This window comes from Citromicrobium bathyomarinum (assembly GCF_038594485.1).
Lineage (GTDB): Bacteria > Pseudomonadota > Alphaproteobacteria > Sphingomonadales > Sphingomonadaceae > Alteriqipengyuania > Alteriqipengyuania bathyomarina_A.
In genome coordinates this window covers 838803-894129 of record NZ_JBCFZG010000004.1, presented here as the reverse complement: position 1 = coordinate 894129, position 55327 = coordinate 838803, and the positions used below count along the sequence as shown (strand labels likewise).

Below are 55327 nucleotides of genomic sequence, written 5' to 3'. Positions count from 1 at the left end.
TCTTCGAGCGTTTCGAGACAGTCGGCGGAAAAGCCCGGCGCGACCACGGCCAGCCGCTTGGTCCCCGCTTGCGCTTCCTCCGCCAGCACCGCGTCGGTCGCCGGTTCGAGCCACTTGGCCCGCCCGAATCGCGACTGGAAGCTGGTCCGAAACCGCAACCCCTCGCGCGCCATCCTCTCTTCGAGCAGGCGCGCGGTCTTTTGGCAGTGGCAGTGGTACGGATCGCCCAGTTCCAGCGTGCGCGCGGGCATCCCGTGAAAACTCAGCAGCAACAGCTCGGGCGTAAAATCGAGCGCATCGAGCTGGCGCGAAATGTCGCTGGCAAGTGCTTCAATATAAAGCGGATCGTCGTGGTAGGGCGGCAGCGTGCGCAGGCTCGGCTGCCAACGCTGCGCGGCCATCCACTCGTTCGCCTTGTCGACCACCGTCGCGGTCGTCGCCCCGCAATATTGCGGATAGAGCGGCGCGAGCAGAATGCGCTCGCATCCGGCATCCTTCAGTTTGGCAAGCTGCCGGGGGATGGATGGTTCGCCGTAACGCATGGCCCAATCGACCTCAGCCGTATCGCCGAAAGCCTGCTGCATCGCCTCTGCCTGCGCCTTGGTGATGGCGGCGAGCGGCGAGCCGTCCTCGCTCCACACCTTGCGATAGGCCTCCGCCGATTTTGCAGGCCGCGTGTTGAGGATGATCCCGCGCAGGATCGGCTGCCAGGCGATCGGGGGGATTTCCACGACGCGGCGGTCCGACAGGAATTCGGCGAGGTAGCGCTTCACGTCGGCGGTGGTCGGCGCATCCGGGGTGCCCAGATTGACCAGCAGCACGCCGACCTTGCCCGACCTTACGGGCGGGTGATCACCCGGGAGCTGCTGTTCTTGCCATGTCATCTCTCCCGCCAACGCGAACCGCGCGCGTTCGTCAAGATGACCTTGTTCACGATGGCATTTCCGATGCTGTTTCCGAAGCCTCCGGCGACGGGCTGGCGTCGGGCTGTTGGGTGGTTTCCGGAGGCGATGCTTGCGTGGCAGCCTTCCGGGCGAGCCGCAGGTCCAGCGGCAGGCTGCGCAACCGCGATCCGATAGCGGAAGACAGCGCATTGGCGATGGCAGGCGGCGCGATGACGGCCCCCAGCTCACCCGGATCGAACGGTGCGGCCTCGCTGGTGACGAATTCGACCGCAATTTCCGGGCAGTCGGCAAGCCTCGGCAGATCGAGCGCGGCGAGGCTCTTCTTGTCGGGAAAACCCTTTGCGAAGCCGATCGACGATCCGAGCGCGAGCGACATCCCGTAGATCAGCCCGCCCTCGATCTGCTGACGGGCAAGGTCGCGGTTCACGATCCGCCCGATATCCACTGCCGCACTCAGCCGTGTAATCCGCGGGCCACGCTCGCCCGGGCTCGCTTGCGCGACGCAGGCGATGCGCCCGCTTCGGTCGCCCAGTGTCATGCGGTGGCAGGCCAGGCCCTGCCCGCTCGCCACCTCGCCGCCATCCCATTCCGCCAGCCGCGCAACGCGCTGCAACACCTCAACCATCCGCAGATCCTGCCCGAGCATCGCGATCCGGTAAGACAGCTTTTCCCGCCCTAGCTTCTCGGCAAGTTCGTCGACGAAGCACTCGGTAAAGAACGCGCTCAGCGCGTCGCCGCCACCACGCATCCGCGCCACCGGCAGGTCGATGCCGACCGGGACGTGATCGACTGCAAGGTTGGGGATCGAATAGGCCGGAACCGCGCCCGACAGCGCGAGCGGGTCTGCCTTCCCAGCGGTCTCTTCGCGCGCGGCCCAGGCGGTCCGGTTGTCGAGTGTCCGCGCACCCTGTTCGCGCATGAAGGGCGGCACCGCGATCCTTGCCTTCAACGCCACCACACTACCATCGCGCCCGAGCCGCGCGCTCATTTCGGCAGATGCGGGTGCGCGCGGCGGGCTCCTGAGCATTTCCTGCCAGCGGCTCCACGTCAGCTGCACCGGGCGATCGAGTTCGCGGGCGATCACTGCAGCCTCGATCGCGTGCATGTGATCGAGCCGGGTATCGAAGCTGCCGCCCGCCGCCATCGGCACCAGTATCACACTCTCCACCCCGATACCGATCGCCCGCGCCGCCGCGACCCGTGCGCGCTCGGGCGCCTGGCTGGCGATCCACAGCGTCAGTTTGCCGTCCTTGAGCCAGGCGGTCGCCGTCGCGGTCTCTATCGGAGCGTGCGCCGCAGCTGCTATGTCGTAGCGGCGCGTTATCGTCGGCTTGCCTTCGACGACTTCGCTCGCGCCAATCTGCGCGATGCGTTTCGCAGCCCCCTTGGCAAGGCCATCGGCCAGATCTTCAGAGATCCCTTCGCTGTCGAAGGGAGCGTCGATGGTGAAGATCGGGCGCATTGCATCGAGCGCCTTGTTGGCAGCCCACCAGCTCTGGCCCGCCGCCGCCAGCCAGCGATTGCCTTCGACCACGCCGAGCAATCCGCGGACTCTCGCGGCCGCTTTCTTGTCGTACCTTTTCAGCCGCGAACGGCCGATCGGTCCGTGGCGGATTGCGGCGAAGACCATTCCCGGCAAACGGACATCGCCGGCGAACAGGAAACTCCCATCGACCTTCGCCGGCAGGTCGAGCCGCGGGTACATCGTCTCGGCGGCCGCTCCCGCGCCGGTCGGCCGTTCGGCCGGTGGCTCGCTATAGAGGGGCGGCACGTCGGGAGGGTCGCGCCGCGCGGCCCCTTCCGCCAGGTCGGCAAAGCGCAGCCGCTTCTTGTCGAAGACGACGAAACCATCGGCAGTGCGGCACTGTTCTGGGGCAATATTCCAGCGCGCCGCCGCCTCCTCGATCAGCATGGCGCGTGCGGTGGCCGCAGCCTCGCGTGCGGGGCGCTCGTATGCGGCCAGCGTGGTGCCGGCAGCGGTGGCGGTAAAGCGGGTCCGCTCGGCAAACCGGCGCGCGAGCAGCGATTCGGGATCGCTGGCAATGTCCGCACCACCCGCCAGCCACAGCTGCGCCCAATGGCTCGCGAGCGCGGTATTGGGATAAGCACCCGCAGGCGGCGCGGGTTCGACGGCGATCTGCCGCCAGTCCGCACCCAGTTCCATGGCGACGATCTGCGGAATGAGCGTGGTCACGCCCTGCCCCATCTCGCACTGGGGAACCGCGACGGTGACGACGCCGTCGGTGGCGATCTTGAGCCATGCGTTGAAGCCGACTTCGCCCTCGGCAGGGGCCAGCGGAGCGTCGAACCGCTGCGGCAGGAGGACGTAAGCGATGGCGAGCCCGCCACCGGCCGCCGCCCCCGCCAGCACGCCACGACGCGAAATCTTCATGCCGCGCCCATCCGATCCAGCCCTTGCCTCTCACCCGTCGTCACGCGCCCGTCAATAACAGCAAAAATGCGCGGGCAACCCCTGTTTTTCGCAAGAAGTGTGCCTATAACCGGTGGCATGAAAATTCTGGACGGGTTCCAATCGCGAATCGCGCTGGCAATGGCCGGCAAAAATCCCTGGGGCAATTCTTCCGGCGACTCATCCGATGGAGGCGATCGATCCGACGCCCCGAACGGTGGCGATGGGGAAGGCAGCAAGCCCAAGGGGCCACGCAATCCGTGGCTGCCGCAAGGCGGCGGCGATGGCCCGCGCCGGTCCGCGTCGATCGACGATATCTTCAAGAACCGTGGCCCCGAAGGGCCGCGCCGCGGGTCCGGCGGACCGGGCGGCCCCAACTTCCGCATGCCAGAGCGGCCCGGCGGCAAGAGCTGGATCCCGCTGATCGTCATCGTGGTGCTGGCGATCTGGTGCCTGGTGACGAGCTTCCACCTGATCGGCCCGCAGCAAAAGGCAGTAGTCAAGACACTCGGCAATTATACCCGCACGCTCGATTCCGGGCTCAAGTTCACCGCGCCCTTCCCGATCGAAACGATCGAGATCGAGGATGTCGAAGGCGTGCGCGCAGTGACGATTCCCTCGAACCGCGCGAATGCGAAGCTGATCCTTACCGGCGACCAGAACTTGGTCGATCTGAGCTACATCGTGCGCTGGAACATCAAGAATCTCGAGCAGTTCAAATTCCGCCTCGCCGAACCGGAAGAGACGGTGAGCGAAGTTGCCGAAGCCGCGATGCGCGCGACGGTGGCGGAAAAGACGCTCGACGAAACCTTTTCCGGTCAGGGCCGCGCCGAAATCGAACAGGCGGTGCGTGAACGGATGCAACGCGTGCTCGACAGCTATCGCGCAGGGATCAACGTGCTCGGCGTCGAAATCGACAAGGCCGACCCGCCGAGCGAGGTGGTCGATGCTTTCCGCGATGTCTCCGTGGCCGAACAGAATGCCGACGCGGCGCGCAACCAGGCGCGCGGCTACGCGCAGCAGGTCATCGCCAATGCGCAGGGTGAGGCGCAGGCCTTCGACAAGGTGTACGAGGAATACCGCCTCGCCCCCGAGGTGACGCGTCGCCGTATCTATTACGAAACCATGGAGCGCGTGCTGGGCGAAACCGACAAGACCATCGTCGAAGCCGATGGCGTGACGCCTTACCTGCCGCTGCCCGAGGTCAACCGGAGGCGCAGCACCGTAACGCCGCCGCCGGCTGCCCCGTCGGCCACCACAACCCAGGGGGGGCAGTAATCATGCAAAACCTTTGGGAAAACTACCGCGCCGCCATCATCCTGGCCGCGCTCGTCGTGATCGGGCTGATGCTGAGCATCTACATCGTGCCCGAAGAAGAGCAGGCAGTCGTCCTGCGGACGGGGGAACCGGTGCGCGTGGTCAACACGGTCAACGGCACCACCGGAGCGGGGCTCTACGTGCGCGTCCCGCTGATCGAGAGCGTTCGCCTGATCGACAAGCGCCTCCTCGATCTGGAAATGACCGACGAGGAAGTGCTGTCGCAGGATCAGCAGCGCCTGCTGGTCAACGCCTATGCCCGGTTCCGGATCGTCGATCCGGTCCGCATGGTCGAACGTGCGGGCACGACCGATGGCGTGCGCGTGGCGCTCGAACCGATCCTCAACTCGGTACTGCGGCAGGAACTCGGCCGGCGGACATTCCAGTCGATGCTGACCGCCGAACGCGGCAGCGCGCTCGCCAACGTTCGCGCGAATCTCGACCGGCAGGCCCGCCAGTACGGGGCAGAGGTGGTCGATGTGCAGATCAAGCGGACCGACCTGCCCGATGGTGCACCGCTGCAATCCGCCTTCCAGCGGATGCAGAGCGACCGTCAGCGTGAGGCGCGCACGATCCGCGCACAAGGCGATCGCGACGCGCGGATCATCCGCGCCGAAGCCGATGCTTCTGCCGCCCGCATCTACGCCGAAAGCTTCGGCAAGGACCCGGATTTCTACGATTTCTACCGCGCCATGCAGAGCTACAACGAAACGTTCCGCAAGGCCCGGGATGGCGAGGAACCGAGGGGCGATAGCAACATCATCCTTTCCCCGGACAACGAGTATCTGCGGCAGTTCCGCGGACGCCGTTGACCGTTCGTCGAACGAAACCGCCGTTCGCCCCACCGACGGCGGTTCGTTCAATCGCGATTAAGCGCCCCCGGCGTTCAAAAGAGACTGGGGATAGGACCGGCCCGTAAGGCGTTGTTCGCCAGCGGGGGCCGACGAGAGAAAAAGGAACCAGAAGGACGTGAGACCCGTGCGATATGCTTATGGCGTAACTTCCGCACTGCTGCTCGGCGGTGCGACCATCTCCCTCATCACCGGCCAGCCCGCCGGCGCGCAGGTGGCTCAGAACGACGATGCCCGGATCACCGCGGTAACACCGCGCGCGGGTGCGCCTGCGAGCTTCGCCGACCTGACCGAACAGCTCGCCCCGGCGGTGGTCAACATCTCCACCCGGCAGCGGGTCGAGGTGCAGAGTTCGAACCCGTTCGCAGGAACGCCCTTCGAAGGCATGTTCGGCGACCGCGGCGGCGACCAGCCGACGACGCGCGAAGGCCAGTCGCTCGGCTCGGGCTTCCTGATTTCCGCAGATGGCTATGTCGTAACCAATAATCACGTCGTCACGCCGCAAGGTAATGGCACGGTCGAAGAGATCACCGTGACCATGCCCGACGGGTCCGAGTACGAAGCGAAGATGGTCGGCAAGGATGCCGAATCCGACCTCGCCGTGCTCAAGATCGACCGTGCCGAACCGTTCCCCTTCGTGAAGTTCGGCGATTCGGCGCAGGCGCGCGCGGGCGACTGGGTCGTCGCGATCGGCAACCCCTTCGGCCTCGGCGGTACGGTAACCAGCGGGATCATCTCGTCGGTGCTGCGGACCGCAGGCGCAGGTGCCTACGACCGCTTCATCCAGACCGACGCGGCGATCAACCGCGGTAACTCGGGTGGCCCCCTGTTCGACATGCAGGGCAACGTCATCGGCATCAACAACGCCATCCTCTCGCCCTCGGGCGGTAGCGTGGGCGTGGGCTTTGCCATTCCGGCCGACACCGCAGCCCCGATCGTCGAGCGTCTGCGCAGGGGCGAAGCGATCGAACGCGGCTATCTGGGCGTCAGCATCGGCCCGGTAACCGATGATTTCGCCGCCGCTCTCGGCCTGCCGCGCAACCGGGGCGAAGTCGTTCAGTCTGTCGTCGACGGCGAAGCCGCCCAGAAGGCGGGCATCGAGCCGGGCGACGTCGTCATCTCGGTCAATGGCAAGGACGTGACGCCTGACCAGACGCTGTCCTTCCTCGTTGCGAATGTGAAGCCGGGCACCACGATCCCGGTCACGCTGATCCGCGACGGAAAGCAGCGCACGATCAAGCTCAAGGTCGGCACACGGCCCAGCGCCGAAGAACTCGCCCAGTCGCAGATGTTCGGCGACGATGGCGAGGAAGACGAGATGAACGCGCCGCTCGATCAGGAAGAATTCCTGGCCGAGAAGCTGGGTCTGGGCGTCGTCCCGATCAATCCGGGCATTGCCCGCCAGCTGGGCATTTCTGCCGAGACCACTGGCCTGGCCGTTGCCGCGGTCGATCGAAATTCGGATGCGGCGCGTAAGGGTATCCAGCGCCGCGACATCATCCTCTCCGCAAACTACCGCCCGGTCACCTCGGCCGAGCAGCTGGAAGGAATCGTCCGCGATGCCGAGCGTGAGGGTCGCAATGCCGTCGTGCTTCGCGTTCAGCGCGCGCGTGGCCCGGCAGGCTACGTGGCGGTCCGCATTCAGGACTGACAAACGGTCAAGCCGAAATGAAAGCCCCGCCGGAGCGGTCCGGCGGGGCTTTTTCTTTGCCCGATGTCAGTTCGGGGATGCGAGCGCCCGGGTGCGGTGGCGCTGCCTACTGGTTCTGCTGTCGCTGCGAGGGAGGCAGATTGGGTGCCTCTCCACGGCCCGCCGGCTGTGCCGGACTGGGCCTCGGCAGCGGCGTGGGAGGCGGCTGCTGTTGCGGCGGCTGTGGGCGTGTCGCCTGCCCTCCGCTATTGCCGCTGCCGATCGCACGCCGGAGGAAATCGTCATCGACTGCCTGTCGTTCGCCATCGGCGCCTTCGCCGGGCTGCGAACGCGGCTGTTCGGTCACCGCTTCACTCGAAGGGCCCGGTTCGCCTGCACCCCGACCCGGTTCGATCAGGTTCCCCTGTTCGTCGATGAAATAGTAATCTTCCGGGTCGCCGTAATTGAACTCTTCGTTCGGTTCGCTCTGCCAGTCGGGCAGGTCGGTATCCGTATCGAATGGTTCGATCGGGCGATCCTTCACCGCGAAGCGCATGAATGCGGCAAAGGCCTTCGCCGGGGCGGCCCCGCCGGACAGGCCGGAGACCGCCTTGTTATCGTCGCGCCCCATCCACACGCCGGTGGTCAGCCCGGAGGAGAAGCCGACGAAATAGCCGTCCTTGTTCGAACTTGTGGTACCCGTTTTGCCCGCGACCGGGCGCCCGATCTGCGCCGCCTTGCCGGTGCCGGTCTGGACTGCGGCCTGCAGCAGGTCGGTCATCTGGGTGGCCACGTAATCGGGCACCAGCCGCACGTCGCGGGGCTTCTCGTGCTGGTAGAGTACCTCGCCCGAAGCGGTCGTCACCTTGACGATGCCATAGGGTTCCACAGCCATGCCCCCGTCGGCAACCGAAGCAAAGGCGCGCGTCATGTCGAGCAGGCGGACCTCCGAGCTGCCCAGCACCATCGAGGGATAGGTGGAGACGGGTGAGGTAATGCCAAACCGCCGCGCCATCGACGCGACCGTGCCGAAGCCGACTTCGTTGCCGAGCTGCGCAGCGACCGTGTTGATCGAATAGGCAAAGGCTTGGCGCACCGTCATCTCGCCCGCGTAGCGACCATTGTAGTTCTTGGGGCTCCAGCCATCGATCGTGACCGGCGCATCGACCACCTTGTCGTCCACGCGGTAGCCGGATTCGAGCGCCGCGAGATAGACGAACAGCTTCCATGCAGAGCCCGGTTGGCGCTGTGCAACGGTCGCGCGGTTGAAATTGCTGGTCACGTAATCGGTCCCGCCGACCAGTGCGCGGATCGCCCCGTCGCGGTCGAGCGAGACGAGCGCACCCTGCGTGCCCTTGGGCGCATTCGCCTTTACCGCCGCGCTCGCTGCGCGCTGCATCCCGGTGTCGATCGTGGTCCACACCTCGATCGGTTCGAGTGTGTTGGGCAGCAGGATATCGAGTTGCGGCAGCGCCCAGTCGGTGAAGTAGCGGACCGAGTTCTGACCCGGCTCCTGCTTCAGCTTCACCGCCGTTGGATCGACCGACGCCTGTTCGGCAGTAATCAGCCCCTGTTCGCGCATCAGCCGCAGCACCACCTGCGCGCGACCCACGGCGGCGTCGACATCCGCAGTTGGCGAATAGCGGCTCGGCGCCTTGACCAGCCCGGCGATGATCGCCGCTTCGGCGGTGCTCAGCTCGGTCGCAGGGTGGCTGAAGAATTTGCGGCTGGCGGAATCGACACCGTAGGCGCCTCCGCCGAAATACACCTTGTTCAGATACAGCTCGAGAATCTGTTCCTTGTCGAACTTCATCTCGATCGCCATCGCCAGCACCGCCTCGCGGACCTTGCGGTCGAGCGTGCGGTTGGAATTCAGGAAAACGTTGCGCGCCAGCTGCTGAGTAATGGTCGAAGTGCCGCCGACCCGCGCGCGCGAACCGGTGAGCCCTTCGATCAGCGCGCCGCCGGTGCGCCAGATGTCGACCCCGAAGTGCGAGTAGAAGCGGCGATCCTCCACCGCGACCATCGCCTGCTTCATCTCCTCGGGGATTTGGTCCTGATCGAGCCACTCGCCGTAACTCGGCCCAAGCTCGAAAATCTCGCTGCCGTCGGCTGCACGCACGACGATGGTCTGCGCGGTCTGCGCTGCCTTGAGCTCTTCGTAGGATGGGAGCGAGCGCGCGGCGAAAGCGACAGCCAGAAACAGGAAGATCACCGCGAGCAGCGCGAGGCCGAAGACCCACATCAGCGTCAGGCGGAGCCAGCGCGGCGTCTTGTCCCACATCTCGGCGCCAGGAAAACGACGCTTGTTCTCGCCGCGCGTGGTTACGTACCGTGCCATCTAGGTGCCTTGTTCCGGCCTGCGGTGCGCCGCGACACGCACCAGAAATGTCGCATCTCGCCTATGCAGGCACAAAGCTCAATGGCGAATGAATGGAAGACATTTTTCTGCCGCAATTCGCGATCAGCTGCCGACCGGTGGATCGCCCGCAGCCTCGAACTCCAGCGCAACCGAGTTGATGCAGTACCGCAAGCCGGTAGGACGCGGGCCATCAGGGAAAAGGTGGCCGAGGTGCCCTTCGCAGTTGGCGCACAATACCTCGGTGCGGGTCATCCCGTGCGAAGTATCCTCGCGCGTTTCGACCGCATCGTCCTCTGCGGGCGCATAGAAGCTCGGCCAGCCAGAACCGCTGTCGTATTTCTCGTTGCTGCGGAACACCAGGTTGCCGCACCCGGCGCAGTAATATTCGCCCTCGTCCTTCAGCTTGTCGTAGGCGCCGCTGAAGGCGCGTTCGGTGCCGGCCTCGCGCAGCACGGCGAACTGTTCGCGCGTCAGGCGTTCGCGCCACTGGTCTTCGGTCAGAGTCAGCTTGTCGGTCATCGGAAAATTCCTTTCGCCACTACTATGGGCGGGGAACGGGTGCGTTCCGCGTCAGTCGTCCAGCTGGTTATAATGCGCCGGCGGCTGGATCACATCCATCCGCTCACTCAACAAAGGGCCAAAGCTGGGCCTGCTCTTGAAGGCCGAATACCAGTCGCGCGTCGGCCCGTGATCCTTCCAGTCTATCCCGCCCAGGTAGTCGGCGACCGATAGCTGCGCGGCGGCAGTGATGTCTGCCAGGCTCATCTGCGGCCCGGCCAGCCATGCCCGGTGATCGAGCAGCCAGTCGAGATAATCGAGATGCGCGTGCGCCAGCTTCATCGCTTCGCGGATGATCCGCGAGTCGGGCGGCTGGCGCAGTACCAGTCGCTTCTGCATCCGCTCGTGCAGCAGCGGCATGGTGACGTCGCCGAAAAGGTTTTCCTCGAACAGCGCGACCAATCGGCGAATCTCGGCGCGGGCGAGTGCCGACCCGTTGATCATCGGCGCACGGTCGACCGTCTCTTCGAAGAATTCGCAGATCGCGGTCGAATCGCTCAGCACGATGCCCTTCTCGGTCTCCTCGACCACCGGCACGCGGCCTGCATGGTTCATGTCGAAGAAGTCGTCATCGGCCTTCCACGGATCGATCCGCTGGAGGCCGAAGGGCACGCCCTTTTCGCGCAGCAGGATGCGTACCTTGCGGCTGAACGGGCAGAGGGGGAATTGGTGGATGGTCCACATGCGCGCCCCAGATGGAGCATTCGCGTTCGCAAATCCAGATGCTTGGCGCGGCTTATTCGCCTGCCGGTGTCGTGTGTGCGCTAGAGCCCCGAAGCGTCCAGCAGGAGCAGGCAGGGCGGCATGATCTGTTCAAGCGAACCGTCCGCCCGGATTGCGTCAACTTCCCGGCGCAGGTGCGCAGCCAGCGTCTCGCGCGTCATCCCGGCCTGATCCATCAGCTGCGCGCCTGAGCGGACGAAGAACTCCCGTCCGCGCTCGCCCAGCGGCGGGTACTCGAGCGCGGCTGGATCGCCCTGCTTCTGCTTTTCAGCAACCAGGGCAAAGGCCGCAGAGCAGCGAAGCGCGCCCTGCTGCGCAGCATTCAGCGGCATGGCCGTTTCCGCTTCGACGGGCTCGGCTGTGTCCGCGACGGGCTGGGAAACGAGAAAAACGAGAGTCAGGAGGTTGGCGATCATGGTCGGCGACTATACCTGAGGTCCAGCAAACGCGCTGCCCCTTTCTGGGCGATGGCGCGAAAACAAGACGAACCGTTGCCAACAGGAGCCTAATTTTATGTCCGACCATTCCTCCCTCCATCTCCTGATCGGCGGCGAAAAGCTTTCCGGCGGCAGCCGCGACACGCAGGACGTGATCGATCCGGCAACCGCCGAAGTGCTCGGTTCGCTGCCGCACGCAACCACCGACGATCTCGACACCGCGCTCGCCAATGCGGACAGGGGCTTCCATGCGTGGCGCAAGGAAAGCGCCGACAAGCGCGCCGCCGCGCTCAACAAGGCCGCGCAGCTGATCCGCGAACGCGCGAAAGACATCGGCATGCTGCTGACCCGCGAACAGGGCAAGCCGATCAAGGAAGCGATCGGCGAAGTGATTTACTGCGCTATGCTGTTCGAATTCTACGCAGGCGAAGCGAAGCGCACCTACGGCCGATCGCTGGTCCGCCCCGAAGGCCAGAGCGCGCGCGTAATCTACGTGCCGGTCGGCCCCGTCGCCGGGTTCGCCGCGTGGAACTTCCCCGCAATCAACGTCGCCCGCAAGATCGGCGGCGCGATCGCGGCGGGCTGCTCGGTCATCGTCAAGCCGTCCGAGGAAACGCCCGCAGCGGGCCTCGCGCTGGTTCAGTGCCTGCTCGATGGCGGGGTGCCGGGCGATGTGTGCCAGGTCGTGTTCGGCGTGCCGGACGAAGTCAGCCGCCACCTGCTCGGCTCGCCGATCATCCGCAAGGTGACCTTCACCGGCTCATCCGCCGTGGGCAAGCACCTGGTCAAGCTGGCCGCCGACGACCTGAAGGTGACCACCATGGAACTGGGCGGTCACGCGCCGGTGATGGTGTTCAAGGATAGCGACGTCGAGAAGGTGCTCGATACCATGGTCGGCGCGAAGTACCGCAACGCGGGCCAGGTGTGCGTCAGCCCCACCCGCTTCCTGATCGAGGAAGACATCTTCCCCGCCTTCCGCGACGGCTTCGTGGAGCGCGCCAAGGCGATCAAGGTCGGCAACGGGACCGAGGACGGCACCCAGATGGGTCCGATGGCGAACGAGCGCGGCCCGCAAGGCCTCGCCAAGAAGATCGCCGATGCCAAGGACAAGGGCGGCAAGCTGGAAACCGGCGGCGACCGGATCGGCAACCAGGGATTCTTCTTCGAGCCGACCGTGCTCAGCGAAGTGCCCACCAATGCCGAGATCATGAACGAAGAGCCCTTCGGACCTGTCGCGATCGTCAATCCGATGGCGAACGCCGATGCGATGATCGAAGAGGCGAACCGCCTGCCCTATGGCCTCGCCGCCTATGCCTGGACCAATGATCCCAAGCTGCGCGGCCGCCTCGCCGCCGATGTCGAGGCCGGGATGCTGGCCATCAACGGCGCCAACGTGAGCGCACCCGATGCGCCATTCGGCGGCGTGAAGTGGTCCGGCTTCGGACGTGAAGACGGCGCAGAAGGCGTGATGCACTGCATGGTGCCCAAGACCATCCACGAAAGCTGATCCGGCGATGCGGGCGGCGTGACCGGGGGGTCCGCCGCCCGCTTTTCAATTTCCCTTTAACCGACGTCGGCTTCCGGCCGCGCACGCATCTTCCTGACATCCGCCAAATGGTGTATTGCACGCCATGGCCTTCACGGAGCACCCCTTGCGGCGTGAACTGGTGCACGAGATGCACTTGCGGCGCTTTGCCCCGGTCGATGCTCCATCCCGCCTGGTCCAGATGGTTTTCCTTATCGGGGAAGACCAACGCGAGGCGGAGCAGGCCCTGCTCTCCTCCCCTCCCCTGACGCCGCTCTCGTCCAAGCACGAAACCCGGCACGCGGTGTTCGAATTCCCGGGCGACGTGACCATGCTGTGGGAACGGCAGACCGAAGCCACCACGATCACGCTAATCTCTTCCGAAACCAACAGCGAAGGCATGATCCCGCTGCTCGAGTGGCTCGGCGGATGGCCCGGTGCCGTGCTGCGCGCGACGAAACTCTTCGTTGTTGGAAGCGAGTCGAATGCAGAGCAATTGCTGCCCGGCATGGGATTCGAGACCGCCGATCTCGTTTCCTGCCACGTGTGCGGCGGCGTTCGCGTATGGTCGGATTTTCGCATTCGGGAAGACGGTTACGGAAGGCTGCTGGTCGCTGCGCAGGATCGGCAGCCCGACGATCTCGGGCGGATCGTCCAGCGCCTCCAGGAACTGGGAAACTACCGCAATCTCGCACTTTTCGGGCTGCCGCCGGTGCAGCGTCTGATGCCCGAGCTCAACGCGCTCGAAGCCCGTCTCGCAAAGCATGCGCAAGCTCTCGCCGATGACGATGCCGAGCGTGACGACGAGGATTTGCTGCGCGATCTTTCCAAGGTCTCCGCCGAACTCGCGCGGTTACGCTCGGAAAACAGCTATCGCACCAGCGCAAGCCAGGCCTACGCGCAGATCGCCGCCGACCGTCTCGACGCGCTGGACGTGCGGCCGATCGACGGCTTCCAGAGCCTGACCGATTTCCCCGAGCGGCGACTGGTCCCCGCCACCCGCACGATCGAGACCTTCACCAACCGTCTGCGCAGGCTTTCGGAGCGCAGCGGCGATGCGATCGCGCTGCTCAACACGCGCATCGATACGCGGATCAAGGCGCAGAACCTCGAATTGCTGCGGTCGATGGAAAGCAGCTTCAACCTCCAGCTGCGGCTGCAGAACCTGGTCGAGGCCCTCTCCGTAATCGCCGCAAGCTACTACGCGGTCGCGCTGATCGCTTATGTGGCCAAGGGCGTCGATGCTTTCGGCAAAGAAGATCACGTCGTCGACATAATCATCGCGCTGGCCGCGCCGCTGGTGATCCTGACGATCTTCCTGCTGGTCTCGCGTATTCGCCACCGGTTTATTCGGGAAACCGAAACTGCCGTCCACCGTTCTGGCAAGGGGCAAGCAGCGCGCGCTATGATCGACCATAAAAAGGGTCTATAGCATCTGCGGGGTAATGGACTTTTGGGTGAGGAGAAGACGAAATGAAGAAGATTCAGGCTTTTATTGGCGGATCCGCTCTTGCTTGTCTCATGCTGACGGCCGGCTGCAACAGCCGCGCGGACGAGGAGCCTGCCACTCCTGAAACGACCGCCGCAGCACCTGCTGCGACCGAAACCGCTGCCGCTGTTACCGAAGCCCCGACTCCGACCGTCGAGTTTGCCAGCCTCACCGGCGATGCCGAGGCGGGCAAGAAGGTGTTTGCCAAGTGCATGACCTGTCACAGCGTCGACGCGGGCGTGAACAAGGTCGGCCCCACGCTGCATGGCGTCGTCGGGCGCCATTCGGGTTCGGTGGAAGGCTATTCCTATTCGGACGCGAACAAGAACAGCGGCATTACCTGGACGCCCGAGGAACTGTACGTTTACCTCGCCGATCCCCAGGCCACGATTCCCGGCACCAAGATGGCCTTCCCCGGCCTGAAGGACCCGCAGGATCGCGCCAACGTGATCGCGTACCTGCAAACGCAGTCCTGATCCGCATCGCCGATGCTTGAAAAGGCGCTGTCGCGAAAGCGGCGGCGCCTTTTTCTTGTCTGGCGTAGAGCGACGATGCGAGACCGCGCCCTCTTCCCGGTATGTCAGGAAACGGGCGTCACGCCACCGCGTCCATCCGCGCCAGTTCGCACTGCGACCAGATTTCGCTCAGCGCGTCGATCAGCCGCCCTGTATCGCCATCGGTGTGCACCGGAGAGGGCGTGATCCGCAGCCTTTCGGTGCCCACGGGCACGGTCGGGTAGTTGATCGGCTGCACGTAGATACCGTGATTGTCCATCAGCCAGTCGCTGATCATTTTGCACTTCTTCGCATCGCCGACCATCACCGGGATGATGTGGCTCGGGTTGGGAAGGTGCGGGATGCCCATCGCGTCGAGCTTGCGCCGTACCTCGGCCACGCGTTCCTGGTGCAGCGTACGTTCGCGATCGCTTTCTTTGAGGTGGCGGATGCTCGCCGCCGCACCCGCCGCTACCGCCGGCGGCAGCGCGGTCGAGAAGATGAACCCGCTGGCGAAGGTGCGGACGTAATCGACCAGATCGGCGGAGGCGGCGATATAGCCACCCATCACGCCGAATGCCTTGCCCAGCGTCCCTTCGATCACGGTGATCCGGTCCATCAGCCCTTCACGCTCGGCAATCCCGCCGCCGCGCGGGCCGTAAAGGCCGACCGCGTGCACCTCGTCGATATAGCTCATCGCGCCGTGGCGTTCGCACACGTCGAGAATCTCCGCGATCGGCGCGATGTCGCCATCCATCGAATAGACGCTTTCGAACGCGACCAGCTTGGGCACGTCCGGCCCGTAGTCGGACAGCATCCGGTCCAGATCTTCCGGATCGTTGTGCTTCCAGACCTTGTATGGCGCGCGCGAGGCGCGGATGCCCTCGATCATCGAGGCGTGGTTGAGCGCGTCGGAAAACACCACGCAGCCCGGAATGCGGCTCGCCAGCGTGCCGAGCGCGGCCCAATTGGACACGTATCCGCTGGTGAACAGCAGCGCGGCTTCCTTGCCGTGCAGGTCCGCCAGCTCGCGCTCGAGTTCGACATGATAATGATTGGTGCCCGAGATATTGCGCGTACCGCCCGCGCCCGCGCCGCATTCGTCGAGCGCGGCGTGCATCGCATCGACCACCATCGGATGCTGGCCCATGCCGAGGTAGTCGTTCGAACACCACACGGTGACCGGCTGCGTGTCCTCGTCAAGAAAACGGGTCGCCTGCGGGAAATTGCCACGATGGCGCTTGATGTCGGTAAAGACGCGATAGCGCCCCTCCGCGCGAACCGCGTCGAGCTGGCTGGCGAAGAAGGTTTCGTAGTCCATCGGGGAATTCTCCGTCTCGTTCATCATAGCCCCCTCATCGTGTTCACGTGCGCCCGCTTGTCGCGCGCGGCAATAGCCCATCCCCACAATGCACCATCGCGCAACGGAAGGGCAAAAAACAGGTGTTCGAGCGCGCCAAGCGCCGCGAGCGCGAACAGCAGGCTGCCCGCGACGGCATCCGCGTCGGGCGCGGCAAGAGCCGCCTCCACGCCGAGCCATGCGGCCAGCGCAATCGTCGCTGCGATGCTCACGCCCAGCAGCGGCAGGAACCGGTTGGGGCCGAAATAGCTGGTCAGATAGGACAAGTGACGCGGCAGGATATCGGTGCTCGCGTTGGGCACACCCGCAAACAGGTTGAGCTTGGCCAGCAGCCGCAACGCGAACAGCAGGGCGAAGACCTGTGCACCGATCGGGTTGGGTTGGCCCCAGGAAAGCGCGATCATGATCATGCCGGTCGCCGCGAGCGCGATTTCGTGGTGAATCACGGCTCCGGTGGCGAACCGGAAACGCGCCATCTGCCCTGCGCCCTCAGGACAGGGATCGCGGCGCGGGCCGGTGACGCCGCCGGTCAGGAAAGCCAGTTCGTGCCAGCCCCAGATCGCCAGCGCGCCGGCAAAGCCCAGCATCGCTCCGTTCGCGCCTTCCATCGGCAGCGAGACGACAACCGCCACCAACCCGGCTGCACCCGTGACCCCCGCGATCAACAGACTACGCGCAAAGGTAGCGCGCGCACGGTTCGCCGCCCAGGCAATCAGCCCGGTGGCGAAGAACCACACCGCGATGGTCGCCAGCACCGGCAGGACATGGCCGGTAAAGCTTACCATGCCGGTTGCAGCCTGACGCTCTGCGGCAGTTTGTTGGTGCGGGTGCGGTGGAAATACATGCTCGCAAAAGCCACGCCCGCGCCTGCCACGCCGCTGGCGCGCTTCAGCAAGCCGCCAAGGCCGCCCTGCGCCTTGCCCGCGTCGATCCTGTCGGCAGCGCTACGCAGGCGGCTCATTTTCGCGCGGAACGCTGGATCGTCGGTTTCGAGTTCGACCGGAAAGACCTGCCGGGCGATCTGGTTGCAGACCGAAAATACCTCGTAATCATACTCGGTCGGATCGACGCCGAGCGCTTCGTGGAACACCGGGCGGTTGTGATCGCGCACGAACATCGTGGCGTAGACCGACAGCAGGAAGAAGCGGATCCAGAGCTTGTTGCGGCCCTGCAGCAGCTTGGGGTCGGAGCGCAGCAGCATCGCGAACGCCTCGCCATGGCGGAACTCGTCGTTACACCACTCTTCGAACCAGTCGAAGATCGGGTGGAACTTGTGCTGCGGGTTCGCGGCGAGGTGGCGGTAGATCGTGATGTAGCGCGCGTAGCCGATCTTTTCCGACAGATAGACGGCGTAGAAAATGAACTTCGGTTTGAAGAAGGTGTATTTCTTGGTCTTCGTCAGGAAGCCCAGATTGACGCCGATCCCGGCATCCTTCAGGCTCTCGTTGATGAAGCCTGCATGGCGGCTCTCGTCGCGGGCGAGCAGCTTGAACAGCTGCTTCACATCCGGGTTCTTCGTCCGCTTCGCGATCTCTGCATAGAGCACGCAGCCGGAAAATTCGGAGGTCATCGAGCTGACGAGGAAGTCGGTGAATTCCTTGCGCAGCGCTGGCGGCAGGTTCTCGATTACGCCGGTGAAGCTCTCGTTATGCTTGAAATGCGTCTTGTTGGGATCGCCGATCATTTCCTCGATCAGCGCGTCCCACTCTTCGCGCACCGGCGAGACGTCGATCGCATCGAGCGCGTCGAAATCGGTGGTGTAGAAACGCGGGGTCAGCATCGTATCCTGCGTCGCCAGCGCCATCGCCTCTTCGCTGGTCATCGGCTTGTAGGCGTTCATTTGATCCTCCCGGCGTTGAAGCTGACTTCGTAGAGTTCGGTCAGGTCGAAATAGGCGGCGAGACGGGTGAGGCTGCGTCTGACGGGCCCCGCGCGGGTCACGGTGGCGGTGCGTTCGAAGGTTTCGCGGCTGCCAAAGGGGATGGAGATAGGGGCGCCATGAACGCGGACCTTGTCGCCCGCCTCCATCGCGACCGTATCGGGCAGTTCGACATGCGCGTGGAAATGCTCGGAGCTTTGCTCGACCAGAATGCGGCAGGGAATGTCGAAGGTACGGCTGGCCATCAGGCGGCCTCCCCGTCCAGCAGCGCGGCAAAGGCGGCGCGGTTATCCCTTCCGAAGGCCCCCAGTTCGCGCGTTTCGCCCGTCGCAGGATCGGTTAGCGTCAGCCCGCCATCGTCCCAGAGGATGAGCTCGAACGGCGTCTCGGCATCCAGCCCTTCCCGCTGGCGCACATGCGCAAGGCCTCGCATGGTCGAACGGATGAAACCGCCAGTGCCCGGCGCGACCGTAGTGATTTGCGCACCTGTCGAAGCGTCGAACACCTCCACGCCGCCGTCGGAAGCATCGCGGAAATGCAGGCTCCGGCTGCTAGCCATCTGCGTCCCTGCAGCCGTCCGCGAAAGCTCGGGCACGGCGTCGCGCCCGACCAGCCCGAAGCTGACCGAGGACGCCAGCGCAAGGGACAGTCCCGCCACCGCCGCCAGCGCGATCAGGGGTGCCTTAGGCGAGGGCTCGGTATGGTCGTGGTGGAGGCTCATGCCAGCGCGCCCTCGATAGCCGGCGTCGGCGCTGTCGGGGCGGGTATGGCATCGGGTCGTTCGATCCGCTGGTGCGCAGCCACCGCCTCTGCCAGGCGTTCGGCCACGGCCGCTGCATCGGCAAGCCCGCGCATCATCGGTTGCGGATGGCTGAAGCGCCAAGGGCGCGCGTGCGGCCACAGCAGCAGATAGCCGAGCGAATGCTCGCCCTCCACGTCCAGCGCAATCTCGCCATAGCCGCGCCCACGATCGGCCAGATCCGCCGCACCGATCTTGGCCAGCGGCAGGTTGATCGTCTTCTCTATCGCCATACCGACATGCAGGATCACGCGTCGATCGGTGAGGATATAGCGCGTCGTGCGCGCCGATGTGAAAGCGATGGTGTAGAGGATCGCCATAACCGCCGCCCCTGCGAGCAGGGTCAGCGCGGCACCGCCCAGGCCTCCGCCGAACAGGACAGCGATCGCCGCAAGCAGCGCGAAATACCCGGCAATGACAGGGGTCCGAAACGCCGTGCGCGCGAGCACCATAGTATCGGGCGCACCCTGCCACAGCACCGCCTCGTCGGCCTGCGGGCGCCACAAGGTCTCGACCTGCGAGGCGCTCAGTACGGGGCCCTTGCCATCGCTCATAGCAGGGGCTCCTGTCTGTCAGGCGTTGCATAGAGATAGCCGCCGCCGAAATAGGCGACGATCCGTTCTTCCTCGTAGAAGGTGATCCGGTCGGGCGCGGCGGGTGTCGGAGCGCCAGCGAACTGGGCGGCCAGCAGCGCGTCGATAGTGATGGTCCCGCGCCGCTTGTTGACCAGCGCCATGGGCATCGGCGCGAGCACGTTGATACCGCCCGGCGTGGTGATCGCCAGATAGCGGATGACGTGCTCCGACCGGTCGATCCAGACTTCGCTCACCGTGCCGGCAACTTCGCCATCGGCCCCGAGTACCGTCATCCCGATCGGGTTGGGATCGCGCGTAGCGATGGTGATCTCTGCCTCCAGGCTCAGCGGAACGATCCTCGGTTCGCCGCGTGCGGTGACATCGGGCACGTTCTTTCGGTTGGCCCATGAGGCCGGGCCAATTCCATCGAGCAGCGGATCGCCGGTCGGCACGTAGGGTGCGCCACTGGCGCCGAATGAGCGCCTGGCGGGAAGATCGACACGCTCACGGGCACCGTTTTCCGGAGTGGACGCGCCATGCCCGTGCGGCAGCCTGAACGTCTTTGGAGTCGCCCGGCTGAGCGGCCCGCCGAAGCTTTCGACCAGACCGGTCGCCTCGTCTTCCAGCGGATAGCCTTCGCGCCGGTCTTCGCGGCGCAGGTAGAAAATCAGGCCGACGAAAAACAGCACGAAGGCGAAGAACACCAGCTGGGTGATATCGAGCGAACCCACGATATGTGAATCGATCATTTGCGCTCTCCTTGCGTGGCGGTCATGTCGGGAACTCGCGCAGTCCGAAGGAACCAGCGAGGGGCTGCGTACCGCCGAAATCCCGACGACGCGCGACGAGCGGGCCGAGCGCCACGAGCGCAGCCAGCAAGAGAACGATTTCGATAATGTAGACGCCGGAATACCCGGCCGCAGGGGTGTTGAGCGCGCCCGACAGCCCTCCCGACGATGCAGTATGCGACAATGCGTCGCGCAAGCCGCCACCGATGGCGATGGCAACGCCAGCGCAGCTCGCCTGCACCGCGCCCCATGCGCCCAGCGCCAGCCCTGCCCCCTCACCCCGCGCGCGGACCATCGTTTCGGTCAGCGTGCCGACCGAAAACAGGCCGAGGCCGAGGCCGATCGCAAAGGCCCCGGCGAACAGCAGCAGGACGGATGCGAAAGGCGCGGCGAACAGCACCAGCAGGAAAGCGGTGATCCCGGCGACGAGGCCTGCCCCGGCAAGCCGCAGCGGGTCGCCACCGTGCGACAGGCTGCGCCCGGCAAGGCAGAAACCGGTCAGCGCTCCTCCGGCCCACGCGCCGGTCAGCATCGTCGTGCTGCCCACCGAGAGGCCCAGGATCTCTCCGCCGTAAGGCTCCAGCAGCGCGTCCTGCATCGAGAAGGCAGCCGCGCCGATACCGATCGCGGCCAGCAGGCGAGCGGTACGTTCTTCGGCCACGAAGGCGCGCCACAACGTAATGAAGCTGGGCCCTTCGGGGTCGGATGCCGTGCGCGACGAGCCGCGCGGCTCCTGCTTCCACAGCGCGACGATGTTGAGAACCAGAGTCAGCGCTGCCGCACCCTGAATCACCTGCACCAGCCGGGTGGGCGAGAAATCGACCAGCAGCGATCCGATCACCAGCGCGGCCAGCATCGTGCCCGCCAGCAGCATCACATAGAGCAGCGCAACCGCGCGCGGGCGCTTGTCTTCGCAGGCAAGATCGGTCGCCAGCGCCAGCCCGGCGGTCTGCGTGGTATGCAGCCCCAGCCCGGTTAGCAGAAAGGCAAAGGCACTGATCGCGATGCCAAGCGCGGCGTGATCGGGACCGGACAGCAGCAGCAGCGCGAAGGGCATGATCGACAGCCCGCCGAACTGCATCATGGTGCCGAACCAGATATAGGGCACACGCCGCCAGCCGAGGACCGAGCGGTGCGTGTCCGACTTGTGGCCGATCAGCGCGCGTAGAGGCGCCGCCAACAGCGGGATCGCGATGATCGTGGCGACCAGTCCGGCGGGGATCGACAGCTCGACGATCATCACCCGGTTGAGCGTGCCGGTCAGCAGCACCGCCGCCATCCCCACGCTCACCTGAAACAGCGCCAGCCGCAGCAGACGCGACAGCGGTAGCTCCGCACTCGCCGCATCGGCGAAGGGCAGCCATGCCGTGGCGACCTGCATCCACCGGGCAGACAAGGGCGGGCGTTCGCTCATCAGCGGCGCACCAGCTCGATCGCGTGGCTGATGTAGAACCCGCTGGAGACGCGCTCGCTGCGGGCAACGCGCCAGTCGGGCAGGTCACCGGCAAGACGCGCGCACAGCCGATCTTCGCCGAGCGGCACCAGCCGAGGCGAGCGATCGCTGCGCGGGAACAGCTTGCCCGCCTGATACATCGCGAACAGCAGCGGCGTGCGCGGCACGAAAGTGAACAGCATCGAATGCGAAGTGCGCTCGCCCAGCTGCGCCAGCGCCGCAACCAGATCCGCCTCGCGGTAGTGGATCAGCGAATCCATCGCGACGACATGCGCGAACTCGCCCAGCGCAGGGTCGAGCATGTCGCCGGAGCGCCACGCGATCCGGCCATGTCCGATGAACGAAGGTTCGCGCTTCCGCGCCACCTCAACCAGCCCTGCGGCGACATCCACGCCGGTGACTTCCGCACCCCGATAGGCTGCCTCAACGCTGAAAGCTCCGGTGCCGCATCCGGCATCGAGCACGCGTGTACGGCGCAGGTCCTGCGGCAACCAGGATAGCAGAGTCTGGCGCATCGCATCGCGCCCAGCCCGCACGGTCGCGCGAATCCCGCTGACCGGCGCATCCGACGTCAGGTCGATCCACGCCTTCTGCGCGGTGCTGTCGAAATAGGTCGCCAGCCTGTCGCGGTTGAGATCGTAGGGGGTGGCCCCACCCTGTTGAATTGCCTGACTGGCCATTATTCGAACCCCAGAAAATCGAAGATGTCGCGGTCCTTCATCGCGGTCGCCTCCTGCGGATCGACCCCGTCCCACAGCAACTGCGCCAGCCGCAGGTACTCGGCCTGCGCGGCGAGCACTTCGGGGCTGTCGTCCATTTCGAACAGAGTGCACTTCTTCAGACGGCTGCGGCGGATCGCGTCGAGGTCCTGGAAATGCGCTAGCCGCTGCATCCCGATCTCGTCGCAGAAGCGGTCGATCTCGTCGGTCTCGCGGCTGCGATTGGCGACCACGCCCGCCAGCCGTACATCGTAGTTCTTCGCTTTTGCGCCAATCGCCGCGACGATCCGGTTCATTGCGAAGATCGAGTCGAAATCGTTTGCGGCGACCACCAGCGCGCGCTCGGCATGTTGCAGCGGCGCGGCGAACCCGCCGCACACCACGTCGCCCAGCACGTCGAAGATCACCACATCGGTATCTTCCAGCAGATGGTGCTGTTTGAGCAGTTTGACCGTCTGACCGACGACATAGCCACCGCAGCCGGTGCCCGCAGGCGGCCCGCCCGCCTCGACGCACATCACGCCGTTATAGCCTTCGAACATGAAGTCCTCAGTCCGCAGTTCCTCGCTGTGGAACTCGACCTGCTCCAGCGCATCGATCACCGTCGGCATCAGCTTCTTGGTCAGCGTGAAGGTGCTGTCGTGCTTGGGATCGCAACCGATCTGCAGCACCCGGTGGCCAAGCTTGCTGAACGCGGCAGAGAGGTTCGACGAGGTGGTCGACTTGCCGATCCCGCCCTTGCCGTAGACGGCAAAAACCTTCGCGCCCTTGATCCTGTCGCTCGGGTCGAGCTGGACCTGGACGGAGCCGTCGCCGTCTGGCGGAGCCTGTGTGGCGGCGTCTAGCATCATCGTCTCCTCATTCGGCCGCAACCACGCCTTCGAGCCGATCTTCCAGATCGTCGCTCGCCGCGCGCAGGGCTGCCAGTGTGTCTTCGTCGGGTTCCCAGAGCTTGCGCTCGCAGGCTTCGAGCAGGCGGTTCGCCACTCGTGCGGAGCTTTTCGGATTGAGCGCCGCCAGCCGCGCTCGCATCGCGTCGTCGAGCACGAAGGTCTCGCTGATCTGCTGATAGACCCACGGCTTCACGTCGCCGGTCGTCGCCGACCAGCCGAGCGTGTTGGTCACGTGGCTCTCCACATGGCGCACGCCTTCGAAGCCGTGCTTGAGCATGCCCTCGTACCACTTGGGGTTGAGCGTGCGGGTGCGCGTTTCGAGGTCGATCTGCTCGCCCAGCGTGCGCACCTTCGCGGCGCCTTGGGTGGCGTCGAGGATATAGACCGGAGCCTCGCTGCCCTTCGCACGCGAGATCGCGCGGTTCATGCCGCCCAGCCCATCGACATACTGGTCCAGATCGGTGATCCCGACCTCGACGCTCTCAAGGTTCTGGTAGGTGAAATCGACCGAAGCGAGCGCGGCAGCGAACAGCTCGCGCCGCTGCACGGGCGCGCCCTTGGGACCATAGGCGTAGCCCTTGTGCGTCTCGAACGCGTTGGCCAGCTCGTCCGGGTCGGTCCACACGCCGCCGTCGATCAGCTGGTTGACGTTGGCGCCGTAAGCACCCTCGGCATTGGAGAAGACCCGCAGGCTGGCGGTTTCGATGTCGCAGCCATGCGCCTCGGCAAAAGCGAGGCTGTGCTTGCGGACGTAGTTCTGGTCGACCGGCTCGTCCGCGATGCTCGCGAGCCAAGCGGCTTCGGCCAGCATCCGCGTTTGTAGCGGCAGGAGGTCGCGGAAGATGCCCGAGAGCGTTGCGACAACATCGATCCGCGCGCGGCCCAGCTCGGCGAGCGGAATCAGTTCTGCCCCGCTCAGGCGCCCATAGGAATCGAGCCGCGGGCGCGCGCCGATCAGCGCCATCGCCTGCGCCAGCTGCGTGCCCTCGCTCTTGAGGTTGTCCGTGCCCCACAGCACCATCGCGATGCTTTCGGGCGCTTTCTCTTGCGAAGCGCGGTGGCGGGCGAGCAGCTGCTCGGCCTGCCGCGCGCCTTCGGCCACCGCGAAGCTGCTGGGAATGCGGAATGGGTCGAAGCCGTGGATATTTCGGCCCGTGGGCAAGATTGCGGGATTGCGGAGCACATCGCCGCCGGGCGTCGGCAGAACGTAGCCCCCGTCGAGCGCGTGGATCAGCGCGGACATCTCGTCATTGCTGTCGAGCTTCACAGCCAGCGCATCGCGATCCGCCTCGGGGTCCGCACTCGCCATCGCATCGAGGAAACTCTCGCGTTCCTCGCCGTCGATCCTGCCACCGAACACGTGCAGCCCATGCGGGATAAGCGCCCGGCCCAGCTCGTAGAGGCGGCCCGACAGATCCTCGATCTCGCCCATCTCGATTTCGAGCGTGTCGCACGCATCGGCGATCATCGCTTCGACAGAGGCGCGTTCTTCCGCGTCGGTCGAGGCGCGCCAACGTTCGGTCAGTGCCTTGAGGTCGGCGAAACCCTTGTACAGACCGGCCTCGGCCAGCGGCGAGGTGAGGTAGCTGACCAGCGTGGCCGACGCGCGCCGCTTGGCAAGGATGCCCTCGGACGGATTGTTGGCCGCGTAGAGGTTGAAGTTGGGCAGATCGCCCAGCAGCCGTTCGGGCCAGCAATCCCCGCTGAGCCCCGACTGCTTGCCGGGCATGAACTCCAGCGCGCCGTGGGTGCCGAAATGCAGCACCGCGTCGGCGCCGAAGTCGCGGCGGATCCAGCGGTAGAAGGCGGAGAACGCGTGGGTCGGTGCAAAGCCGCCTTCGAACAGCAGCCGCATCGGATCGCCCTCGTACCCGAAGGCGGGCTGCACGCCGACGAAGACATTGCCGAGCTCGACACCATAGATGTGGATCGCCGAGCCATCGGCCTGCTGCTTGCCCGGTGCGGGGCCCCACTCCGCCTCGATTTCCTTCAGGTGCGGTTCGGCGCGGACATGCTCGTCCGCCGGAATGCGCGCCGCGACATTGGCGTCGGCGCAGAACATCTCCGCATTGCCGTGCAGCACCGCATCGCGCAGCGCGTCGATGCTCTCAGGCACGTCGACCGCGTAGCCCTCTGCGGCGAGCCGGACGAGAGTCGCATGGAGCGATTCGAACACCGCGAGGTGCGCTGCCGTGCCGGTCGCGCCCGAATTGGGCGGGAAGTTGAAGATGACGATGGCGAGCTTACGCTGCGCCCGCGCGGACTTGCGCAGCGTGACCAGCTTGGCGGTTTTGGCGGCGAGCGCAGCGGCGCGTTCGGGATGGCCACGCATCGCGCGCACCGGGCCTTCGGCATCGTCGCTGCGCCCACCGAACAGGCTCGGCGCGATCGCCCCGTCGAGCTCGGGGATCGCGACCATCATCGTGGTTTCGAGCGGCAGGAGGCCCAGCCGCCCCTCCGCCCAGGACTCGAGCGACTGAAACTCGATCGGGTGCGCGGCGATGTAGGGCAGGTCGAGGCCCGAGAGCGTTCCCACCGCCGCCTCGGTATCGTTGTACGCAGGCCCGCCAACCAGCGAGAAGCCGGTCAGATTGACGATCGTATCGACCGTAGGCTTGCCATCCTTGACGAAGAATTTCTCGATCGCGGGCCGCGCGTCGAGCCCGGCAGCAAACGCGGGCACCACTTCGAGCCCGGCGGCCTCCATCGCCGCGATCACGCCATCATAATGCGCGGTGTCGCGACCGAGCAGGTAGGAGCGCAACATCAGCAGGCCCACGCGGCCATGCGCGCCCTTCAGCCGCGGCAGCAGGCGCGTGCTTTCCGAAATCAGCTGATCGGTGCGCGGGTGATAGACGCCGACCTCGGGATATTCCTGCGGAGCCGCGGCATGGGTCGCACCGCGCCGTGCTTCGCGCTCGCCAGCAGCGTACCGGTCGATCAGCGCGCGCGCCATCGCGACCACGTTGTCGTCCGATCCGGCGAGCCAGTATTGCAGCGTGAGGAAATAGGCGCGCACGTCCTGCGCGGTGCCGGGAATGAACCGGAGAATCTTCGGCAGGCGGCGCAGCATCTTCATCTGCCCCGCGCCCGAGCTTGCCCCCGGTTTGCCGGAGCCGCGCAGCTTCTTGAGCAGCGCGAGCGGGCCCTTGGCGGGGGCATCCATGCGGTAACCGCCCATCCGGGTCAGCCGTACCACCTCGCCCGCCGACATCAGGCCGAGCATCGCGTCGCACTGCTCGCGGCGAGCCTCGAGCGCGGGCATGATCGCGCGGACGTGATCGTCGAGGAACAGCATCGTCGCGATCACGATGTCGGCCCGCGCGACGTCCTTTTCGGCCTGCTCGAGCGATCCGGGCACCCGGTCCCAATCGGACGCCGCGTGGAGCACGATCTCGATGTCCTCGACCGCCAGCCGCTCGCTCGCCCGCTCAACCGCACCCTTGAGGTGATTGTCGAGCGTCACGATCACGACGCGCGTCCGGGGGAGCGCGCTAGCGGGCATAATGCGCCTTGGCATCGTATAGCGTTTCGAGGTCGATCGCCGCGCGGCCCTGCTCGGCGGCGAAGCTTTCCGTGTTCCGCTTCGCCTTGCCGCGCACGAAGAAAGGGATTTTCTTCAGTTCCGCCTCGGCTTCGGCGGACCAGATATGAACCTCCCCCGCCGGGGGAGGGGGACCATCCGCAGGATGGTGGAGGGGTCCGTCCGCCTCGCTTACCTTGGCAGCAGTATCGGCAAGGCCTCCCTGCCCCTCCACCCCGCTTCGCGCGGTCCCCCTCCCCGTTGCGGGGAGGTTCTGGTGCAGGTGGCTCGCGCCCGCATCGTCGGAGAACTCGAAATCCTCGCGGAACATGGTCAGCAGGTGCTCTTCGAGCCCCATGACCAGCGGATGCACCCAGGTGTCGAACAGCACGTTCGCACCCTCGAACCCCATCTGCGGGCTGTGGCGGGCGGGGAAATCCTGCACGTGGACCGGGGCCGAAATGACCGCGCAGGGCACGCCCTGACGCTTGGCGATGTGGCGTTCCATCTGCGTACCCAGCACCAGTTCGGGCGAGGCGGCGGCGATGGCATCTTCGACCTCGAGATGATCGTCGGTGATCAGCGGCTCGACGCCGTAGAGCTTGGCCGCATCGCGCACTTCGCGGGCGAATTCCCGATTGTAGCAGCCGAGCCCGACTACCTCGAAACCCAGCTCTTCTTGCGCGACCCGCGCAGCAGCAACAGCGTGGGTCGCATCACCGAACACGAACACGCGCTTGCCCGTCAGGTAGGTCGAGTCGACCGAGCGGCTCCACCACGGCATGCGCGACTGGTCGTCGGCCAGCGCAGGCTCGGGATCGACCCCGGCAAGCGCGGCAACCTCTGCGATGAATTCGCGCGTCGCGCCGACGCCGATAGGAACGGTCCTGGTGCGCGGCTGCCTGAATTCGCGCTCAAGCCAGCGGGCGGCGCTGTCGCCGATCTCGGGATAGAGCACGATGTTGAAGTCCGCCGCCCCGATCCGGGCGATCTCGGCGGGTGAGGCACCCAGCGGGGCGACGACGTTCACCGCGATGCCCAGCGTGTCGAGGATGCCGCGCACCTCGCGCACATCGTCGCGATGGCGGAAACCAAGCGCTGCGGGGCCGAGGATGTTGACCAGCGGCCTGCGGCGATCACGCGGCGCGGCGCGCACATCGCGATCCGCGAGATGGCGCACGATCTGGTAAAAGGTCTCGCCTGCGCCCCAGTTTTCCTTGCGCGAATAGCTCGGCAGTTCGAGCGGGACGACCGGGCACGGCAGGCGCATCGCCTCGGCCATCCCGGCGGGATCGTCCTGAATGAGCTCGGCAGTGCACGACGATCCCACCAACATCACCTGCGGATCGAACCGTGCAAAGGCATCGCGCGCCGCGCGCTGGAACAGATCGGCGGTATCCTTGCCCAGATCGCGCGCCTGAAAGGTCGTGTAGGTGACCGGCGGGCGGGCACCCCGCCGTTCGATCATCGTGAACAGCAGATCCGCGTAGGTATCGCCCTGCGGCGCGTGGAGCAGGTAGTGGACGCCGCGCATCGCTGTCGCGACCCGCATCGCGCCGACGTGAGGTGGCCCCTCGTAGGTCCAGACAGACAGCTGCACCGCTACACCTTCAACACGTCGCGGCGGCGCAGTGGGCGCGCGAAGAGTTCGGCGAGGTCGCCTGCCTGCTCGAACCCGTGGATGGGCGAGAAGACGAGTTCGATCGCCCACTTGGTCGAAAGCCCCTCGGCCTCCAGCGGGTTGGCGAGGCCGAGGCCGCAAACTGTCAGATCGGGGCGGTCGGCACGCACCCGGTCGAGCTGGCGGTCGACATCCTGCCCTTCGCTGATGCGGGTGCTTTCAGGCACTTGCTCCAGATCGCGCGCGACCAGCTTGCGGTTGAGATAGGGCGTGCCAACCTCGACCGGCTCCATGCCCAGTTCAGTGGCGAGAAACCGCGCGAGCGGCACTTCGAGCTGCGAGTCGGGCAGGAAGCTGATCCGCTTGCCTGCAAGTGCCTCGCGATGATGTTCGAGCGCGCGCTTGGCCCGTTCGCGACCCGGCGCGATAACGCTGTTGGCGTGCATCTCGTCGATCCCGAAAGTGCGTGCCGCCGCCTTGAGCCAGGCGGTGGTGCCCTCTGCACCGAACGGGAACGGCGCCTCGATCCTCTGCGCGCCGCGCCCTTCCAGCGCCTGCGCGGTTTCGCCGAGGAACGGCTGCGCGAGCAAAACCCGTGTATTCGAGCCGACAGCCGGAAGACCATCCGCCGTGCGCGCGGGCAGTACGCCGACCTGTTCGATTCCCAGCTGCGCGAACAGGCGCAGGAACTGGTCCTCGACGATGTCCGGCAACGATCCGACCAGCAGCAGCTGCGGCGCGGCATCGGGCACGCTTGCAGGCATTGCGGGGACCAGCGAGGCAAGGCACGCATCCTCGCCTTCGGTGAAGGTCGTTTCGATCCCGCTGCCCGAATAGTTCAGGATACGGACCTGACCGGCATGCTTCGCGCCGAGTCGCTCGGCCGCTTTGCCCAGATCGAGCTTGATCACTTCGGACGGGCACGATCCGACGAGGAATAGCTGCCTGATCTCGGGGCGGCGTGCCAGCAGCCGATCGACCACGCGGTCCAGCTCTTCGTGGCAATCGGCCATGCCCGCCAAGTCGCGTTCCTCGATGATCGCGTTGGCAAAGCGCGGCTCGGCGAAGATCATCACCCCCGCCGCCGACTGGAGCAGATGCGCGCAGGTGCGCGAGCCGACCACCAGGAAGAATGCGTCCTGCATCTTGCGGTGCAGCCACACGATCCCGGTCAGCCCGCAGAAAACCTCGCGTTGCCCGCGCTCGCGCAGCACCTCGCGTTCAGGAGGTGCGCCACAGCCGGTATCGGCAGGGAGCGAGAATGCGTCCGCCTTCATGCCGGCACCGCCAATGGCTGAGCGGGAGGCTGGCCCGCGAGCCGCGCAGCGCGCAGCTTGAGCAGGAACTGCCCGGCATTGATGACGTAAGCGGCGTACCCGGCGAGCGCGACCAGCAACCGCGTCTCGACACTGCCGATCCCTCCGAAGAGCATCACGAGATAGGCCGTGTGCAGGCCGATCACGACCATGCTGAACACGTCCTCCCAGAAGAAGGCCCGCGCAAACAGCCATTTGCCGAAGACGACCTTCTCCCAGATCGAGCCGGTGATCATGATCGCGTAAAGCGCGAAAGTCTTGGCGAGGATGGAGAGGTCGGCGGCGAAGGCACCCTCTCCCGTCAGCAGCGTGCGCAGGACCAGCGCGAGGCTGATAAGAAAGATCGCGAACTGCACCGGGGCGAGCACACCCTGGACGATGGTCCATGCACTCGAGTCGCGTCGCGCGCGCTGCTCGGGGGTGTAGAGCATCGGCCTGCCAATCTCAGGCGAACCCTGCCGCGTCGCGTCCGTTTCCTGATACGCCTCGATAGCCATTGGGTCGCTGGCGACCTCCTCTCAAGGCCGATGATTACGCCCTCGATGGCGGGAGTGTCAATCTGTGATGACGACAACTACGCTGGACACCTCAGCGTTTGCCAAATGTTGATCGGAGGCGTACGCTCCTGAAAGTTCGGGCGGAGTCGCATCCAACAACGCATGCCTGAATCGACGCAATCCGCGCCGCTTCCAGACTGGGAGAGTCTGACATGGCATCGGTATTCGAGGTGGAATCAAGTGCCCTTCGCCACATCATCGCGCACCCGCTGGGCACGCGAAGGCGATCGCACGAGAATGACGCGCGGGAGCTGGCCGACATTGTCGAGCATCACATGATCCCCCGGCTGATGTTGGCCCATTCGCGTGAGAAGACCTCCCCCATCGCCGAAGACCTCGGCCCACTGTCGCCGGAATTCGCGGACGAATTCGCAATAAATCTGCTGGACTGGGACGCCGACCGGGCGCTGTGCGAGGTCGAAGGCCTGGTGAAACGCGGTTACGGTATCCAGGCGATCTTCCTCGATCTGCTTGCCCCCGCAGCGCGCAAGCTCGGCGCGCTCTGGGAAGAGGATCGCTGCGATTTCGTCGAAGTTACCATGGGGCTGTGGCGATTACAGGAAGTTATGCGCGAAATCGCTTCGCGCTCGCCGCCGATCAAGCGCTCTTTGAGCGGACCGGCACGCGCTCTGTTTTCCCCCATGCCGGGCGACCAGCACGGCTTCGGTGCGCTTATGATCGACGAAGTCTTTGCCCGCGCAGGCTGGGAAAGCGAAGCGCTGATCGATCCGCAACGGCGCGAACTGCTGACCGTGATTTCCCAGAAATCCTTCGATCTGGTGGGATTGACCATCACCAGCGATTCACCTAGCAGCGCGCTTCATTCCCTGATCCGGGCCATTCGTACCGTATCGGCCAACCCGGCAGCGCGCATGATGATCGGCGGCCGGATGGTCAATGCACACCCCGAAATCGCGGAGGAAGTCGGCGCCGACGGTACGGCGAAGGATGCCTTCGAAGCACTCGGAGTGGCGGAGCGGATGATCGCCGGAATGGGACTACACCTTAACCCCGCACCCTGAGGGGGCGAGTATGCTGACGAGAAAGCAAGGCAGCCCTGCAGACAGGTCGTTCGGCGATTCCGCCGGGCTTTTCGGCTCTCTCGATTCCGATGCGGCGCAGCGATTGGCTGTGGCGGCGGGCGACGTTGCGCTGGTGCTGGACGATACCGGCGACATTCTGGACGCATCTTTCGACGCCCGCGAATTCCCCGACTTCGGTGATTGGGTGGGGGCCAACTGGCTCGAGACCGTGACGATCGAGAGCCGCCCCAAGATCATGGAAATGCTCGCCGCGGCCCGCAAGGGTGAGCCGCATCGCTGGCGTCAGGTGAACCACCCGTCGAGCGATGGCGACGTCCCATTGCGCTACACGCTGGTCCAGCTGGGCGACGGACGCCATCTCGCGCTGGGACGCGACCTGCGCGATGTGGCCCGCACGCAGCAACGACTCCTGCAGGTCCAGCAGGCGCTGGAGCGCGATTATATGCGGATGCGCCAGCTCGAAGCGCGCTATCGCATGCTGTTCGAACGGTCGCGCGAAGCGGTGTTGATCGTCGAGGCCGACAGTCACCGTATTCGCGAGGCCAACCCGGCCGCCTACCATTTGGCCGGCGCGCGAGCGGACAGCCTGCCGGGCAAGAAGCTGGGCGGCCTGTTCGACGGCGCATCGCGCGACCGGCTGACCACGCAGCTCGGCTCGGCATTGGGATCGGACACGGCGACGCCGATCAGGGCAGCGCTCGCCAAAGGTGGTCGCGAGGCGCAGGTCGCCGCGACCGGTTTCAGCCAGAACCGGCGGCAATATCTCCTGCTGATCATCACGCCCGCGGACGAACGCCCCCTGAGCGACGAGCGGCCGCTTGCCGAGATTATCGAATCTATGCCCGACGCCTTCGTGGTGGCGGACGAGCAGATGCGCATCCTGAGCGCCAATGCAGCCTTTGTGGAAATGGTCGACGCGGCGAGCGAAGAACAGCTGAGCGGTCGGTCGCTGTCGCGCCTGCTCGGTCGGCCGGGTATCGATCTCGACCTGATCGCCAACCAGATTGACAAGGACGGGGTCGCGCGCAACGTCACCAGTGTCGTTCGCAACCTGAGCGGCACGTCCGAGGAACCGGTCGAGATTTCAGCCGTCTCTGCGGGCGAAGACACGCGTCGCTTCGGCTTCGTCATTCGCCCGGTCGGACGGCGCCTGCGCGAAGTCACCACCGGCGGAGAAGATCTGCCGCGCTCGGTCGATGAACTGACCGATCTGGTGGGGCGGATGCCGCTCAAGGATATCGTGCGCGAGAGCACCGATCTGATCGAGCGGCTGTGTATCGAGGCGGCGCTGGTCTACACCTCGGACAATCGCGCATCTGCTGCGGAAATCCTCGGCCTGAGCCGCCAGAGCCTGTACTCCAAGCTCAACCGGTACGGCCTCGGCAAGCAGGGCGAAGAAGCAGAGTAATCTCTGCCTGACAAACCTACTGTCAAAATGGTTTGACGGGCCTTACCGGCAGGCATAGGCTGCCGGTTATGAATCGCTCGGCGCTCTCACTCGGAACGTCGCCGCCGCCAGCGGCTCGCGACGTCCTTGCGCTGCTCAAACCGATCACCTGGTTTCCGCCGATGTGGGCTTTTGCCGTCGGCGTCGTCTCCTCCGGAGCGACCGTCGAGGAACGCTGGTTGCTGGTGGGCCTGGGAATCCTGCTCGCCGGGCCGATGGTGTGCGGGACGAGCCAGGCGGTGAACGACTGGTTCGACCGGCATGTCGATGCCATCAACGAACCCGACCGCCCGATACCGTCAGGCCGCGTGGCGGGCCGCTGGGGTCTTTATATCGCCATCATCGGCACGTTCCTGTCGCTGCTCGTCGCCATGGCTCTCGGGCCGCTGGTGATTGCGGCTGCCGCGATCGGGCTCGCCCTCGCCTGGGCTTACAGCGCCCCGCCCTTCCGCCTCAAAGTCAGCGGCTGGTGGGGCCCCGCGGTGGTCGGACTTACCTACGAGGGGCTCAGCTGGTTCACCGGTGCGGCGGTTATGCTCGGCGCAATGCCATCGATGCAGGTACTGGCAATCCTGCTGCTCTATTCGATCGGCGCGCACGGGATCATGACACTCAACGATTTCAAGGCCGTCGAAGGCGATCGCGCCACCGGGCTTCGCTCGCTCCCCGTCACCATGGGCATACGCAATGCCAGCCTGCTGGCCTGTGCGGTCATGGGGGGCGCGCAGATCCTTGTGGTTGCCCTGCTGCTGATGTGGGGCCAGCTTCTTTCCGCCGCCGTCGTCGCACTGCTGCTTGCCGGACAGAGCGCGCTGATGCCGCGCCTTGTTCGCGACCCCGCAAAGCACGCGCCGTGGTACGGAGCGACTGGCGTGACGCTCTATGTCTTCGGGATGCTCGCAGCGGGCCTCGGCCTCGGGGGCTATTTCGGATGAGCAGCGCTTCCGCCACAGGTTTCGGCTGGATTGCCATTGTGCGGCTAGGGCTGGTGCAGGCCGCAATCGGCGCGATCGTGATGCTCGCCACCTCGCTGCTCAATCGGGTGATGGTGGTCGAATACGCGCTCGCCGCGGCGATACCCGCAGGGCTGGTTGCCTGGCACTATGCCGTTCAGCTCGCCCGCCCCCTGTGGGGCCACGGGTCGGACCGGGGGCGCAAGCGGACGCCGTGGATCGGCGGAGGCATGGCGGTGCTGGCCGGCGGGGCCCTGCTGGCGGTGCGCGCAACCACGCTGATGCCCCAAAGTGCCCTTCTCGGCGGCGCTCTTGCGGTCGCCGCATTCGCGATGATCGGGTTCGGAGTGGGGGCTGCGGGCACCTCGATGCTCGCCTTGCTTGCCTCGGGCGTAAGGCCCGAACGCCGCGCGGCTGCGGCGGCGGTGACGTGGACGATGATGATCGCGGGCATTGTAATCGCCGCAGGCGTGGCTGGCGCAATGCTCGATCCTTTCAGCGAAGCGCGGCTGGCCACGGTTGCCAGCAGCATCGCCCTCGCCGCCTTGGGCATCGCCCTGATTGCAATCTGGCGGCTCGAACCCGCAACCTCGGTCGATTTCTCCGAAAAGCAAAGGCACGACGCGCCCGGTTTTGCCGAAGCTCTGCGCGAGATCATGCAGGAAACCGCCGCGCGGCGATTCACCGTCCTCATTTTCGTCTCGATGCTTGCCTATTCGATGCAGGACCTGATTCTGGAGCCTTTCGCCGGACTGGTGTTCGCAATGACGCCGGGCGAGTCGACCAGCCTTTCCGGTCTGCAACATGGCGGCGTTCTGATCGGCATGATCGTCGCCGGGGTAGGCGGCAGCGCTTTTGCCGGGCGCCTGCCGACCGACCTCCGGCTCTGGATCGTCGCCGGTTGTACAGGGTCGGGGCTGGCCCTCGCCGGTCTCGCGATGGCAGCCGTCGCCGGACCCGGCTGGCCGCTCACCGCCAATGTCTTCGCGCTCGGCTTTTGCAACGGCGTGTTCGCGGTCTCCGCGATCGGTGCGATGATGGGGCTGGCGGGCGCGGGCGAGAAAACCCGCGAAGGCGTGCGGATGGGCGTGTGGGGCGCAGCGCAGGCGATCGCCTTCGGGCTCGGCGGGCTGACCGGTGCGCTGGGGGTCGATATCGCACGGCGCGTCGCCGGGCAGGACGGCGCGGCCTTCCAGCTGATCTTCGCGATCGAGGCGTGCCTTTTCATCCTCGCCGCCGTACTTGCCGTGCAGGCGACCGTCGGCGCACAGCACACTAGCAGGGGAGTTGCCCGCGCATGAGCGAGACAGTCTACGATGCCGTGGTTGTCGGCGGCGGGCCTTCGGGCGCGACGATCGCAACCGACCTCGCCCGCGCTGGCCGCAAGGTCCTGCTCCTCGACCGCGCCGGGCGGATCAAGCCCTGCGGCGGGGCCGTGCCGCCACGCCTGCTCGAAGAGTTCGGGATACCGCACAGCCTGCTGGTCGCACGCGCGCGCGCAGCGCGAATGATCGCGCCCTCGGACCGCAAGGTAGACATGCCGGTGGGCGAGATTGGCTATGTCGGCATGGTCGACCGCGACGTGTTCGACGAATGGCTCCGCAAGCGCGCCGCTCAGGCCGGTGCGGAACGGCGCACCGGCACTTTCGAGCGGATCGAGCGGACCGAAGGCGAGGCACCGACGGTCTGTTACCGCGAGGCGCGCGGTGGCGATATCAAACGGGTGCGCACGCGCTTGGTGATCGGTGCCGACGGCGCGCGCTCGGCAGTGGCCGCACAGAACATCGCCGGGGCAGAGCGGATGAAATGCGTGTTCGCCTATCACGAGATCATCGAGTCGCCACAGGGCACCAGCGACGCGTTCGACGGGGCACGTTGCGACGTCTTCTACCAGGGGCATCTATCGCCCGATTTCTACGCCTGGGTCTTCCCCCATGGCAAAACCGCCAGCATCGGCGTGGGCAGCGCCAACAAGGGCTTTAGCCTGCGCGGATCGGTTGCCCGGATGCGCGACGACCTCGGCCTCAAGGCGTGCGAAACGATCCGCCGCGAAGGTGCGCCCATCCCGCTGAAACCGCTCAAGCGGTGGGACAATGGCACCGACGTAATCGTGGCCGGAGATGCCGCGGGCGTGGTCGCCCCGGCAAGCGGCGAAGGCATCTATTACGCAATGATGGGCGGGCGCTGCGTGGCGCAGGCTGCCGATGCGTTTCTGGCGACCGGACAGCCCGCTGCACTCAGGCAGGCGCGCAAGGCCTTCATGCGCGAGCACGGCAAGGTATTCTGGATCCTCGGCATGATGCAGCACTTCTGGTATTCGAGCGACAAGCGGCGCGAACGGTTCGTGACGATGTGCGCCGATCGCGACGTACAGCAACTGACGTGGGAGGCGTACATGAACAAGCGGCTGGTACGCGCCAAACCCGTCGCGCATCTGCGCATCTTCATGAAGGACTGCGCGCATCTTCTGGGGCTGAGGGCAGCTGCCTGATGGGTCGCAGCTGGGTATTGCCGATGATCGTCGCGGGGTTCGCCGCGCTGGGCATCGCGATGCTCGGCGGGACCATCACCGACCTTGGCCCGTGGTATCAGGGGCTGGCAAAGCCGGACTGGACCCCGCCCAACTATGTCTTCCCGATGGCATGGACCGCGATCTTCGCGCTTGCCGCGATTGCGGCGGTGCGCACGTGGGTCGCGGCCCCGAATGCGCGCGCCGCCGACACCGTGGTCGGCCTGTTCGCGCTCAACGGCTTCCTCAATATCCTGTGGAGCCTGATGTTCTTCCGGATGCAGCGGCCCGACTGGGCATTTGCGGAACTGCTGCTGCTGTGGCTCTCGGTAGCGGCACTGATTGTAGTGTGCCGCCGTTACTCGCGTTTCGCCGCGGCGGCGCTGGTCCCCTACATCGTGTGGGTCAGCATTGCGGGCGCGCTCAACTGGAGCATCGTCGAGCTCAACGGCCCGTTCTGACATGGAGGGCCTTTTCGCGAGCGGACACGCAGCCGACATCGTCCTTGCTGTCCTGGCTGCCGAGGCTGTGCTGCTCCGGCTGCGACGCTGGAGCATCTCCGCCATCCTCGGACTGCTCGGCCCAGCCGGGCTGATCGTTCTGGGCTTGCGTGCCGCGCTGGTGGGCGCTCCGTGGTATTGGATAGCGCTCCCCGTCGCCCTCGCCTTCCCGCTACACCTGCTCGACCTGCGCAACCGTTCGCGAGACGAGCGCGGCTAGGACCGGATAGCAAAAGGGCCCGACCGCAATGGCCGGGCCCTTTGTGATCGCGCTCTGGCGGCTCGGTCAGCTCGGCGCGTAGTGGTGCTCCTGCGCCCAGAGGTACCAGTTGTCGACGACCGTGCCCGTCAGCAGGATACCAATTCCGCCGGTCAGCGTGGTCAGGATCGCGAACCACCAGGCCCAGCGGTGGATCGATTCCATCGTCGCGTTGAAGCCCATCGTCCAGCGCCAGAACAGGCCTGCGCGCTCCGCAGCGGTGCCGCGATCGGTGATCTGCTCGATCTCGCGCTCCCCGCCATAGCGGCTGACCGCAAGGATCGTCCCACCGTGCATCGCGAACAGCAGGGCAGAGCCGTACAGGAACGCTATCGAGAGACAGTGGAACGGGTTGTAGAACAGGTTGCCGTAGGTCAGCGAGAAATTGTTGGTCCACTCCAAGTGCGGGAAGATGCCGAAGGGCACGGCTTCCGACCAGCTGCCCATCAGCCCGGGCCGGATGAATCCGAGCACGAGGAACAGCCAGATCGCGCTCGCGAACGCCCAGCATACGTGCAGCCCCATGCCGAGCGCCTTGGCACGGCGGTAGGTCCGCAGCCACCATAGCAGGATCGAGATGGTGAGGAAGAACCCCGCGAGGATCCACCAGCCCCCCTCGGCCAGCGGTACGAAGGGCGTGAATCCCCATTCAGGCCCCGGCGGATCGAGCGAGAGCCAGAAGAACTCGCGCACGAAAGCCTGCGGGTCCCAGTTCACCGAAGCGAGCAGGTTGAGGCCGATTATCTCGATCGCGAAAAAGCCGAACAGCAGTGAAGCGAGGCCGAGCCAGCCGAGGTAGATTGGCCCAAACTGCGCCTGCCCCAGTTTGCCGAACCAGTGCGCGTTCCAGTGAAGCGGGATGCGGGCCTCGTCGGTTTCCGGCAGGTCGATCCCCATCTCGGGCGGACCGGCAAGCTGAACCTGGGTGAAGATGTTTTGATAGCGTGTCATGACGTCTTCTCCTCAGGACCAGATCGGGATGCTGCGCCACCAGTCCCACCATTCGGGGAAGCTGCCCTGATAGAGCGGCCCCGCCAGGATCATGCACGCCGCGCTCCAGAAGCCGGCGTTGAGCGCCAGCAGCAGCCCCAGCCGGTGAATGCCGACCGTGCCGATCGAGTAGCCCACGAAATCGCGGAAGAAAGTGTCTTCGTATTCTGGCGACTTGACCTCTGTGCCGCGCGGTACGTTCACCGCCGACAGCACCAACGATCCATGAAGCGCAAGCGCGAAGCAGGTCGTGAAGAAGAACGTGATCGCGACCATGTGGAGCGGGTTGTAATGGAAGTTGGCGTAGGAATAGCCGGTGTTCGAGACCCAATCGAGATGGCTGAAAATGCCATAGGGGAACGCGTTCCCCCACGCGCCCAGCCATAGCGGCCGGATCACGACCAGCGTCGTGTAGGCGAGGACGGCAAACCCGAAGGCAACCGGTACATGGTACCCCATGCCCAGCTTGCGGCAGATTTCCACCTGTCGCAGCGCCCACGAAACGAAAGCGATCAGCGCGCAGACGGTGATGATCTGCCAGTAGCCCCCGGCATTGAGCGGGGCAGCGGCCAGCCCTGCGTCGATCGGTGGCGGATCGATCGAGATCAGCCACGGGTTCCAGGTCGGCCCCTGGGATGCCGCGGCGAAGATCATGAGCGTGCCCAGCATAGCGCTGATTGCCGCCGTCACGCCGAAAAAGCCCACGTAGAAGGGACCCACCCAGAAATCGAACAGGTCGCCACCGATCAGCGTGCCGCCACGCACGCGGTATTTCCGCTCGAAACTGAGGAGCGCCATAACGTCCATCCTTCCCGTCGCAGGGGCGGGCTTGCAGGTTATCGAAACTGTTCGGTCGGCCCGCCATCGGTGGCGGCCGCTGCGGGGACGGGAAAGCCCGCCCCCGTCACGTCGGGCGGGTTGCTAGCCCGTCGTTGCCGGGCCTTCGACCGCCGCAGCAGTCGTCGCCGGAGTGGCGCTTGCGCCATCGAGCCAGTTGTACCGATTGGTGCTGAGCAGGATGAAGTGAATCAGCAGCGCGAGCACGAACAGGAACACGAACAGGGCGACGAGCGTCCTGCGCGGATCGAAAATAAGCCAGATTCTCCACATGGCTTGGTTCCTTTTTATGTGGTTTCGGCAATTGCTGCCCGCTGGCGCCACGATGCGTCAGATGGGCACATCGGATCGGTCAGAGCCAGGGCTTGTATGCCCACAGCGCAATGTGCGCGAGGACTGCGATGCCCGTGAAGCCGATGAAGGAGCCCATGAAAATCTTGTGAAATTCCTTGGCTTCTTCCGGCGTCAGGTAGGTTCGCAGACCGAAGCGATCATCGCCAGGTGTCGGATCGTTCATTGGTCAATCTCCAAACTTGCTGGACAAGGTGGGGCATTGCCGCCCCGGCGGTATCCGCCCGGGCGCACGACCCCGGCGAATTTCTGGGCCCGTTGCCGGGCGGATGAGATGCAACGCGCGGCTCACCGCGCCGCCCCTTCGAGCAGGACGTCGGCCAGTCGGTCTGCGGAAACGGTGGTTTCTCCCGCGCGTCGCGCCGAAGCTTCGACCGAGTCGCGCATGCGCTTCGCTGCGGAAATGCGGACCAGCACGGGCTGCGCTTCGACAATTTCGTCGAGCCGCCGCTTGGCATCGGCATCCCAGCGCAGCTCGGCCTGCTTGCGCGCCGGGGTCGGGTCGGCCTTGTCCATCTCGGACCCGAGTGGAAGGATGTGGAACAGCGCATCGAACAGCGCATTGCACACCTCCTGCACGAGATAGGTCGCGCCCGAATATCCCATGAAGGGCGTGCCGGTATGCCGCCGGATCGCCGCCCCGGGGAAGCTCGCCGCGATGAACTGGCCTTGCGGGCCGTGGCCCCTGCCAGAGACCTCGGCCATGTACATCCGCTCGTTGTAGCTGCCGAATACAACCAGTGGCGGGTTGGCGTGGATAGCCGCGCGCACGTCCTCGTTCTTCGGTTTCACCCCGGCGCTGCGTCCGAAGGCAAAGTTGCACGGAAGCCCCATGTCGTCTTCGAGAAAGTGACGAATGCCGCGCGCGTAGGTCTCGTTCGCGCAGATGCCGAAATTGGCGGTGCCGAAGAAATCCTGCGTGACCGAGCGCCACAGATCCCACAGCGGCTTGATCGTGGTGTGCTTCTCGCGCTCGATGAAGGGTTCGGGGTCCAGCCCCAGTTCCCCGCCCAGTGCCCGCAGGAAACTGGTGGTCGAGGAAAGCCCGATAGGTGCCTGAAAGTACGGGCGTTCCAGCAGCTCGCACAGATTGCGGCCATATTCGCGATACATGCACACGTTGGCGTGCGCGTTGGCGAGCTTGCGCATGTCGGCGAGATGACTGCCGAGCGGGAAGGACAGATTGACCTCCGCACCGATCCCTTCGACCAGGCGACGGATTTCGGCGAGGTCGCTCGCCATATTGAACATGCCGTATGCCGGGCCGATAATGTTGACGAGCGGCTTTTCGCCCTCCTTCACCGCTTTGGGCGCAGGCATCTTCTTTGGGCCGAATTCGGTCCACAGCCAGCTCAGCGCGCGGTCCGCGCTTTCCCACTGATCCTCGTCGATCGTGCGCGGCAGGAAGCGGCGGATCGTAGTCCCCTCAGGCGTCACTCCGCCACCGATCATCTCCGCGATAGAGCCGGTGACCACCACCGATGGCAGTTCGGGGTCGAGCGTCTTCCACGCGCGCTTCATCGCGGCTTCGGTGCCGGTCTTGCCCAGTTCTTCCTCGCCCAGCCCGGTGACGACGATCGGCAGTTCGTGTGGCGGCAACCCGTCGGTATAGTGGAGCACGCTGGTAACAGGCAGGTTCTCGCAACCCACTGGGCCGTCGATCACAACCTGCAGGCCCTTGATCGCGGTGAACACGTAGACCGCGCCCCAGTAGCCGCCTGCGCGATCGTGATCGAGGACGAGGGTCATGATCCCACCGCCTCTGCCGCCTTCAGCGCGGCGGCGGTTTGCGCGGCGAATTTCTTCTTGAACTGCGGGCGGTCGACCGGCGTATCCTGCCAGATGCCCGCATTGTCGTCCGCGCCCACGCCTTCGAAGAAGTCGCGCATCCGGTCGAAACGCGCCTTGTTGCCGAGCGCCGCGTTGACCACCTGAGCAAGGCTGCCCGCCCCCGCTGGCCCCATCAGCGGACGGGCCGAGATCAGGTTGGTAAAGTATAGCGCGGGCGTTGCGGTCTGCTTCGCGTGCTGCACCACGGGGGTGGTCCCGATGGCGAGGTCGGGGCCGAATTCGTCGACCGCAGCGATGTCCTCCTCAAGGCTGGCGCGATAGTTCACGCGTATTCCCTTGGCCTCGAGCCATTCACGGTCGGAATCGGACCAGCGCGTCTTCGGGCACGCGGTGCCCACGTAAGGCACCTCCGCGCCGCTTTCGATCAGCAGCCGTGCGACGAGCAGTTCGGAACCCTCGTAGCCCGACACGGTAATCCTTCCTTTGATCGGCATCCCTGCGAGTGCGCCTTCGATCGCGGGTAGAAAGGCGTTCTTTGTCGCGTCGATCTTCGCTTGAGCCACGCCGCAGGCTGCGCCGATAGCATCGAGCCAGGCGGCCGTGCCGTCACGCCCCACGGGTGCCGAACCGACAACGCTGCGCCCCGCAGCCTCGAACTCGCGGACACTGGCGGTGTAGAAGGGGTGGATCGCGCCCACCACTGCGCAGTCGAGCGCGCTGTACAATTCGCGCCATTCGCGCGTGGGGACGACCGGGCCGGCAGCGAGGCCCAGCGGCTCCAGCATCATGCCGATGCCCACGGGATCGGCGGGGAACATCTCACCCAATAGCGCGACGGTAGGCCGGTCCGACACCGGGCCATCAGGCCGCGCGACAGGGCCATCTTCTGCCTCTTCGCGCGCGCATTTGAGCATTGCGCCCGCAAGCACGTCCTTCGCCTCGGCATGGGTCGGGATGCCGAAGCCCGGCACGTCGATGCCGATCACGCGCACGCCGTTGATCTGGTCGGGCAGCAGCCGCAGCGGAACGCCGCTGGCGGTGGGCACGCACAGGTTGGTGACGATGATCGTATCGTATTGCGCGGGGTCGGCGAGCTGCTCGACCGCTTCCTTGATATCCTCGAACAGCTTGCCGGTGACGAGCGTTTCGGAGCTGAACGGCACGTAACCGACCGTCCGCCGTGCGCCGTAGAAGTGGCTGGTGAAGGTGAGGCCGTAAACACAGCACGCACTGCCCGACAGCACCGTCGCGGTGCGCTTCATCCTGAGGCCGACGCGCAGCGACCCGAAGGCGGGGCACATGCTCTGCGGCTGGTCGTGCGGCCCCTGTTTGCGCTCATCTAGTGGGTAATCGCGCGCGTATTGATCGAGCAGGTCGCCCTTCCCCGCTTTGGCCGCGGCTTCGCGCATCGTGTCCTTGCTCGAACAGCCGCCCGTTTCGGGGGCGCCGAGTTCGAGAGTGTCGCGGGTGCGGGTGTCGGTCATCCAATCCTCCCCGGCAGGGGGAGGGGGACCATCCGAAGGATGGTGGAGGGGTGCGGGCGACTAATCGAACCAGCGATGATGGCGGCTCGGAACGCACGCCCCTCCACCAGCTTCGCTGGTTCCCCTCCCCCAAGGGGGAGGATTTTGCGAGCCTCAAACCTCGTCATAAACCACCTCGAGGCTCGGCTTCGGCTCGAACGCCCCGCCGCGCATGTCCGCCTGTGTCGCCGGGATCAGCTGGACGTTGCCGCCAGTGTCTTCGGGGCTGAACAGGTCGAGCAGGCCATCCCCTTCGAGCGGCGTGGGCCGCTGCGGCGGGGCGTTGGCGACGTTGATCGCCAGCTCCTCGAACAGCGGGGCCCACTCGCCGCCGGGCTTGCCGATGATCTGGTAATTGGCCGACTTGCGACGGATTTCCTCGTTCGCGGGGATCGCGCAGAGCACCGGGATGTCGACCGCCTTGGCGAAGGCCTGCGCCTCGCCCGTGCCGTCGTCCTTGTTCACGATCATGCCCGCGACACCGACATTGCCGCCCATCGAGCGGAAATATTCGACCGCCTTGCAGACGTTGTTGGCGACGTAGAGCGATTGCAGGTCGTTCGACCCGACCACGATCACCTTCTGGCACATGTCGCGCGCAATCGGCAGGCCGAAGCCGCCGCACACCACGTCACCCAAGAAGTCGAGCAGAACGTAGTCGAAGCCCCATTCGTGGAAGCCCAGCTTCTCGAGCAATTCGAACCCGTGGATGATCCCGCGCCCACCGCAGCCGCGGCCGACTTCGGGCCCGCCCAGTTCCATCGCGAACACCCCGTCGCGCTGGAAGCAGACATCCTCGATGCTGACCTCCTCGCCTGCGAGCTTCTTCTTGGAGCTGGTTTCGATGATCGTCGGGCAGGCCTTGCCGCCGAACAGCAGGCTGGTGGTATCTGACTTGGGATCGCAGCCAATGAGCAGCACGCGCTTGCCCTGCTGCGCCATCATGTAGCTGAGGTTGGAGAGCGCGAAGCTCTTGCCCGAGCCGCCCTTGCCATAGATCGCGATGACCTGCGTTTCCTTGGTCACCTCTCCATCGTGGACCGGATCGGGTTCGATCGCGGCCTCTTCGCGCAAGGCGTCGATGGCAGAATGGGAATCGAGATGGGTCATGCAAGTTCGCTCCAGTCCAGCACCAGCTTGAGGCAGTCGCGGCTTTCGAAGGCGGTCGGGTAAGCGCTGCACGCCTCGCCCGCCGGGGCCACATCGGTAACGAGCCCGGTGAGGTCGAGTGCGCCGCGTTCGATCAGATCGTGCGTCTGCAAGAGGTTTTCAGGCTGCCATTCGGCTGCGACGCGCAGGCGTGCCTCGCGCTGGAAGGCGGCGGGAAAGGCGAAGCTGATGCGGTTGGCGTAGAAGCCTGCCAGCACGATCTCGCCTTGCCGGGCGATGCGGCCAAGCAGGATATCGATCACATCGCTGCTGCCGCTGGCGTCGTAGATAGCGCGGTAATCGTGGCGCTCATCGTCCTTGGGAGCGACAACCTGGTAACCCTGCGCACCGCGGCGGCGCTGTTCCTTGTTGTCCCAGACCGTCGGCGCAGGCGCACCGCTGGCGATGGTCAGCCGCGCAAGCAGGCGACCGAGTACTCCGTGACCGACGATCAGGTCGGGCGGCGTTCCGCCCGAAAGCGCATGCTGCGCGGTCGCGGCGAGCGCAAACAGCACGCCTTTTTCGGCCAGTGACTCGGGAATTGGCAGCGCGCGAGCCGAAGGAACGATCAGCGTCTGAGCGGTGCCGCCGAACAGCCCGCGCGCCTCGGTGTAGCAATTGGCGCCGGGAACGAAGACCCACTCGCCGATGCGCGCCTCAACGCCGGCACCGGCATCGACAATCCGCCCGACCGATTCGTAGCCGGGCACCAGCGGGTAGCCCATGCCTGGGAACGGCGGCATCTCGCCCGTCCACAGCAGCTTCTCGGTACCCGAGCTGACCCCGCTCCAATGGACCGCGACGACCACGTCGCCCGCCTCGACCGCCCGAAGCTCGAGACGCTTGAGCGCGAGACGCCCCGGTCCTTCGAGTGTGACGGCCAATGATTCCATCGTCTCTATGCCTCTCCTGCCCCTTGGTCCCACCGCGACAAAAGAGGCGATGGCCCGATTGTCAGCTACGCTTAACAATACGAACTGTCAAACGGTCATGACAGTTTAACTGTCAGGCCTGCGCGACGATCACGGATGCAATAATTGGCTGACGGGTCGAAACCCTGCGGCTGGCCGAAAATCCCGCTTCCGCCAGCATCGCGCGTATTTCATTCACGGTCCGGGGACGGCCGGAACCCATGGCCCAGAGGTACATGCCGAAATAGGCACCGCCCATTGCTTCTGCTCCGGGAGTTTCGGCCAGTGGTTCGCCGATCAGCAGGGTTTTGCCGGGCGCCAGGGCGGCGCGGATGTTCTTCAGGAGATGCAGGGCCGGCGCATCGTCGTGATCGTGGAGGATGCGGACCAGCGACATGCAGTCGTAACCGCTTGGAATATCGTCGGTCAGAAAGCTGCCGGGGTGCCGATCGGCGCCGAGCGACTCGGGCACGCCTTCGATCACCTCGGGCAGATCGAACAGGCCGAGCCGAAGGCGCGGCGCCGCCTCGCCAACCGCACTGAGGAAAGCCCCGTGCCCGCCGCCCACATCGAGCAGCGACTCGTGTCGGCTGAAATCGTATGCCGCCAGTATCTCATGCGAGACCGCCGCCTGGGACGCAGACATCAGGTGCGAATAGGGATCCGCACCAGCACCATCGAGACCATCGCAACCCTGCCCCGCATAGGTCCAGAAACGCTGCAATGCGGTCGGTTCCGCCCGGTCGGCGCGCAGCAGGGCCAGCGGATCGGCGAGGTCGGCGTAGAGCAGGCGGTGATGGCGGATCATGGCCAGCGCGCCCTCATTTGGGTGCAGCGCCGCGCCGTGGCGGCCGAGCATCCAGCAGGACGCCTCGCCCTTCAGCCCCACCTCCTCCACTATCCCCAGAGCGGCGGCGGCGCGCATCAGACGGACGCAGGCATCCTCCGAAAGTCCAGCGATTTCCGCCAGTTCGGCAGTCGTCGCCGGGCCTTGCGCCAACCGCTGCACACAACCGCTCTCAACGACAGCTAGAAGCACCTGAGAGTAGCTGAACCCCGCCACAAGGTCGAACAGCTGCGCAGCGCGACGCCTTGCAATCGAGCGCACGAATGGAGTGGCCGCAGCCCATTTCTGGAACCGCTGCGAACCGATCACCCTGTTGCGCCAGCTGAGCATCCGCACCTGCCACCCCTGAGGTCGTTCACCTGGACAGGCGGTTGATTTGGCTTGACCCTCGATCATTTGTCCATTCTGTTGGACACATGCTATGTAAATAGCAATCGTCTTGCGGGAGAGCAGGCAGGTGGCTGGCAAGGTTGTCGTGATCGGAGCGGGCATCGGCGGGCTGGTTAGCGCCGCGCTCCTCGCGGCGCGCGGCTGGGATGTCACCGTGGTCGAGAAGGAAGCGCAGGTCGGCGGCAAGGCGCGGCGACTCGAAGTCGACGGCGCCGCGATCGATGCCGGGCCGACCGTCTTCACCCTGCGCGAGGTCTTCGAAGACGTGTTCCGTGCCTGCGGCGGTTCGCTTTCGGAGTCGCTCTCGGTCCGCCCCGCCCACATCATCGCCCGCCACGCTTGGGATACGCACAAGCGGCTCGACCTCTTTGCCGATCCCCTGCGCAGCGAGGATGCGATCGGCGTCTTCGCCGGAGCGAAGGCGGCGCGCAGCTATCGCAGCTTTCGCGAGGAAGCGCGGAGGATATATAACATCCTCGACGACAGCCTGCTGCGGCAAAGCAAGGTCTTCTGGCCGCTGCCGCTGATGCGGCGGATCGGCCTGTTCCACTTCGGCGATCTCGCCGCGATCAGGCCTTACGAGAGCCTGTGGAAGGCGCTCGGCGAGCATTTCGACGATCCGCGCTTGCGCCAGCTGTTCGGCCGCTACACCACCTATTGCGGTTCCTCCCCCTTCTCCGCCCCGGCGACGCTGATGCTGATCGCGCATGTCGAGGCGAAGGGTGTGTGGCTGATCGACGGCGGGATGAGCGCGCTGGCAGAGGCGCTGAAGGGACTGGCCGAGCGCAACGGAGCGCGTTTCCGGCTGGGCGAAGGCGTTGCCTCCATCGAAACGGACGGACGCGGGACATCGGGCGTCACCCTCGACAACGGCGAAAGGATCGCGGCCGACACGGTGCTGTGCAACGCCGACCCCGCAGCGCTCGCCAGCGGGCGCTTCGGCATGGCAGCAAGCCGCGCCGTGGGCCGCACGCCACCCGCGCGCCGGTCGCTCTCCGCGATGGTGTGGCTCGCGCATGCAAAGACACAGGGGTTCCCGCTGTCGCGCCACAACGTCATGTTCTCGCGCGACTATCCTGCCGAGTTCCGCGCGCTGTCTTGTGGCAGCCAGATCACCGATCCCAGCGTCTACATCTGCGCGCTGGACCGCGATGCCCGCACAATCGACGGGCCCGGCCCGACGGGGCGCGAGCGACTGCAGGTGATCGTCAACGCCCCCGCCAACGGCGACCGGCACAGTTTTTCCCAGAAGGAGCTCGATCGATGCACCATGGCCATGACGCGCAGCCTTTCCCGCTGCGGGCTGGAGCTGGAGGCGGACTTTCCGCACACGCTGGTCACTCCGGCGGATTTCGACGCGCTGTTCCCCTCGACGGGTGGAGCCCTTTATGGACGGGCCTCGCACGGGTGGGCGGCGTCCTTCCTTCGGCAGGGCGCGCACACGCGGATCCCTGGTCTCTACTGCGCCGGGGGGAGCACCCATCCGGGCGCGGGCGTGCCGATGGCCGCCTTGTCCGGGCAGATCGCAGCGCGCGCAGCGATGGCGCACCTCGCTTCGATACGGCGATCGCGCCCGGTGGCTATGGCTGGTGGTATGTCGACGCGATCAGTGAAGACGCCAAGGGTGGTACGGGACGCCACGGCCTGACGATCATTGCCTTTCTCGGCAGCGTATTCTCCCCCTACTACAAGGCAAGCGGGCGCGGCGCCCCGCTGAACCACGCCGCGCTCAATGTCGCGCTATATGGGCCGAAGGCGCGCTGGGCGATGACCGAGCGCGGACAAGGCGATGTGACGCAGGAACGCGACGTGCTTGCCATCGGGCCGAGCAGCGTGCGCTGGACCGGCCAGGCGCTGGAGATCGACATCGTCGAGCAGGACAAGCGGCTCGGCATCCCGTGGCAGCGCCCGGTTCGCGGCACGATCCGCGTGTTCCCAGAAGCGCTCAACCCTGTGCCCTTCGCGCTCGACCCGGAGGGCAGGCACACCTGGCATTGCCTCGCTCCGCGTGCGCGGATCGAGGTCGATATGCGCGAACCCGGAGTGAGCTGGACGGGGCGCGCCTACCTCGATTCCAATTTCGGGTCCGAGTCGCTGGAGGACGGATTCGACGTGTGGCACTGGTCGCGCGCGCACCTGAGCGATGGGGCGATGGTCTGTTACGAGGGCACGCGTTCGGACAAGTCCCACTTCGCCAGCGCGATCCGGTTCGACGCCTATGGCACGCCGCAGCAGGTGGAACTGCCGATGACCGCGCCCTTGCCCAACACCCTGTGGCAGATGGAGCGCAAGACGCGCGGCGACCGGGGCCATGCGAGTGTGATCAGGACGTGGGAGGATGCGCCCTTCTACGCCCGCTCCACGGTGGCCTCGCGCCTTTATGGGGAACAGGTGGTGGCGGTGCAGGAAAGCCTCGACATGCGGCGTTTCTCTTCCCCAATCGTCCAGTTCATGCTGCCGTACCGGATGCCGCGGGTGGTCGGCTAAATCTTGCGGGTGACTATTGGTCGCGGTCGGTGCGCTTTGCGTCCTTGTCGCGCTTTATCTCGCGGCTGACCGACCAGTATTGCCATCCGCCGAAGCCGAGCGCGACCAGCGCGGTGAACACGATCTCTACCCACCCGTAATGCTCGCCAAAGCCTTCCATCGCTTGCTCTCCCGCAATCGCTTCGCTGCTTATCAACCAACCGTCATTGCGAGAAACGTAGTGACGAAGCATTCCAGAGCAGGCGCGAAACCACGCTGGATTGCTTCGCCCGCTCGCAATGACGAGCATCTGGCGAGGCCCTGCTAGCTCACATCGTGCGTGGCCAGAAATGCGGCGATCAGCTCCGCGATGTCCTCGGGCCGTTCCTCGTGCGCGAGGTGGCCCAGCCCCGGCAGAACTTCCAGCTGCGCATTGGGCAGCTTGCGCGCGGCTTCCTCGACCCCGCTCAGCGGAATGGCATTGTCGCCGCGCGCGTGGACCAGCAGCACCGGGTTGGCGATGTCGGGCAAGGCGCGATCGAGCGTGTCGAGATCCCAGTTCGCCATCATCGCCAACGCACCGCGCGCGTGCCGGCTATTGCCGAGCAGCGTGGCGTAACAGCGCGCCCCCTCGCGATCGATCCGCGAGTTCGTCGATCGCTGGATGAAACCTGCGGTATCGCCCGCCAGCCGGGAAACGCCCGAGAACACCTTGGGCACCAGCGGATTGAGCGCGAGCAGCCGCGCCATCGCGGGGAACACCTGCGTTGCGGGCCACGGCAGGGGCGTGAGCGCGGCATTGAGGCCGATGATCGGCGTATCGGCACACCGATCGCGTCCGCGCGCCATGGTCAGCGCAATTGCAGCCCCCGCGGAGTGGCCGATGATGGCATCGGGGACGATGTCGAGCGTTTCGATCAGGCCTAGGACTGCCTTCGCCATGCCCGGCAGCGTCATCTGCGCATCGGGCAGCCGCCCGGTGAAGGCGTGCCCCGGCAGATCGGGCGCGACGAGCGTGTAGCGTTCGGCAAGCGCGGGCATCACCCCGCGCCACGAATGCGTGGACGCGCCGGTGCCGTGGAGCGGCAGCAGGATGGGCGCGGATCCGAGTTCGCGCCCCATCACCTGCACGTGCCAGCGAATGCCACCGCTCTCGACAAAGCGGCTTGCCTCGCGGTGCGGCCAGTGGCGTCCGTCGCGATCCCAGTCGAGTGGCTCGCTCATGCGGCCAGCGCTGCCGGTTGCGTGGCCTTGACCGCCGCGTGAAGCTTCGCCGCGTCGGCCATCGGCAGTGCGAGGAAGCGGGCGCGCATCGCCTGCGCCAGTTCGGAGGCTTCGGGCGCGGTGCGCGCCGAGATATCGACGACCAGGGCATCGAGCCCGCGAGTTGCAATCGCCCGGCCTGCCTCGATTGCGTCGGCCTTCGCCTGCGCCCGGCCGCCCAGACCGTTCGCCCCGACATTGGCGCGCCCGTCGGTCAGGATCACCAGATGCGGCGTCTTGCCACGCGCGGCGACCACCTCGGCCAACTGGTGCCCCGTCCTGAGGCCTGTCGCGAGCGGCGTCCCGCCCCCGCCCGGCATTGCGGACAGCACGCGGCGCGCGCGGGTCAACGAGCGGGTCGGCGGCAGCAGCACCTCCGCGCCCTCTCCCCTGAAGGCGACCAGCGCAACCTCGCTGCGGGTGACGTAGGCCTGCGCCAGCATCAGCTCGACCGCGCCCTTGGCCTCGGCCAGCCGCGCCGCCGCCGCCGATCCCGAGGCATCGACGCAGAAGATCGTGACGCGTCCGGCGCGCTGCTCGTACCGGCGGACACGCAGGTCGGACTTGCGGATGATCAGCTGATCGCCATCGCTCCCGGTCTCGCGCCGCCTGAGCTCCTGCCACGGAACCGCTGCGCGCAAGGTATCGACCAGCGCCAGCCGCGTGCCGCCGCGCGGGCTCCCAGGCCGGGCGCTCAGCGGTCTGCCGCGCTGGCCCGAGGTGCGCTTCTTCCCACCGCCGCTGCCACTGCTGCGCCGCGTTCGCCCTTCGGCCAATTGCGCGAGCAGATCGGGCGGGATCGCCGCAAGCGCGGCCTCCAGCACAACCTCGTCGAGCGGCGTGTCGCCCGGCTGCGCATGTGCGTCCGCCTCGCCCGCGTCGGACTGGTCCGGCGGCGGCGGAGGCGCGTCTTCGCTGTCGTGTTCTTGCGGAGCAGGCATCTGCGTCGCGCGGGGACCCAGAACGAGGCGCGCGGCGGCGGCGATATCCCGCCCGTTCACCTCGGCACACCCTGCCAGCGCGGCATGGGCGCGGGCGGCGTGCCCTGCGAAATTGAGTGCACGCACCGAGTCGACCCCCAGCGCCGTCGCGGTCGCGGCAAGCGCGTGCATCGCTTCCTCGTCCAGCGGTACAACCGCGTCGATCGGGATGCTGGCGGCATCGATGGGGTCGCAAACAAGTGATGGCGCGCGCGTCAGGTCGCAATGGAACGCCACCCGTTCCAGCAACGCCGACGGCGGTGCTTCGTCATCCCCCTCGCGCCCGTCGTCGAGCAGCACCAGACCGAACCGCGCGTCGCCATCGAGCGCCTGCGCCAGCCGCCCCGCCACATCGCGATCGAGCCGCTCTGCCAGCGGCACCACCAGCACGCCGCCCGCGATCTCTTCGAGCAGCCCCCGCGCCCGCACGCTGCGGCCGGTCGCAAGGCTGGCGGCGAGATCGACCCCGCCCAGCAGCCGTTCGTCGTCGATATGCGCGGGCAGACGGCGCAGCGGCCCTTCCACCCCTTCGCGAAGCCATTCGATCAAGCCGTCGCGCGCCGGGCCTGCCCCTCGCAGGCTCACGCCGCCAAGCGCATCGGGCGCGGCAAGGAACAGGCGAAGCGCGAGCAGAGCGTCCGCCGCGGCATCGGCCCCCTGCCCGGCCTCGGCGTTCATCCGAAGACTTCGCCGATCGCGCGCTCGATCCGCGCGGTCGATCCGGTCTCGTCGAGGACGTCGCGCCGCAACCTGTGGCGCAGGGCCGAGGGTGCAACCGCGATCAGGTGCTTTTCGGCCAGCGCCCTGGCCCCCTCCAGCGCCGCGAGCGCCTTGGCCGCGCGCATCACGGTGAGTTCACCGCGCAGGCCATCGGCGCCCACCGCCATGCACAGCTCGGCCGCTTTGGTGAGCATCGCATCGGGCACTTCGATCTTCGCCAGCCGCTTGCGGCCACGGTCGATCCGGCGCAGCACCTTGTCCTCTTCGTCGGACCATTCGCCCGCAAAGCCATCGGGGTCGGCTTCCTGACGCGCGCAGCGGCGCATGATCTCCACCCGCGTGTCGATATCGCCGGGCGTGCGCACTTCGACCGAGAGGCCGAAGCGGTCGAGCAATTGCGGGCGCAGTTCGCCCTCTTCGGGATTTCCGCTGCCGATCAACACGAACTTGGCCGGGTGTCGGACCGACAGGCCTTCACGCTCGACCACATTCTCGCCCGAGGCTGCCACGTCGAGCAGCAGGTCGACCAGGTGATCCTCCAGCAGGTTGATCTCGTCGATATAGAGAAAGCCGCGATGCGCCTTGGCGAGCAGCCCCGGCTCGAACGCCTTTTCGCCCGATCGCAGCGCGCGTTCGAGGTCGAGCGCGCCCAGCACCCGGTCTTCGGTCGCGCCCAGCGGCAGATCGACGAAGGGAACCGCCCGCTTGCGCAGCGGGCCGGTGCCGCACACGTCGGGATAGCGTGCCTCATCTTCCTTCGAGCAGCCGTATGGGCAATCCTGGATTGCGCTGATCGACGGCAGCAGACCCGCCAGCGCGCGTGCAGCGGTGGACTTGCCCGTCCCCCGGTCCCCGAACACCATCACACCGCCGATCGCAGGATCGACCGCCGCGATCAGCAGCGCCTGCTTCATCTCGTCCTGACCGACGATCGCGGAAAACGGAAAACGCGCCATTGCTGCGCGAGAGTGTCGCAGCAATCGGACGCTGGCAAGTGTCTTCATGGTTTGTCGATTGTGTGCGGACGATGCGCTGCTAGGACGGGTGGCAGACTGCAACCAATCCGGGAGAGAAATGCATGTTCAGCCACGTGATGCTTGGCGCGGAAGATATCGAAGCTTCGAAGACCTTTTACGACGCCTGCTTCAAGGCGCTCGGCGGGCGAGAGGGCTCGGTCGATTCCAAAGGGCGGGTGATGTACATCCACAACGGCGGCATCTTCATGCTGAGCAAGCCGATCGACGGCCAGCCTGCGAGCTGCGGCAACGGCTCGACCATCGGCTTCGCCGCGACCAGCGAAGAACAGGCCAATGCCTGGCACGAGGCCGGTCTCGCGCATGGCGGCACCGCGATCGAAGACCCGCCGGGCATTCGCGAAGGCGCAGGCATGAAGCTGTATCTCGCCTATCTGCGCGATCCCGCCGGCAACAAGATCTGCGCGATGTATCGCCCGGGCTGAGGCGGCCTGACTCCTCCTTAAGGGGGAGGCTGGGTGGGGGTGTGCGGCGTTCACGGCTTGGGCGGACCAAACCACCAATGCCGCCCCCCACCCCCTGCCCCTCCCCAGGGGGAGGGAAGGAATGGGGGCCTAACCCCGCACCACGAGGAACAGGGCGAATTCGGCGCGCAGGTTTGCGCCGAATTCGCCGATCTCGCGGCCTTTGCCAAAATACCACGCGCGCTCGATCCGGGCACCGCGATCGCTCACCAGTTCCTTGAAATCGACCACGGTCAGATTGCGGATATTGCCTGTCGCGTGCCAGCTTTCGGGCAGCGCTGGCGTCACGGGCATACGCCCGCCCAGCCCCAGCGCGACCCGCATCCGCCAGTGCGCGAAATTGGGGAAGCTGACGAAGGCGGCGCGGCCCACGCGCAGCAGTTCGTCGATCACCTCGGCAGGCCGGTCGACCATCTGGATCGTCTGGCCGAGGATCGCATAGTCGAACGCATCGTCCGGATAATGCACCAGATCCGCCTCTGCATCGCCCTGCACGACGGACAGCCCACGCGCCACACAGGTCGCCACACGCTCGGGGTCGATCTCCAGACCGCGCGCATCGACTCCCTTGTGCGCCGCCAGCGCGGCGAGCAGCGTGCCCTCGCCGCAACCGATATCGAGCACGCGCGATCCGTCCGGGATCGTCCCGGCAATTGCCGCAAGGTCTGGGCGCAGATCGGGAAGTTGGCTCATGAGTAGATGTCCGGGAAATGGCGCTGCATGAAGATGCTCGGGTCCGGCAGCGACTGCCAACCGAGACTTTCATACAATCCGTGCGCATCGCGGGTCGCCAGCATCCAGCGGCGCAGGCCTTGCAGCTCGGCGTGACCCTGCAGATGGCCGACCATGGCCTTTGCCAAGCCCTTCCCGCCATGCCCGTCGAGCACGTAAACGTCTGCGAGATAGGCGAAGGTGGTCCGGTCGGTGATGACCCGCGCCATGCCGACCTGCGCACCGTCATACAGCACGCTGACGCACACGCTGTTGGCCAGCGCCTTCTCGACCGTCTCGAACGCAATGCCGGGCGACCAGTAACTGTGGGTCAGAAAGGCGTGAGCAGCGCGGGCATCGGCCCCGTCACGCAATTCGTAGCCGCCGGGAAGATCGCTCACGATACGAACCCCTGCACAACCTCGTCCAGCCCCGGCGTCTCGAGCAGGAAGCCATCGTGGCCGTATGGCGAGGACAGCTCGACAAAGCTGACCGGTGCGCCTGCCGCGTTGAGCGCGCGGACGATGTGGCGGCCCTCCTCGGTCGGATAGAGCCAGTCGGTATCGAAGCTGACCACGCAGAAGCGCGATGTCGTGCTCGCAAAGGCATCGGCCAGCCGCCCGCCATGCTCCTCGGCAAGGTCGAAATAGTCCATCGCGCGGGTGATATAGAGGTAGGAATTGGCGTCGAACCGGCGGGTGAAGCCGCTGCCCTGGTAGCGCAGGTAGGATTCGACCTCGAAATCCGCCTCGAACCCGAAGGACTTGGCACCATCGGTGCCGTCGGGCCGCTGTTGCAGCCGCCGGCCGAACTTCTCGGTCAGGCCCGCTTCGGAAAGGTAGGTGATGTGCGCCGCCATGCGCGCCACGGCGAGGCCGGCATCGGGGTGATCGCCGTCGTAATATTCGCCACCTTTCCAGTTGGCGTCGGCCATGATCGCCTGTCGCCCGACTTCATGGAAGGCGATGTTCTGCGCGGACTGGCGCGCGGCGCTGGCCAGCACCAGCACGCGTTCGGCGCGGCTCGGAAATTGCGACGCGAACGCGAGCGCCTGCATCCCGCCCATCGACCCGCCGACCGCCGCGTGCAGCCTGTCTACGCCTAACGCGTCAAGCAGGCGCGCAATCGCGCGAACCATGTCGTGGATCGTCACCACCGGGAAGTTCTGGCCGTAACGCGTGCCACCCGGGCCTTCGCTCGCAGGGCCGGTCGAACCCATGCATCCGCCGATCACATTGGCGCAGATCACACAGAACCGGTCCGTGTCGATTGGCTTGCCGGGCCCAACCATCCGATCCCACCAGCCCGGCTTGCCGGTCGCGGGATGCGGGCTCGCGACGTACTGGTCGCCGGTCAGCGCATGGAAGATCAGCACCACGTTGTCGCGCGCTGGCGAAAGTTCGCCGTATTGCTGGTAGGCGATCCTTACCGGCGACAACGTCGCACCGCTATCCAGCGGCAAGGGATCGGGCAGAGTAAGGGCGGTCGCGGGGTCTTGCATGATCTGGGCTTGCACCAAACGGAAATACGGTGCTTCGACAAGCTCAGCACGAACGGGTTTCTGCAAACCGTCCTCTAACCGCTCGCCCTGAGCTTGTCGAAGGGCTGATTTTCCTTATGGCCTGACGATCGAGATGACAGAGAAACCCCAGCCAAAACCCTACATCCTCGACATCGCGGCCTACGTGCCAGGGGTCGCCAAGGCGGCGGACGGACGGGCGCTGGTCAAGCTTTCCGCCAACGAGAATCCGCTGGGGTGCAGCGAGGCGGCGCTCGCGGCGATGATGCAGAGCCGCGAAGCCGCACGCTATCCCGATCCGGACAGCATCGCGCTGCGTACCGCGCTCGGCGAACTTCACGGGATCGACCCGGCACTGATCGTGTGTGGCACCGGCTCAGGCGAACTGCTCAACTGCGCGGTTCAGGCCTTCGCTGGGGTCGGCGACGAAGTGCTGTTCTCGCGCTTCGCCTTCTCGCTCTATCCGCTGCTGGCGAAGAAGGTCGG

The 55327-nt window shown here is 65.9% G+C and carries 53 protein-coding genes (2 of these 53 only partly in view); 17 read left to right on the top strand and 36 right to left on the bottom strand.

The window, feature by feature from the left end; all coding sequences use genetic code 11:
* Positions 1–884 carry the 5' portion of a ferrochelatase gene (gene hemH / locus AAG591_RS09820; protein ID WP_342531038.1) on the bottom strand. It extends 139 nt beyond the left edge of the window, so the window shows 884 of its 1023 coding nt (coding positions 1–884); it begins with the start codon at positions 882–884; its stop codon lies off the left edge, out of view.
* 46 nt (positions 885–930) lie between these two features.
* Complete coding sequence (locus AAG591_RS09815; protein WP_342531036.1) at positions 931–3297, bottom strand: xanthine dehydrogenase family protein molybdopterin-binding subunit; 2367 nt, start codon at positions 3295–3297, stop codon at positions 931–933.
* Between the two features lie 117 nt (positions 3298–3414).
* Here AAG591_RS09815 and hflK point away from each other — a divergent pair, with 117 nt between their 5' ends.
* From hflK to AAG591_RS09800, 3 genes are all read left to right on the top strand, one after another.
* Positions 3415–4593, top strand: coding sequence for a protease modulator HflK (gene hflK / locus AAG591_RS09810; RefSeq protein WP_342531034.1), 1179 nt, complete (start codon positions 3415–3417; stop codon positions 4591–4593).
* A 2-nt stretch (positions 4594–4595) separates the two neighbouring features.
* Entirely contained in the window at positions 4596–5444 is an 849-nt protein-coding gene (hflC, locus tag AAG591_RS09805; protein WP_342531033.1) for a protease modulator HflC, read from the top strand.
* Between the two features lie 166 nt (positions 5445–5610).
* Positions 5611–7134, top strand: coding sequence for a Do family serine endopeptidase (locus tag AAG591_RS09800; RefSeq protein WP_342531032.1), 1524 nt, complete (start codon positions 5611–5613; stop codon positions 7132–7134).
* Between the two features lie 106 nt (positions 7135–7240).
* Here AAG591_RS09800 and AAG591_RS09795 read toward each other — a convergent pair whose 3' ends face one another.
* The 4 genes from AAG591_RS09795 to AAG591_RS09780 all read right to left on the bottom strand — a co-directional run bounded on the left by AAG591_RS09795 (position 7241) and on the right by AAG591_RS09780 (position 11172).
* The gene (locus AAG591_RS09795) at positions 7241–9397 is read right to left on the bottom strand and encodes a transglycosylase domain-containing protein (protein ID WP_425341658.1); all 2157 of its coding nucleotides are present in this window, start codon (positions 9395–9397) and stop codon (positions 7241–7243) included.
* 180 nt (positions 9398–9577) lie between these two features.
* Positions 9578–9994 (bottom strand): peptide-methionine (R)-S-oxide reductase MsrB, encoded by a 417-nt coding sequence (msrB, locus tag AAG591_RS09790; RefSeq protein WP_342531031.1) that lies wholly within the window; start codon positions 9992–9994, stop codon positions 9578–9580.
* Positions 9995–10045: 51 nt separating this feature from the next.
* On the bottom strand, positions 10046–10717 hold the full coding sequence (locus AAG591_RS09785; protein WP_342531029.1) for a glutathione S-transferase family protein: 672 nt from the start codon (positions 10715–10717) through the stop codon (positions 10046–10048).
* A gap of 80 nt (positions 10718–10797) precedes the next feature.
* Entirely contained in the window at positions 10798–11172 is a 375-nt protein-coding gene (locus AAG591_RS09780) for a hypothetical protein (protein ID WP_342531027.1), read from the bottom strand.
* A 97-nt stretch (positions 11173–11269) separates the two neighbouring features.
* On the opposite strand from AAG591_RS09780, the gene AAG591_RS09775 reads away from it, so the two are divergent.
* The 3 genes from AAG591_RS09775 to AAG591_RS09765 all read left to right on the top strand — a co-directional run bounded on the left by AAG591_RS09775 (position 11270) and on the right by AAG591_RS09765 (position 14683).
* Positions 11270–12700, top strand: a complete 1431-nt coding sequence (locus tag AAG591_RS09775) for an NAD-dependent succinate-semialdehyde dehydrogenase (RefSeq protein WP_342531026.1) — start codon at positions 11270–11272, stop codon at positions 12698–12700.
* A 124-nt stretch (positions 12701–12824) separates the two neighbouring features.
* Entirely contained in the window at positions 12825–14150 is a 1326-nt protein-coding gene (locus AAG591_RS09770; RefSeq protein ID WP_342531025.1) for a DUF3422 family protein, read from the top strand.
* Positions 14151–14191: 41 nt separating this feature from the next.
* Entirely contained in the window at positions 14192–14683 is a 492-nt protein-coding gene (locus AAG591_RS09765) for a c-type cytochrome (RefSeq protein ID WP_342531024.1), read from the top strand.
* Between the two features lie 118 nt (positions 14684–14801).
* Here AAG591_RS09765 and hemA read toward each other — a convergent pair whose 3' ends face one another.
* Genes hemA through bchF form a run of 14 tightly spaced genes read right to left on the bottom strand, consistent with a single transcriptional unit; the run spans position 14802 to position 30058 of the window.
* Positions 14802–16022 carry a 5-aminolevulinate synthase gene (hemA, locus tag AAG591_RS09760; protein WP_342531023.1) on the bottom strand — a complete coding sequence of 407 codons (1221 nt, stop codon included), beginning with the start codon at positions 16020–16022 and terminating at the stop codon, positions 14802–14804.
* Between the two features lie 23 nt (positions 16023–16045).
* Positions 16046–16846, bottom strand: coding sequence for a putative photosynthetic complex assembly protein PuhE (gene puhE, locus AAG591_RS09755; protein ID WP_342531022.1), 801 nt, complete (start codon positions 16844–16846; stop codon positions 16046–16048).
* Positions 16840–17901, bottom strand: coding sequence for a magnesium-protoporphyrin IX monomethyl ester (oxidative) cyclase (acsF, locus tag AAG591_RS09750; protein ID WP_342531020.1), 1062 nt, complete (start codon positions 17899–17901; stop codon positions 16840–16842). Before acsF ends, puhE begins: the two co-directional genes overlap by 7 nt.
* Complete coding sequence (locus AAG591_RS09745) at positions 17898–18185, bottom strand: hypothetical protein (protein WP_342531019.1); 288 nt, start codon at positions 18183–18185, stop codon at positions 17898–17900. Before AAG591_RS09745 ends, acsF begins: the two co-directional genes overlap by 4 nt.
* A complete protein-coding gene (gene puhC / locus AAG591_RS09740; RefSeq protein ID WP_342531018.1) occupies positions 18185–18661 on the bottom strand; it encodes a photosynthetic complex assembly protein PuhC in 477 nt (158 codons plus the stop codon). The genes AAG591_RS09745 and puhC overlap by 1 nt, the downstream gene beginning before the upstream one ends.
* Positions 18658–19293: a photosynthetic complex putative assembly protein PuhB gene (puhB, locus tag AAG591_RS09735; protein ID WP_342531017.1), complete on the bottom strand. Its 636-nt coding sequence runs from the start codon at positions 19291–19293 to the stop codon at positions 18658–18660. The genes puhC and puhB overlap by 4 nt, the downstream gene beginning before the upstream one ends.
* Complete coding sequence (gene puhA, locus AAG591_RS09730; protein WP_342531016.1) at positions 19290–20063, bottom strand: photosynthetic reaction center subunit H; 774 nt, start codon at positions 20061–20063, stop codon at positions 19290–19292. Before puhA ends, puhB begins: the two co-directional genes overlap by 4 nt.
* Positions 20064–20085: 22 nt before the next feature.
* A complete protein-coding gene (locus AAG591_RS09725; protein ID WP_342531014.1) occupies positions 20086–21516 on the bottom strand; it encodes a BCD family MFS transporter in 1431 nt (476 codons plus the stop codon).
* Positions 21516–22235, bottom strand: a complete 720-nt coding sequence (gene bchM, locus AAG591_RS09720; RefSeq protein ID WP_342531012.1) for a magnesium protoporphyrin IX methyltransferase — start codon at positions 22233–22235, stop codon at positions 21516–21518. The genes AAG591_RS09725 and bchM overlap by 1 nt, the downstream gene beginning before the upstream one ends.
* On the bottom strand, positions 22235–23122 hold the full coding sequence (gene bchL, locus AAG591_RS09715) for a ferredoxin:protochlorophyllide reductase (ATP-dependent) iron-sulfur ATP-binding protein (RefSeq protein WP_342531258.1): 888 nt from the start codon (positions 23120–23122) through the stop codon (positions 22235–22237). Before bchL ends, bchM begins: the two co-directional genes overlap by 1 nt.
* A 10-nt stretch (positions 23123–23132) precedes the next feature.
* The gene (gene bchH, locus AAG591_RS09710) at positions 23133–26672 is read right to left on the bottom strand and encodes a magnesium chelatase subunit H (RefSeq protein WP_342531011.1); all 3540 of its coding nucleotides are present in this window, start codon (positions 26670–26672) and stop codon (positions 23133–23135) included.
* Positions 26662–28290, bottom strand: a complete 1629-nt coding sequence (gene bchB / locus AAG591_RS09705) for a ferredoxin:protochlorophyllide reductase (ATP-dependent) subunit B (protein WP_342531010.1) — start codon at positions 28288–28290, stop codon at positions 26662–26664. The genes bchH and bchB overlap by 11 nt, the downstream gene beginning before the upstream one ends.
* A gap of 2 nt (positions 28291–28292) precedes the next feature.
* Positions 28293–29588, bottom strand: a complete 1296-nt coding sequence (locus AAG591_RS09700) for a ferredoxin:protochlorophyllide reductase (ATP-dependent) subunit N (protein WP_342531009.1) — start codon at positions 29586–29588, stop codon at positions 28293–28295.
* Positions 29585–30058: a 2-vinyl bacteriochlorophyllide hydratase gene (bchF, locus tag AAG591_RS09695; RefSeq protein ID WP_342531256.1), complete on the bottom strand. Its 474-nt coding sequence runs from the start codon at positions 30056–30058 to the stop codon at positions 29585–29587. Before bchF ends, AAG591_RS09700 begins: the two co-directional genes overlap by 4 nt.
* 278 nt (positions 30059–30336) lie before the next feature.
* On the opposite strand from bchF, the gene AAG591_RS09690 reads away from it, so the two are divergent.
* The 7 genes from AAG591_RS09690 to AAG591_RS09660 all read left to right on the top strand — a co-directional run bounded on the left by AAG591_RS09690 (position 30337) and on the right by AAG591_RS09660 (position 36856).
* Entirely contained in the window at positions 30337–31206 is an 870-nt protein-coding gene (locus AAG591_RS09690) for a cobalamin B12-binding domain-containing protein (RefSeq protein WP_342531008.1), read from the top strand.
* A 10-nt stretch (positions 31207–31216) separates the two neighbouring features.
* Complete coding sequence (ppsR, locus tag AAG591_RS09685) at positions 31217–32635, top strand: transcriptional regulator PpsR (protein WP_342531006.1); 1419 nt, start codon at positions 31217–31219, stop codon at positions 32633–32635.
* Positions 32636–32703: 68 nt separating this feature from the next.
* Positions 32704–33609 carry a chlorophyll synthase ChlG gene (gene chlG, locus AAG591_RS09680; RefSeq protein WP_342531005.1) on the top strand — a complete coding sequence of 302 codons (906 nt, stop codon included), beginning with the start codon at positions 32704–32706 and terminating at the stop codon, positions 33607–33609.
* A complete protein-coding gene (locus AAG591_RS09675) occupies positions 33606–34928 on the top strand; it encodes a BCD family MFS transporter (RefSeq protein WP_342531004.1) in 1323 nt (440 codons plus the stop codon). The genes chlG and AAG591_RS09675 overlap by 4 nt, the downstream gene beginning before the upstream one ends.
* Positions 34925–36118, top strand: coding sequence for a geranylgeranyl diphosphate reductase (locus AAG591_RS09670; protein ID WP_342531003.1), 1194 nt, complete (start codon positions 34925–34927; stop codon positions 36116–36118). Before AAG591_RS09675 ends, AAG591_RS09670 begins: the two co-directional genes overlap by 4 nt.
* Complete coding sequence (locus tag AAG591_RS09665; protein ID WP_342531002.1) at positions 36118–36597, top strand: TspO/MBR family protein; 480 nt, start codon at positions 36118–36120, stop codon at positions 36595–36597. Before AAG591_RS09670 ends, AAG591_RS09665 begins: the two co-directional genes overlap by 1 nt.
* A 1-nt stretch (position 36598) precedes the next feature.
* Positions 36599–36856, top strand: coding sequence for a hypothetical protein (locus AAG591_RS09660; RefSeq protein WP_342531001.1), 258 nt, complete (start codon positions 36599–36601; stop codon positions 36854–36856).
* A gap of 66 nt (positions 36857–36922) precedes the next feature.
* Here the strand turns inward: AAG591_RS09660 and pufM are convergent, their stop codons facing one another.
* From pufM to AAG591_RS09615, 9 genes are all read right to left on the bottom strand, one after another.
* Positions 36923–37846, bottom strand: coding sequence for a photosynthetic reaction center subunit M (pufM, locus tag AAG591_RS09655; RefSeq protein ID WP_342530999.1), 924 nt, complete (start codon positions 37844–37846; stop codon positions 36923–36925).
* A gap of 12 nt (positions 37847–37858) precedes the next feature.
* Positions 37859–38683 (bottom strand): photosynthetic reaction center subunit L, encoded by an 825-nt coding sequence (gene pufL / locus AAG591_RS09650; protein WP_342530997.1) that lies wholly within the window; start codon positions 38681–38683, stop codon positions 37859–37861.
* Between the two features lie 123 nt (positions 38684–38806).
* Entirely contained in the window at positions 38807–38995 is a 189-nt protein-coding gene (gene pufA / locus AAG591_RS09645) for a light-harvesting antenna LH1, alpha subunit (RefSeq protein ID WP_342530996.1), read from the bottom strand.
* A gap of 79 nt (positions 38996–39074) precedes the next feature.
* Positions 39075–39239, bottom strand: coding sequence for a light-harvesting antenna LH1, beta subunit (gene pufB / locus AAG591_RS09640; RefSeq protein WP_115491449.1), 165 nt, complete (start codon positions 39237–39239; stop codon positions 39075–39077).
* Between the two features lie 122 nt (positions 39240–39361).
* Positions 39362–40822: a chlorophyllide a reductase subunit Z gene (gene bchZ / locus AAG591_RS09635; RefSeq protein WP_342530994.1), complete on the bottom strand. Its 1461-nt coding sequence runs from the start codon at positions 40820–40822 to the stop codon at positions 39362–39364.
* Positions 40819–42348, bottom strand: coding sequence for a chlorophyllide a reductase subunit Y (gene bchY / locus AAG591_RS09630; protein WP_342530993.1), 1530 nt, complete (start codon positions 42346–42348; stop codon positions 40819–40821). The genes bchZ and bchY overlap by 4 nt, the downstream gene beginning before the upstream one ends.
* A gap of 153 nt (positions 42349–42501) precedes the next feature.
* Positions 42502–43497 (bottom strand): chlorophyllide a reductase iron protein subunit X, encoded by a 996-nt coding sequence (locus AAG591_RS09625; RefSeq protein ID WP_342530991.1) that lies wholly within the window; start codon positions 43495–43497, stop codon positions 42502–42504.
* Positions 43494–44429, bottom strand: coding sequence for a chlorophyll synthesis pathway protein BchC (bchC, locus tag AAG591_RS09620; protein WP_342530989.1), 936 nt, complete (start codon positions 44427–44429; stop codon positions 43494–43496). Before bchC ends, AAG591_RS09625 begins: the two co-directional genes overlap by 4 nt.
* Positions 44430–44541: 112 nt before the next feature.
* On the bottom strand, positions 44542–45690 hold the full coding sequence (locus tag AAG591_RS09615) for a methyltransferase (protein WP_342530988.1): 1149 nt from the start codon (positions 45688–45690) through the stop codon (positions 44542–44544).
* A gap of 61 nt (positions 45691–45751) precedes the next feature.
* Between AAG591_RS09615 and crtD the strand changes: the two genes are divergently transcribed.
* Positions 45752–47332 carry a 1-hydroxycarotenoid 3,4-desaturase CrtD gene (crtD, locus tag AAG591_RS09610; protein ID WP_342530986.1) on the top strand — a complete coding sequence of 527 codons (1581 nt, stop codon included), beginning with the start codon at positions 45752–45754 and terminating at the stop codon, positions 47330–47332.
* A 119-nt stretch (positions 47333–47451) separates the two neighbouring features.
* A complete protein-coding gene (locus AAG591_RS09605) occupies positions 47452–48171 on the top strand; it encodes a hydroxyneurosporene dehydrogenase (protein ID WP_342530984.1) in 720 nt (239 codons plus the stop codon).
* A 13-nt stretch (positions 48172–48184) separates the two neighbouring features.
* Here the strand turns inward: AAG591_RS09605 and AAG591_RS09600 are convergent, their stop codons facing one another.
* From AAG591_RS09600 to bchI, 4 genes are all read right to left on the bottom strand, one after another.
* Positions 48185–48331 (bottom strand): hypothetical protein, encoded by a 147-nt coding sequence (locus AAG591_RS09600; RefSeq protein ID WP_342530983.1) that lies wholly within the window; start codon positions 48329–48331, stop codon positions 48185–48187.
* 143 nt (positions 48332–48474) lie between these two features.
* Positions 48475–49374, bottom strand: coding sequence for an alpha/beta fold hydrolase BchO (gene bchO, locus AAG591_RS09595; RefSeq protein ID WP_342530981.1), 900 nt, complete (start codon positions 49372–49374; stop codon positions 48475–48477).
* Entirely contained in the window at positions 49371–51071 is a 1701-nt protein-coding gene (locus AAG591_RS09590; protein ID WP_342530979.1) for a magnesium chelatase subunit D, read from the bottom strand. The genes bchO and AAG591_RS09590 overlap by 4 nt, the downstream gene beginning before the upstream one ends.
* A complete protein-coding gene (bchI, locus tag AAG591_RS09585; protein WP_342530977.1) occupies positions 51068–52069 on the bottom strand; it encodes a magnesium chelatase ATPase subunit I in 1002 nt (333 codons plus the stop codon). The genes AAG591_RS09590 and bchI overlap by 4 nt, the downstream gene beginning before the upstream one ends.
* A gap of 122 nt (positions 52070–52191) precedes the next feature.
* Between bchI and AAG591_RS09580 the strand changes: the two genes are divergently transcribed.
* The gene (locus AAG591_RS09580; protein WP_342530975.1) at positions 52192–52572 is read left to right on the top strand and encodes a VOC family protein; all 381 of its coding nucleotides are present in this window, start codon (positions 52192–52194) and stop codon (positions 52570–52572) included.
* Between the two features lie 129 nt (positions 52573–52701).
* On the opposite strand, the gene metW is transcribed toward AAG591_RS09580, so the two are convergent.
* From metW to metX, 3 genes are read right to left on the bottom strand one after another with little or no spacing between them, the layout of a single operon-like run.
* The gene (metW, locus tag AAG591_RS09575; protein ID WP_342530974.1) at positions 52702–53304 is read right to left on the bottom strand and encodes a methionine biosynthesis protein MetW; all 603 of its coding nucleotides are present in this window, start codon (positions 53302–53304) and stop codon (positions 52702–52704) included.
* Positions 53301–53723 (bottom strand): GNAT family N-acetyltransferase, encoded by a 423-nt coding sequence (locus tag AAG591_RS09570; protein ID WP_342530973.1) that lies wholly within the window; start codon positions 53721–53723, stop codon positions 53301–53303. The genes metW and AAG591_RS09570 overlap by 4 nt, the downstream gene beginning before the upstream one ends.
* Positions 53720–54823 (bottom strand): homoserine O-acetyltransferase MetX, encoded by a 1104-nt coding sequence (gene metX / locus AAG591_RS09565; RefSeq protein WP_342530972.1) that lies wholly within the window; start codon positions 54821–54823, stop codon positions 53720–53722. Before metX ends, AAG591_RS09570 begins: the two co-directional genes overlap by 4 nt.
* Positions 54824–54956: 133 nt before the next feature.
* Here metX and AAG591_RS09560 point away from each other — a divergent pair, with 133 nt between their 5' ends.
* A protein-coding gene (locus tag AAG591_RS09560) for a pyridoxal phosphate-dependent aminotransferase (protein WP_342530971.1) crosses the window boundary here: on the top strand, positions 54957–55327 show its 5' end (the start). The gene runs 721 nt beyond the window's last position; 371 of the gene's 1092 nt are visible here — the first part of the coding sequence; the start codon lies at positions 54957–54959; its stop codon lies off the right edge, out of view.

What these genes read in the sequence shown, in the direction of transcription:
- hflK (WP_342531034.1), top strand. Translation starts at nt 3,415, where the DNA reads ATGAAAATTCTGGACGGGTTCCAATCGCGAATCGCGCTGGCAATGGCC.
- puhC (WP_342531018.1), bottom strand. Translation starts at nt 18,661, where the DNA reads ATGAGCCTCCACCACGACCATACCGAGCCCTCGCCTAAGGCACCCCTG.
- AAG591_RS09745 (WP_342531019.1), bottom strand. Translation starts at nt 18,185, where the DNA reads ATGGCCAGCCGTACCTTCGACATTCCCTGCCGCATTCTGGTCGAGCAA.
- AAG591_RS09775 (WP_342531026.1), top strand. Translation starts at nt 11,270, where the DNA reads ATGTCCGACCATTCCTCCCTCCATCTCCTGATCGGCGGCGAAAAGCTT.
- metX (WP_342530972.1), bottom strand. Translation starts at nt 54,823, where the DNA reads ATGCAAGACCCCGCGACCGCCCTTACTCTGCCCGATCCCTTGCCGCTG.
- AAG591_RS09665 (WP_342531002.1), top strand. Translation starts at nt 36,118, where the DNA reads ATGGGTCGCAGCTGGGTATTGCCGATGATCGTCGCGGGGTTCGCCGCG.
- AAG591_RS09795 (WP_425341658.1), bottom strand. Translation starts at nt 9,397, where the DNA reads ATGTGGGACAAGACGCCGCGCTGGCTCCGCCTGACGCTGATGTGGGTC.
- pufA (WP_342530996.1), bottom strand. Translation starts at nt 38,995, where the DNA reads ATGTGGAGAATCTGGCTTATTTTCGATCCGCGCAGGACGCTCGTCGCC.
- AAG591_RS09725 (WP_342531014.1), bottom strand. Translation starts at nt 21,516, where the DNA reads ATGAGCGAACGCCCGCCCTTGTCTGCCCGGTGGATGCAGGTCGCCACG.
- bchO (WP_342530981.1), bottom strand. Translation starts at nt 49,374, where the DNA reads ATGAGCGAGCCACTCGACTGGGATCGCGACGGACGCCACTGGCCGCAC.
- AAG591_RS09770 (WP_342531025.1), top strand. Translation starts at nt 12,825, where the DNA reads ATGGCCTTCACGGAGCACCCCTTGCGGCGTGAACTGGTGCACGAGATG.
- bchI (WP_342530977.1), bottom strand. Translation starts at nt 52,069, where the DNA reads ATGGCGCGTTTTCCGTTTTCCGCGATCGTCGGTCAGGACGAGATGAAG.
- AAG591_RS09600 (WP_342530983.1), bottom strand. Translation starts at nt 48,331, where the DNA reads ATGGAAGGCTTTGGCGAGCATTACGGGTGGGTAGAGATCGTGTTCACC.
- AAG591_RS09660 (WP_342531001.1), top strand. Translation starts at nt 36,599, where the DNA reads ATGGAGGGCCTTTTCGCGAGCGGACACGCAGCCGACATCGTCCTTGCT.
- puhE (WP_342531022.1), bottom strand. Translation starts at nt 16,846, where the DNA reads ATGGTAAGCTTTACCGGCCATGTCCTGCCGGTGCTGGCGACCATCGCG.
- bchY (WP_342530993.1), bottom strand. Translation starts at nt 42,348, where the DNA reads ATGACCGACACCCGCACCCGCGACACTCTCGAACTCGGCGCCCCCGAA.
- AAG591_RS09670 (WP_342531003.1), top strand. Translation starts at nt 34,925, where the DNA reads ATGAGCGAGACAGTCTACGATGCCGTGGTTGTCGGCGGCGGGCCTTCG.
- bchH (WP_342531011.1), bottom strand. Translation starts at nt 26,672, where the DNA reads ATGCCCGCTAGCGCGCTCCCCCGGACGCGCGTCGTGATCGTGACGCTC.
- AAG591_RS09675 (WP_342531004.1), top strand. Translation starts at nt 33,606, where the DNA reads ATGAGCAGCGCTTCCGCCACAGGTTTCGGCTGGATTGCCATTGTGCGG.
- metW (WP_342530974.1), bottom strand. Translation starts at nt 53,304, where the DNA reads ATGAGCCAACTTCCCGATCTGCGCCCAGACCTTGCGGCAATTGCCGGG.
- hemA (WP_342531023.1), bottom strand. Translation starts at nt 16,022, where the DNA reads ATGGACTACGAAACCTTCTTCGCCAGCCAGCTCGACGCGGTTCGCGCG.
- chlG (WP_342531005.1), top strand. Translation starts at nt 32,704, where the DNA reads ATGAATCGCTCGGCGCTCTCACTCGGAACGTCGCCGCCGCCAGCGGCT.
- AAG591_RS09700 (WP_342531009.1), bottom strand. Translation starts at nt 29,588, where the DNA reads ATGAAGGCGGACGCATTCTCGCTCCCTGCCGATACCGGCTGTGGCGCA.
- bchL (WP_342531258.1), bottom strand. Translation starts at nt 23,122, where the DNA reads ATGCTAGACGCCGCCACACAGGCTCCGCCAGACGGCGACGGCTCCGTC.
- AAG591_RS09690 (WP_342531008.1), top strand. Translation starts at nt 30,337, where the DNA reads ATGGCATCGGTATTCGAGGTGGAATCAAGTGCCCTTCGCCACATCATC.
- AAG591_RS09605 (WP_342530984.1), top strand. Translation starts at nt 47,452, where the DNA reads ATGACCGAGCGCGGACAAGGCGATGTGACGCAGGAACGCGACGTGCTT.
- msrB (WP_342531031.1), bottom strand. Translation starts at nt 9,994, where the DNA reads ATGACCGACAAGCTGACTCTGACCGAAGACCAGTGGCGCGAACGCCTG.
- AAG591_RS09590 (WP_342530979.1), bottom strand. Translation starts at nt 51,071, where the DNA reads ATGAACGCCGAGGCCGGGCAGGGGGCCGATGCCGCGGCGGACGCTCTG.
- AAG591_RS09615 (WP_342530988.1), bottom strand. Translation starts at nt 45,690, where the DNA reads ATGATCGAGGGTCAAGCCAAATCAACCGCCTGTCCAGGTGAACGACCT.
- acsF (WP_342531020.1), bottom strand. Translation starts at nt 17,901, where the DNA reads ATGAACGCCTACAAGCCGATGACCAGCGAAGAGGCGATGGCGCTGGCG.
- hflC (WP_342531033.1), top strand. Translation starts at nt 4,596, where the DNA reads ATGCAAAACCTTTGGGAAAACTACCGCGCCGCCATCATCCTGGCCGCG.
- pufB (WP_115491449.1), bottom strand. Translation starts at nt 39,239, where the DNA reads ATGAACGATCCGACACCTGGCGATGATCGCTTCGGTCTGCGAACCTAC.
- pufL (WP_342530997.1), bottom strand. Translation starts at nt 38,683, where the DNA reads ATGGCGCTCCTCAGTTTCGAGCGGAAATACCGCGTGCGTGGCGGCACG.
- AAG591_RS09785 (WP_342531029.1), bottom strand. Translation starts at nt 10,717, where the DNA reads ATGTGGACCATCCACCAATTCCCCCTCTGCCCGTTCAGCCGCAAGGTA.
- puhA (WP_342531016.1), bottom strand. Translation starts at nt 20,063, where the DNA reads ATGATCGATTCACATATCGTGGGTTCGCTCGATATCACCCAGCTGGTG.
- AAG591_RS09765 (WP_342531024.1), top strand. Translation starts at nt 14,192, where the DNA reads ATGAAGAAGATTCAGGCTTTTATTGGCGGATCCGCTCTTGCTTGTCTC.
- pufM (WP_342530999.1), bottom strand. Translation starts at nt 37,846, where the DNA reads ATGACACGCTATCAAAACATCTTCACCCAGGTTCAGCTTGCCGGTCCG.
- bchZ (WP_342530994.1), bottom strand. Translation starts at nt 40,822, where the DNA reads ATGACCCTCGTCCTCGATCACGATCGCGCAGGCGGCTACTGGGGCGCG.
- AAG591_RS09780 (WP_342531027.1), bottom strand. Translation starts at nt 11,172, where the DNA reads ATGATCGCCAACCTCCTGACTCTCGTTTTTCTCGTTTCCCAGCCCGTC.
- ppsR (WP_342531006.1), top strand. Translation starts at nt 31,217, where the DNA reads ATGCTGACGAGAAAGCAAGGCAGCCCTGCAGACAGGTCGTTCGGCGAT.
- puhB (WP_342531017.1), bottom strand. Translation starts at nt 19,293, where the DNA reads ATGAGCGATGGCAAGGGCCCCGTACTGAGCGCCTCGCAGGTCGAGACC.
- bchF (WP_342531256.1), bottom strand. Translation starts at nt 30,058, where the DNA reads ATGCTCTACACCCCCGAGCAGCGCGCGCGACGCGACTCGAGTGCATGG.
- bchM (WP_342531012.1), bottom strand. Translation starts at nt 22,235, where the DNA reads ATGGCCAGTCAGGCAATTCAACAGGGTGGGGCCACCCCCTACGATCTC.
- bchC (WP_342530989.1), bottom strand. Translation starts at nt 44,429, where the DNA reads ATGGAATCATTGGCCGTCACACTCGAAGGACCGGGGCGTCTCGCGCTC.
- AAG591_RS09580 (WP_342530975.1), top strand. Translation starts at nt 52,192, where the DNA reads ATGTTCAGCCACGTGATGCTTGGCGCGGAAGATATCGAAGCTTCGAAG.
- AAG591_RS09625 (WP_342530991.1), bottom strand. Translation starts at nt 43,497, where the DNA reads ATGACCCATCTCGATTCCCATTCTGCCATCGACGCCTTGCGCGAAGAG.
- AAG591_RS09815 (WP_342531036.1), bottom strand. Translation starts at nt 3,297, where the DNA reads ATGAAGATTTCGCGTCGTGGCGTGCTGGCGGGGGCGGCGGCCGGTGGC.